The organism is Cohnella phaseoli, from assembly GCF_003386235.1.
Lineage (GTDB): Bacteria > Bacillota > Bacilli > Paenibacillales > Paenibacillaceae > Cohnella > Cohnella phaseoli.
Window position 1 is genome coordinate 57,672 of sequence record NZ_QRDZ01000004.1, and the last position, 57,671, is coordinate 115,342.

Genomic DNA, 57,671 nt, shown 5'->3' on the forward strand with positions numbered 1-57,671 from the left:
CGGAGAGCGTATCATACGGCTGCTGCAAGAGCCCGTAATGTCCGGGGAGGAGCAGCCTCCGGAAGACGGCGCCGTCGAACTGAACGACGTGACGTTCGCTTACGAGAAACAGACGGTGCTAGACGGTGTAAGTCTGCGTCTGCCCGTCGGCTCGTTCACGGCGCTCGTAGGCCCGTCGGGCAGCGGCAAGAGCACGCTGCTGCGGCTGATCGCCCGTTTCTACGATCCCGGTCAAGGCGCGGTGCTGCTGGGAGGAGAGGACATCCGGCAGATGGAACCGGAAGCGCTGCTGCGGAAAGTGTCGATGGTGTTCCAGGACGTCTATTTGTTCCAGGACACGATCGCCGCCAATATCCGTTTCGGCCGGGGGGACGCGACGCAGGAGCAGATTGAAGAAGCGGCAAAGCAGGCTTGCTGCCACGAATTTATTATGAGCCTCCCCGACGGCTACGAAACGCTGGTAGGCGAGGGAGGCAACACGTTGTCGGGCGGAGAGAAGCAGCGCATCTCCATCGCCCGCGCGATCTTGAAGGATGCCCCGATCGTGCTTCTCGACGAGGCTACGGCCTCGCTCGATCCGGAGAACGAAGCGGAAATTCAGCGGGCGATCGACAGGCTTGTGCAGGGACGGACGGTCATTGCCGTTGCCCACCGGCTGAAAACGGTAAGAAACGCCGACCTCATCGCGGTGCTTGAAGACGGCCGCATCGTGGAGCAGGGCACCCATGACGAGCTGCTGACGCATGCGGGGCTGTATGCCCGGCTGTGGACGCTGCAGCAGCAAACAAGCGGCTGGCGCATATCGTCCTAGGGCGTGTCTGCAAACCCGCTCAGGGGCATCTATCATCCCCTGAAACGAAAATTCGGCAATATCTGCTGTCCTCGGAGTATGCAGACACGCCCTGGCCGTTTGTTAGTTGCTGCGCAGCTTGCGGCCATAAGCCGCAATCGGTTCAACGAAACCTCAAATCAGCAAATTAAACAGCAGAGGGTCCTTGTTCAGCTCGATGAACTGGAACCCTTTGCTTTGCATGCGGTTCAGCAGCCCTTCGCAATCCTCCGGACTCTTAAGCTCGATGCCGACGAGTGCGGGTCCGTTCTCCTTGTTATGCTTCTTCGTATATTCGAACTGCACGATGTCGTCGTTCGGACCGAGCACATCGTCCAGAAATTCGCGCAGCGCTCCGGCCCGTTGAGGGAAATTGATCATAAAATAATGCTTCAGCCCTTCATAAATGAGAGAACGTTCCTTGATCTCCTGCATCCGGTCGATATCGTTGTTGCCGCCGCTGATGACGCAGACGACGTTCTTGCCCCGCAATTGTTCCCGATCCATCGCCGACAGCGCGGCAACGGTCAACGCTCCGGCAGGCTCGGCGACGATCGCATGCTCGTTGTACAGCTCCAGAATCGTTGTGCATACCCGTCCCTCCGGCACGACGACGATGTCGTCCAGCAGTTCCCGACAGATGGCATACGTCAGCTCTCCAACCCGCTTGACCGCTGCGCCGTCCACAAACTTATCGATGTCGGTCAGCGTAACGACCTGCTGCTCTTCGAAAGCTTGGCGCATCGAAGGGGCGCCCTCCGGCTCGACTCCGACGATGCGGGTCGCAGGGCTGATCGCTTTAATGTACGTGGACACGCCGGCCGCCAATCCGCCGCCGCCGATCGTCACGAGGAGCAGGTCGATGGACGGAGCTCCGCCCTCGATGATCTCTTTGCCGATCGTGGCGTTGCCGGCTACGATACGAGGATCGTCAAACGGGTGAACGAACGGCAGGTTTTCCTGTTCGCTGACGCGCACCGCTTCCGCATAAGCGTCATCGAACGTATCGCCGATCAATCGGATGTCGACCCGGTCTCCCCCGAACAGTTTTACCTGATTGATTTTCTGCCTTGGAGTCGTTGCGGGCATAAAGATTATTCCGGGAATGTCCAGCTTGCGGCAGGAATAAGCGACGCCTTGGGCGTGATTGCCCGCGCTGGCGCAGACGACGCCGCGGCTTCTCTCTTCCGGGGACAGGGAAGCGATCAGGTAATAAGCGCCGCGGATTTTGAAGGAGCGGACAATCTGCTGATCCTCGCGCTTCAAATAGACGTTGCAGCCGAATTTGGCGGACAGCGCGGCATTGAATTGGAGCGGAGTAGGGGCGATGACGTCCTGCAGCACGCGGTGAGCGTTCAAAATATCGGCCAGCGGTACGGCATGATAATCGGATCGGGCGTTCATAGAGCAATCTTCCTTTCGAATGGGAATTGGCGTATGAAATATAAAAAAACCGCCCCTGAAAAGGGACGGATCGTTATCCGTGGTACCACCCTCGTTCCCGATTTGCAAATGAAAAAATGCAACGTCAGGCGCTCGAATGTCGTATAGTGTATATACGACTTCCCGTAACGGGGGGAGCCGTCGGCGCCTACGAAGCTCGGTTCGGCGTCGCTTCTCGGGGAGGATATTGCCATCGGACTTCGACCGTCGGCTCTCAGCGTCGCACCGACTCTCTGGAGGTCGAAGGGCCCGAACAACTTGTTCCCGTCGTTGAATTTATTATTGTTATACGCTTCTCATTCCCCGAAGTCAACCCAAAAGGAGATTGCGATGAAAAAATTGTTGATCAGTCTGTTCGTGCTCGTCTTTCTCGCGGTCATAGCGGGAGTAGGAGCTCTCTATTACGTCAAGCCGGACAAGACTCTAGGTCTTGCCTACGATGAGGTGCCGCTCAAGGACCGCGCGATCGATATGGCCAAGAGGATGTCGCTGGAACTGATTCTAACCGACGACGATTTGAACAATTTGGCTAAGAAATCGCTCGCCGACAACCCCTCAGTGGAGAATGGCATCGTTGTAACGGGAGCGGAGTTTGCGCTCGACGGCGACAGGCTGATTGCCAACTTGAACGTTCTCTGGAAGGACTGGGTTCCCGCCAACCTGCAAATCACATACCGCTTGCGTTGGAAGGATCCGAATCTGGTCGCCGTCGTTCTAGAGGCGAAGATGAAAGACGTGCCGCTGCCGAAAGCGATGTTCTCCGAACGCGTAATTCCAATCGCGGACGAACTGCCCAAACCGCTGAAAATTGAAAGTATGAAGTGGGGCGAGGGAGAGGTCGGAGTGACATTCCGCAAGCCGAGCCTGAAGGATTTGCAGCAGTTGATCGGCGGATAAAAGGTTTACGGACAATTCGAAAAATTCGGTTAAAATGCCGCCTTGTCTTAACTGCTGGTATAATAGGAGGGTCTAGGCGTGCATTGACTACATACAGAAAGATGGTGCGACAGTTGAAACGTTTGGCAATCGTATTGTTCGCGGCAATCGCGGCGTTAACGACGGCGGGCTCCGCGTCGGCGGCGACCGCAGGCAAATCGCCGGAGATCAGCGTCCGAATCAACGGCGAAGCCGTAGATTTCGGAAAAGATTTGCTGATCGAGAAAGGCAAAAGCTATGTAGAGTATGCAGCATTGTTCGAAGCGCTCGGTTACGAGACGGATCTGGACTCCTCCACGCAAATTCTTTATGCGGAATCGGACGATTATGAGATTCAAGCCTCCGCAGAGGCGGACATCGCTATCGTGAACGGCCGGACGGTGCCAAGCACGGGCGAGATGATCGAGAGGAACGGTAAAACATTGATCGCGCTTCGCTTCGCGGGCACGTTAACCAACCACAATGTGCTGTGGAACGGTCGGGATAAAAGCATCTCGCTAGCGTTTCAAGGCCCGACCGAGGCGGACAAAGCTTCCGTAAACGAGCTGTTCGGCAAAATGCTGCTCGTAGAGGCTGCCGGAGATCCGGAAGGCATCATTCAACTGATGGCGCGCGACACGATCATGGACTTGGACGAGGTTCGGGCCAGCTTCGAGAAGGCTAAGACGAAGACCAATATCAATGAGTTGAAAATCCAAACTTTCAGCGCAACAAAGGCTGTCGTTCTCGCTATCGAAGATACGAAGAAGCTCAGCGGCGGCTTCTATCCGGACAATCTTGCCCAAGTTCGCTACACGCTTCACAAGGATTCGGAGGGCGCCTGGAAAATCTACAATGTAGAAGTGCTCGGACTCGAGTACACGAATATTCCGGGACTGTTCGAGCAGCAGGCAGCGCTGCCGGATGCGGATAAAGCGGCGATCGGGAAAGCGTTCGAAGATCAAGCGAAGGCGGCCAACGAGAAAAACGCGGAGGCTTACGTCGCAACGCTGGCGGACTTTCCGGAGAAAGAACAATTAAAAGACGAATTGGCGCAGTTGTTCGAGACGGCGACGCTTAACGTCAAAGGCGAGCGTTGGACGGTTGTCGATTACGACGGCAAGAAAGGCACCGCATCGCTGCTAATTGAAATGGTTTCGGAGACGACGGCAGGCGGAGAGACGTACAAGAGCCGCTCCGTCGTGCTCAACGAAGCCGTTAAGGTCGACGGCAAATGGCTGCTTCAAGCGGAAGCGATCGTTCTTTCCAGCGAGCAATTATAATTCGGGCATCATCCGCGCTCTCCCGGCTTCGGGGGGAGCGCTTTTTCTTGCCTTTTTTGCCGAAGGGGGCATATGGGAGACGGTTTGCCGAATAAATTTACCAGTGTCAGGTCTCATAAAGGGGAGGATCGCGGCATGGTCGAAACATTCGATGTTCGTTCGGACGACAGACGTTGGGTACGGAAATACCCGCTTCTCGTAAAGCCCTCTTGCGATTACCCGAAATACAATGTCGCCAAGCTCCTGATTGATGCGGCGGAAGCTTACCCTAATCGGGAGGCGCTCGATTTTCTCGGAAGAAGCTGCACGTATAAACAGCTGCTGCGACAGTGCCGCAAAATGGCGAACGCGCTAAAGTCCCTTCCGGTGTCCAAAGGGGATCGCGTCGCCATTATGCTGCCGAATTGCCCGCAGGCCGTTATCTCCTATTACGGGGCGTTAATGGCGGGAGCGGTTGTCGTACAGGCGGACCCGAGCAATACGGAATCCGAGCTTCAGCGACAGTTGGCCGACAGCGGAGCGACTACGCTCATTGCGCTTGACGAACGGATGCCTTGTATAACTAAAGCCAGGGAGCATACCGCTCTAAAGCACGTCGTTTTGACGACGTTGGGGGACGGATTGCCTTTCCCGTACAATCTGCTGTATCCGAGGAACAGGCGCAGAGAGCAGCCGAGCTTTAAGGTCGATTACAAAGGAGAAAAGGGATTAAAGCGATGGTCGTCTTTCGTCGGTCAGGCTAAAGCTTCGGCTCTGTGCGAGGAGGTGGATGCGGACGAAGATTTGGCGCTGCTTCAATACGCCGGAGGGGAGACGAACGAGTCGATAGGGGTTATGCTGACCCACGCCAATTTGTTGGCGAACACAGAGCAAATGAACGCTTGGAGCTATCGGCTCGAGGCCGGCAAGGAGCGGTTTTTGGCTGCGCTTCCTATGTTTCATGCTTTCGGTTTGAATGTGCTGCTCCACCAGGCCGTCAGCCGAGCGGCGACGCTGCTGCTGCTCCCGAGCTTCGAACCCGAGCTGGCGCTGGAGACGATTCGACGCCGCAAACCGACGGTTTTTCCCGGCGCGCCGGCGATGTTTATCGCTCTTCTGTACCATCCGCAGACGCAGGAAAACGAGTTTGCATCCGTCCGGCTTTGCATCAGCGGAGCGGCTCCGTTGCCGCTGGAAGTTCAGGAGCGGTTCGAGCGGCTGACGGCCGGGCAGATGATCGAAAGCTACGGCTTGACGGAGGCTTCGGCGGTGACGCATTGCAATCCGATTCGGGGCTTCCGCAAAAACGGGACGATCGGCCTTCCTCTTCCGGATACGGATGCGCGCATTGTCGGAGAGGCCGGCTGGGAGCCGCTTGCGCCGGGAGAAGCGGGAGAGCTTGCGGTTCGCGGGCCGCAAGTGATGAAGGGGTATTGGAACAGGCCAAACGAGACGAAGGAGATGCTGCAGAACGGTTGGTTGCGCACCGGAGATATCGGAACGATGGATGAGGACGGGTATTTTACGATAATCGGTCGGAAAAGAGACATCATCCTGACGGCCGGCTATCGCGTCTACCCGAGAGAGGTGGAGGAGGTGCTGTTTGAGCATCCTGCGATTAAAGAGGCCTTCGTCGTTAGCGTGCCGGACGCGTATCGCGGGGAGGCGATCAAAGCGCTTGTCGTCGCGAAGGACGGCTGGCAAGTGTCGGAAATGCAGCTCGACCGGTGGTGCAGGGAACGGCTTGCCGCATATAAGGCCCCCTCCAGCTACGAGTTCAGAGACAGCCTGCCGCTGACGCAGCTCGGCAAAGTCATGCCGGGCAATTGAAGACGCCTTCCTTTTTAGATATAATATTTGTAAATACGTCCTATATACTTTTCTTTTCTGACTAAAGAGGAAAGCGTTTACAATAGGAAGGGCGGCAGGAGGTGAGCGGGTTGACGGAACGGAACAGATCACGAATAGAAAGGGGGCCGCTGAAGCTCCGCGGGGAACGTCGGCTCCGCATGCCATTATCCGCTTCTATCGCGGGGATAGCGGCGTTTATGCTGCCTAGCCGCGCGTTCGCATCCGAAGCCCGGGTCATCAACAACGTTGCGCAAATGGGCACGCTTCCGCTGCTTGCGGCGCTCGGAATCGGAATTGCGGTCGCAGTATTCGCGGTCGTCGCGTTCTTGCAGATGACCGTCAAGGGCAAGGAGAATGAAGCGGCTCAGTCCGCAGGCAACGAATCTGAATCGGATGACGACCAGAGCTCCTCGAGCTGGAACGCCGAGGAGACGAGCGAGGACGAGGACAACGAGGAACAAGGGGAAGAGGATCATTCGCTTACCGACTACACGATTCCAATGACCCAATTGCTGCCGCTGCCTGGCGCAGCGGAGACCGCCGACGGTTCGGAGCCGATGCTATGCGGAATCGAGGGAGAGCATGCGGGCAGCTGTTTCCGTATTCTGAATCGCAGATTGACTATCGGACGGGACCCAGCGCGCTGCGCGATTTTATTTCCTTACGAAGCGTCGGATATCAGCAGGGTGCATTGCACGCTTAAGTACAGAGAAGATTCCCGGTTGTTTATCCTTGAAGATAACGGCTCGTCGAATGGTACTTTTTTAATCAACGGAGAGCGGTTGAAGCCTGGAGTTCAATACGAGCTTCATTCTGGAGAACGGTTTTCGCTGTCCGGCGAGAAGCATTGGTTCGAGGTTAGAGATGCGGAACGGGAATAGCGGCGAACGGCGCAACGAAGCAATGCTTGTAAATGGCTGTGCGTTTTGTGCTTTATCCCCCAGCCGATAAATGTTATAATCAAATAATGCAGGACGTTTTCTTATATGGCAACTAGCGGTGGAACATCGAGTTTGAAGGAAGAACCCTTGTAAGAGATTCAGGGAAGCCTAATCTCCAATTCTTCTCCGAATCGTCTCGAACGTAAGCCCAGGTCGCCGTGTGTGGCGACTGACGTTTATGCTTGTGGGTTCTCCGGTGGCGAATTACGCCTCCGTTCCGGCAATTAGGAACGGAATCATTCCACTGGGAGGGAATCGCATGGCCAAACGCAGCCACAACGAGGTTCAAGAAAGTTTGCGAGAACTGACGAGAATTTTCCGACCCAAAGATCCACGCAAGTTTGTTAAAGATTACATCCGCAAATACCGGATTACCGGCGGATACGAAGACGAATTGACGGTATTCGTGGAACGCGAGCTGACCAAATTGAACACTCCCGCCTCATAAGCGGTGAACAGACAATCGGCCTGGAGGGCGCATTGCGCCTCTCCGGGCTGTTTTTTTGCGGATGTATCGGGGGTTGAGACAATTAAGGATTCGTCTTCTTTTTTAAATAGAGGGGAAGCGGAATTTCGTTGCCATTGCCGAAAGTGTAACCGACAAGCGTATTAAAGTCTTTCGTAAGCGGCGCGAGCGACTTTTTCATCCAAGCTTCTTTCGCGTATTCGAGCGACTGGTTGACGAATTCCCGATTGGCGGAAATGTGCACCTCTTGAGCCCGAGGAAAATGCTTGCGTACGGTCGTCCCGATCACTTGGCGCAATTCGGTGGACAGGTCGCTCGCGTCCTTATGCGTATAGTACGAATTATAAGGCGTGGCGACCTGGCGATTGTCCCATTTGGAGCTGCCGTTGGTGACATTGTAGACGCCCTCGGTCGTTCCCGTGTTGTCTTGCTCCCGGCCGCGAGCGTCGCCGTTTGCCTTTGTTCCGGTTGCTGACCAGTCGGTCATAATGGCCACATACGCGTTTTTGTCCGTAACGAACACAAGCGCGGTGTTGATGCCGGGCAGAGACGCCACTTTGTTCGAAAGCGCCGAACTGAATTCGAAATAACGGTTTTCATGCTGCTTCGGATTGGCGGTTACGGAGCCGTAGGAGCGCATTTGGGACATTTTCGGATCGTTGGCCGTCCGGCTTGAGTAATCCTGAGCGCTTTTCTGGAAATAGGATTTGTAATTGCATGCGGTCAGCGATGCGAGCAGCAGAGCGATTGCGGCAGCCGCCGAGCATAAACGTTGGGCCGTTGTCATTGACAACCCTCCTTGACAAATCGTTATCGTATAGACTTCGATCGAAGCGGGCAAAGTATGCGCGCAGAAGCGCACATAAAAAGCGGACGAAATGGAAAAAAGAAGTTGAGGAAGGATACGGCTTCAATCCCGGCGATAATGAACGTATGTCAAGCGCGAATCGCACTTTAAAGGATCGCTTGAGTGTGCGAAATCCCTAGAATGGCGGCCTTTTTGACAGTTTTAAGAACAATTTGTGAACTGTTCTGTGAACATTGACAAAAAGGAGGAACAATCTTTATATTTATTAGAGTACTTGTAGGCAGGAGTTTGGAAAAAAACCGCTGCATCACGGATTTTTCGGACTCGAGGGTGAAATGTGGGTTGCTTGGTCCAACAGGTGTACATGTGGAGAACGTCTGCCGGACAGGCATGCGTTTTTCTATGAAAATGTCAAAATGGAGTTGATATGATGAAACGGTGGCCTGTAATGAAGCGGTTGCTGCCGCTGATGACGGGACTCGTGCTGCTGCTGACAGCATGTGGAAGAGAAGACCTCTCAACTCTGAATCCGCAAGGACCGGTAGCTGAGAAACAATTCGAATTGATGAAACTGTCCATTGGCATTATGACATTGGTCGTTGTCGTCGTGTTCGCTATTTGTATTTACGTTCTGATCCGCTTCCGCCGCAAGAAAGGCGATAAAGCGATTCCAAAGCAAGTGGAAGGCAACCACAAGCTGGAAGTGATCTGGACCGTTATTCCGATCATTCTGCTGCTCATCTTGGGAGTGCCGACGATTCAGAACGTATTCGGCTTTGCCAAAGATTACAGTAAGGATAAAGACGCCGTACAGGTTAAGGTTACGGCTCACCAATACTGGTGGGAGTTCGAGTACACGGATTACGGCATTACGACCGCTCAGGATCTGATCGTTCCAACGGGCAAGAAGATCTCCTTCGAGCTGGCTGCTGCCGACGTTAAGCACTCGTTCTGGATTCCTGCAATCGGCGGAAAGATGGACACGAACCCGGGCTCGACCAACAGAATGTTCCTGGAGTTCCCTAAAGAAGGCGTATTCCGCGGCAAGTGCGCGGAGCTGTGCGGACCTTCTCACGCATTGATGGAATTTAAGGCCAAGGCTGTTAGCCCTGAATCGTTCGACCGTTGGGTCGCGGCGATGAAGGCTCCTGCGGTTATGCCTGCAGATGCGGAGCTCGCCGAGAAATTTACCGCTCAGTGCCTAAGCTGCCACGCGGTAGGAGAAAACGGCGGCAACAGCGCGCCGAACTTAACCGGCCTCGGCAGTCGCGAGACGGTTGCCGGCATTCTGTTCAACGACGAAGGCGGCGGCATCGAGCAGCACCTGAAGGATTGGATTACCGATCCGCAGAAGGTCAAGAAAGGCGCAATGATGCCTGGCGCACAAGACTTCGATTTGACGCAGGAAGAGATTGCGGGCATAGCCAAGTATTTGGCTGAATATAAGCTTGACTATTAATCAGCGGGAACTGAAGGAGGTACGTGGCCTTGGCAGCAGCACATGCACATGGACACAAGGTCAAGCGCTATAGCGGCTTGATGGATTGGCTGACGACCGTCGACCATAAGAAGATCGGTATCCTGTATTTGATCGCGGGATTGTTCTTCTTCCTGATCGGCGGATTGGAGGCGGTCATCATTCGGATTCAGCTGCTTAAGCCGATGAATGATGTCGTCGCCGGTGACACTTTTAACGAATTGATTACCATGCACGGAACAACGATGATCTTTCTTGCGGCGATGCCGCTGTTGTTCGCACTGATGAATGCGGTTATTCCGCTGCAGATCGGCGCGCGCGACGTTGCGTTCCCGTTCTTGAACTCCCTTGGCTTCTGGACGTTCTTTTTCGGCGGATTGCTGCTGAACCTGAGCTGGTTCGCAGGTGCGGTTCCGGATGCGGGGTGGACGTCATATGTGCCTCTTGCCGGTGAGTACTACAGTTCAGGACACGGAGTGGACTACTATGTGCTCGGTCTGCAGATTGCCGGTATCGGTACGCTGCTCGGCGGTATTAACTTTATGGCGACGATCATCAACATGCGCGCTCCCGGCATGACGTTCATGAGAATGCCGATGTTTACTTGGGCGATTTTCATTACGTCCGCTCTGATCGTATTTGCTTTCCCTGCCTTGACGGTAGGTTTGGTCGCACTCATGTTCGACCGGTTGTTCAACGCGAATTTCTTCGACGTTGCCAACGGCGGTAACGGCGTACTCTGGGAGCATATTTTCTGGGTGTTCGGTCACCCCGAGGTATACATCCTGATCCTTCCGGCTTTCGGAATTATTTCCGAAGTCGTCAGCACGTTCTCCCGCAAGCGTCTGTTCGGCTACAGCTCGATGGTATTCGCGACGGTACTGATCGCGTTCCTCGGGTTCATGGTATGGGCTCACCACATGTTTACGACAGGACTCGGCCCGGTAGCCAACGGTTTGTTCTCGATTGCAACGATGCTGATCGCGGTTCCGACCGGGGTTAAAATTTTCAACTGGCTGTTCACGCTCTGGGGCGGCTCGATTCGCTTCAATACGGCGAGCCTGTTCGCAATCGGATTTATTCCGACCTTCGTAATGGGCGGCGTAACCGGCGTAATGCTCGCATCCGCGCCAGCCGACTATCAGTACCATGATACGTATTTCGTCGTGGCCCACTTCCACTACGTAATCGTCGGCGGTCTGGTTCTCGGTATTTTCTCCGGCTTGCACTACTGGTGGCCGAAAATGTTCGGACGCGTTCTGAACGAGAAGCTTGGCCAAGTTACGTTCTGGACATTCTTTATCGGATTCCACATGACGTTCTTCATTCAGCATTTCCTTGGTTTGCTGGGCATGCAGCGTCGTGTATACACGTACCTGGGCGGTCAAGGCTTCGACAACATGAACTTCATCAGTACGATCGGCGCGTTCTTGATGGGAATCGGGACGATCGCATTCGTGATCAACATCTTCATTACTTGGGCGAAGCCGCGCAATGCGTCCAACGACCCGTGGGAAGACGGACGTTCGCTCGAATGGACAATTCCTTCTCCGCCACCTGAATATAACTTTAAGCAGACTCCGCTCGTTCGCGGATACGATGCTTGGTGGAAGGAAAAGATGGAAGGGAAGACTGCGATGACGCCGGCCGAACCGGTTGGCTCGATTCACATGCCTTCTCCGTCGATTCTGCCGTTTTTTATGAGTATCGGATTGTTTATCGCCGGTTTCGGATTTATGTACGACCATTTGATCGTTGCAGGTGCTGGTTTGGCGATTACGCTCGTGTGCATGGCTATCCGTTCTTTGGTCGACGATCACGGTTTCCATATCGAACCGGAAGATCAGGATAAGGAGGTGCAAGCATGAGCGCACACAACCACGTAGAAGGGCATCTTCCTCACGAACCGGAGAAAGCGACTCTGGAGGCCCGCAATAAAATTTTGGGCTTCTGGTTGTTCTTGGGAGCAGAGGTTGTCTTGTTCGGAACGTTGTTTGCGGCATTCTTGGCCTTGCGCCACAATATTGGCGACGGCCCTGCGGCCGCAGAGCTGTTCCAGCTGCCAATGATTTTTGCTGCAACGATGATCCTGCTGACGTCGAGCTTGACGAGCGTGTTCGCGGTTCAGGCGATGCATCGCCATAACAAGAAATCGATGGTCGTATGGCTGATCATTACGATTCTGCTCGGCCTTGGGTTCCTTGGTTTGGAGATTTACGAGTTCTGGCACTATGCGAGCGAAGGCCACAGATTTTCGACGAGCGCATTCAGCTCTTCGTTCTATACGCTGGTCGGCTTCCACGGCGCCCACGTTGCTTTCGGGGTACTCTGGATCTCGCTGGTTATCGGCCAAGTATTCAAAAAAGGGCTTACGGTCGTTACCGCGCCCAAAGTGTACATTTCCGCCATGTACTGGCACTTTATCGACGTTGTCTGGGTATTCATCTTCACCGTTGTTTACTTGATGGGAAAGGTGGCTGGTTAACTTGTCGAGCAATCACAACGAGACGGCTTCCAATGAGCTTCCTAAGCGTCATAAGGTAGAGGGGCCACAGAAGCATGTCGTCGGCTTTATTCTCTCCCTTGCCTTGACGATCATCGCTTTTGCCGCAGTAGCTGCAGGCGAAATCAATGAGACGTTCACGTACATCATTTTGGTGGCGATGGCCGTCGTTCAAGTCATCATTCAGATGGCTTACTGGATGCATATGAAGGATCGCGGACATTTGTTCCCGATTATCGGAATCATCGGCGGAGCTATCGTCGTAATTACGATGGTCATCATGGCGCTGTACTGGGTTTGGTGGTAATTCCCGGGCAGTAGCAAATTTCAGAGAGGCGGGCCGCAATCCGTCCTCTCTTTTTTCATGGATCTGTCTGCTGCAATTTGCATTCTGCATTCGAAAGGAGGTCGGCGACAATGATGGGATTGGAATATTTCTCTTTCGCAGATTTGTGGAGTCCGGCGTTTATGATCTTCATGATGGTGATTGTTGTCCTCTACACGTTCGTGGTCGGACCCTGGAGGCATCATTTCGCAGCCAGCGCGCCTGTGTCGGTTATGCGCCAGCTTTCGTTCATTTCGGCGATTCTGTTGCTATATTTGACCCAAGGCGGGCCGCTGAGCTTATTGGGGCACTTGATGTTCACCTTCCATATGACCAATATGGCGCTCGCTTATATGCTCGTTCCGCCGATGCTGATCTACGGCATACCGGATTGGCTGTGGCGCGCCGCGTTCGGAGGGGCATTCTGGCAGAAGAAAATATTCCGCGTTTTGACGAATCCGATCGTTGGTATGCTGGCCTTCGTTATGCTGTTCTCCATGTACCACATGCCGGACAACCATGACTGGATCATGACGCATTTCACGGTTCACCGGATTTATTACGCGTTGATGTTTCTAAGCGCGATGTCTATGTGGTGGCATGTGTATTGTCCGATTCCGGAGTGGCGGCGTATGTCGCATATGCTGACATTGGCCTATATTTTCATGAGCGGTCTGCTGCTTACGCCGGCATGCGTGATGATCATCTTCGCAGGAAAGCCGTTATTCGGTGTTTATAACGATCCCGAGGTTTGGGCCAAAGCTATGGGATATTGCGTATCGGGAGATCCGGCCGAGCTGCTGAAGCAGTTCGAGGGTCCGAACTTTTTTAACCTGATGAGCGCAACGGACGACCAGCAGCTTGGAGGAATCGTCATGAAGCTGTTGCAGGAAGCCATTAACGTTGCGGCGTTGTACACGGTGTTCATGCAATGGTATCGCAGGGATCGCTCTCGCGACGAAGACAGCGTGCTGGAGCCGGCGGCGGAGTAAGCAGTTATTAACAATGTGTGACGATCCGGCTAAACGTTTGAACTGGGCCGTTCGTACAGGTACAATAGAGGAAAAAGCTTGGAATATCCTATCCGGCGATAGAACAGGTGGAAGCTTATGTCCTGGTATGAGATTTTTCCGCTCGTAAGCACGAGCTTTATTCTAATTAGCGGGATCCTGGTCGCCATCGGCTGGCGGCTGATTATCCTGAAGAAGCGCGAGGCGCACGAGAAGGTGATGATCGCAGCGGCGATCGCGGCGAGCTTGTTCTTCATCATCTACGTATCCCGCACGATTTTCATCGGCAATACGACGTTTAACGGACCCGACAGCTTAAAAACGGTCTACTTGATCTTCCTGCTCTTCCACATCGTACTGGCGACCGTAGCTGCCGTCTTCGGCATCACGACGCTGACGTTGGCGTTCCGTAAGAAGTTCGCCAAGCATCGGAAGGTTGGACGAACGACCGCGACGATCTGGTTCGCTACCGTCATTACTGGCATTACCGTCTACGTGTTGCTGTACCTCATGTATCCGGGCGGCCACACGAAGCCGGTCATTCAGGCGATATTTGGGTAATCGATGAAGCCGCTTCTCGATAACATCTTGATTGATGTTATTCGGGAGGCGGCTTTTTATTTGATTTGGCGACAGCGGAAGCTGTAGTCTTCTGCGAGCTCGTAAGCGGGCAGGTTAGTGTGCTTTGGAGCGCGGCCTCGGCCCCGTGTAGGCCAAAAAAGTGCCTCGGAGCTGCGGCACCGCTCCCGTGAAGGCCAAAAAAGTGCCTCGGAGCTGCGTCGCCGGCCCCGTGTAGGCCAAAAAAGTGCCTCGGAGCTGCGGCACCGCTCCCGTGAAGGCCAAAAAAGTGCCTCGGAGCTGCGTCGCCGGCCCCGTGTAGGCCAAAAAAGTGCCTCGGAGCTGCGTCGGCGCCATCGTGTAGGCTAAAAAAGTGCCTTGGGGCTGCGGCACCGCTCCCGTGAAGGCCCAAAAAGTGCCTCGGAGCTGCGTCGCCACCATCGTGGAGGCCAAAAAAGTGCCTTGGGGCTGCTGCACCGCTCCCGTGAAGGCCAAAAAAAGTGTCTAGGGGCTGCGGCCCCGCCCTGTGTAGGCCAAAAAAATGCCCCTAAAACAAGCCGCGCAAGTCAGCTTAGCTTGATAACAGTGGGGCGTAACGCATATGGGGCTAGGGTGCGATGGGGAGCTATAACAGCCTGCAATACTAAGGGATCGCTCTACTCCGAGCGATCCCTTAGTATTTTTAAAGCTCTTTTGTAATTGCTCTCTGAGAAAATAACATACTTTTCCGTTCCCTCGAAATAACCTTTGTATTGAAAAAACTCCGTTTTCTCAATACGACTTAATCGTCGATAATCCGCGACCTGAGCACGGTCTGTCTTCTCGAATTGGTAGCCCGAGTTGTTGAGATTATCGACAAGCACGCTCAGATTGCTCCCTAGCGTAAAGTAAAATTTTTCTGCTGCGGTGTGGACTTGAATTGTAGCTTCATAGAAGTGGATGTATAGAATGGAGTCCATTGGCAACGACACGATGCCAGTTGCACCTTTAGGGTCTCTACTTACTGGGAGCTCCTTGATCCACTCCATAAGCTCCTCCTACTGCAATTCTTCAGGCATTTCAGGATCATACATCGCATATTGGCATGCAAAGGAAGCTTGTGCAAAGGCAACTAGTCCTAAAACAGTCGAAATCGTGAACAGAGCCATTAGCTTAATTTTTTTCATTCGCCTCACCTCCTCTGATAAAATGTACCAACGTCAAGGTTTGCAGGAGAAATGCTATAGCGAGAGATGGCGATTCAACAATAAAATTAACTGCTATAATCGCCCCTCCTGCCAGCTTAATGATATGGTGCTGCTTTATAATAGAGCGCTTTCCTTGAGGGGCGAATACGGTGCACAAGATCAGACTTCCTACTGTTATTACAAAAGTATGGAGCGGCAGATGAATATACTCGGCTAGTAGCGGAACTGCATTAAATCCAATAATCGTAGTAACAATACATGCAGTAGGTGAAGAAAAGTGCCGCCCGCCAGTAATTAATCGAAGCAAAGAAAAACCGACCATTACGATAAATACTTGTAGAGCCTTTCCGAACATAAGGCCGATGCCTAATGATATGGAATTAATAATCGTATATGATATGACCGTCTCGATTGCGTATCTTTGCACAGGAAGACTGACAGGATGCTGAGGGTTTGCGGCGTGGATTTTAATTGCAAGATGGTTGGCAAGTCTATAGCTCCAGTTCACTAGTTATTTCCTCCTTCTCCATACTTCTACTCAGAATTAGGAGTGCAACCAGCGTAAGTATTGCAGCGATTATTAAAGTAAGTAGCATATTTATATATACAAAACGTAACAGGATGGCAATAAGTAAGAGCTCAAGAACAACAAGCCAGAGATGTTTCCAACGCCATGAAGGAAATTCATAAGTAAACCCATAACCGTGAAAATAGTAGATGAAGGAGAAGGGAATCATAATGGCCGCGGTTAGGATCTGTCCAAGTGCCAAATAACCAAGATTTCCTTGTACCATTTCAATACTGATTCCGAAAAAACCAAGAATAGGAACTACAAGCATTTGAATCACACTTACGACAGCATAACCTGTAGTCATCATCACGGATGCCCACAAGAATCTAATTTTACTGACAAAATTAATAAAGAGGGTGTATGCAAGAAGATAAGTCAAAGGTACGATAATCGTAAATTCGTTAATGATAGTTAAATCTCTCAATGAATAGGAAAATATCGCCAGAACAACACTCAAAACAAGCTTCTTCCAAATAAATTCTCTGAAGGGGAACCGAAACAACATATAGCTGGCTGATATAGTACAAAACGCTTCAAGGGTATAAATCGCTACGTAGATAATTGGCTCCAACCAACTACGCTCCTTTCGGCAGCCTCTGACTAGATTATACATAATTTTCTTTTTTATTGGAATATCTGAAATCAACAATCTGTTTTTCCCATAGTTCATAAATTGAACCAAAGAAGCTCGGATCGCATTACAATCTGAATATTTCCGATACAGCACCAAAACTCGCATGGGTAAAAAATCTGAAACGATTGTAAACGATTCATAATTGAGTGCGTTTTCTAGTGAATTCTATAATGAATTGAGAGCTTCTAGACAGGAAAACGAATCATAGATAGGGGGCACAAGATTGTGACGAAGAAAACCGAGAAGACGATCTTCGTGACACCTGATGTGGACGCAGAGATTGGTGTCAAATACGGCGCTGTGGGCGCGGCTGAGCCAGGGATCAAGGACAACGACGATCCTCAAACCGGCACGAGAAAATATAACGACTATGTGTTCACAAAGTGGTCTACGGGTGAAGTAAGGCATCCGTGGGCCGGGACGACCGCGTTTTCCAGCGTGTCCAACAACACTGCAGTTCCGGGAGTGCCGCAGATTGAAGATAACCTGAGCGTTCCCAACATCCTCGACTGGATGCGCTTCACCAACGACGGGACCGGCGAGAAGATCAACCGTAAAATCAATGCGAATCTGCTGATAGCATCCTTCGCGGGTACCGTGAGCAACAGCCGCGGACACGGCCAGAACGAGGAGCGCAAAAATATCCGCCTTGCTTATATTGACGGCACAAACCCGGCGGGAGACAGCAGCAGTTGGTCCGTGGTCCGCACCGGAACGACAACCGCTCAGTTCACCGCTCCGTCCGCAGAGGGCGTCGAGCGCACGCTCGATGTTTACCTCACATTCCAGGCTACAGAAGCCCGGACGCTTACTATCAGCGCAACCATGCCCAAGCAGGGAGGCGGGCAATACACGTATACCAAAACCGAGACATTAGCTCCCCTGAATGCCTCCAACAACATCAGCGGTCGGTATGCTGCAAAGTTCTCCTTCACTTATACAGGAGATGCCGGCAAAGCGCCGCTGACCGTCAGCTTCTCCCTGAATAACACGAGCGGGAATATGGGCGTTCACGGCGTACGGCTCTCCGAAGGAGCGCCTGCACCGCAGATTTACATGACCGTTCCTGACTTGGATAATGAAAAATATGCGATTGTCGTGCCTGCCTCGCTTTTCCAGCGGCGTTATTTTCCCGTCAGAGTAGTTGATTCGACCGGCGCGTTGGTGAACGATCCGGCTGTTACCTATTCCTACGCGGGTATATCCCCCAATGCGGCCGGGCAGAACGACATCCCCGGAATTACGATCGGAAGCGACGGGATGCTCTACGTTCGCCCGAATACCGCGGAAACGATGACGATTGCCGTTACCGCCTCTGCCACAGTGAACGGGACGCCTGTATCCGCAACGCGCAATGTGCGGATCGTCAAGGACGCAAAAATTAAGGATTGGCCGACCCGCAAGGCAGAGGATGGCCCGGAAGGCAAAAATGCCGTCGACTGGAAACTGTTTTTCAATGACGAGTTTGACGGACCTGAGTTGGATACGACCGCGTGGATTCCTCAGTATCTGAACAGTTGGGCGATCAACAAGGACAACAGCGAAGCCAAATATGAAATCGTGAAAGACGAGAACGGCAACGGTTATCTGGCGCTGGGGACCAAGGAACAGCGGCCCGACTTTAGCGAGGGTTTCAACGGCACCAACGACGGCGGCGATCAGCCTATCGTTTCTCTCTATTCCCGCGACCGTCACCACCAGCACTTGCTGGAGGAGGGGCGCGGCAATGCCTTAGACCCGAACCTGCCCGATTTTGATGGCCTCGTGACTACCAAGTACGGCTACTTCGAGACTCGCCTGCGTCTGCCCAGCACCGGCGACGGCGCACACTTTGCCTGGTGGATGATCGGTGCTCAGGACGACTCGCATCCGACTCAGGCTTTGTCCGGTCCGAAGCCTGCCGGAACCAGATACGGCGCCGGCAGCGGCTCGCAAATGTACGACCTCGGCCCCGGCGGCTGGGGCAACTATGTATTCTACACCACCGACCAGGGCGTAGAGTACGACATTCTGGAGATTACGGCCGACAAGAACAGCCCGAACGGCGAATACAATCGCTGGCTCCCGGTCATTCACAAGAACGGCTCCCGCTCGTCTCCGTCCCATCCCGCCGAAGGACGCTGGTGGGCTGGCGTAGACGTAAGCGAGATACCTAACCCGGTCGCTAGTCCTTACGGAAAATATAATTACACGACGCACACCGAGGACGGCTACACCGGGGGGAGAGATGCGTATCAGGAGTTCCATATCTACGGATTTGAATGGGATGAAACCGGTACGAAAATGTACATCGACGGCCGTCCGGTTTATGTCTCCACTCGTACCGCAGACTATCGCATGTTAACGATTCTCAGTGTCTACTTGGGGCGCAACGATGAAGGCGACGGTTACGGTCATGATCACGGATACTGGCCGAAGGAAGCGATATTCGACTATTTCCGCATTTATAAGAAGAAAGATCCGGTCCCTACGTCCATCGTGATCAACGGACTGAAGGATGCGGAGGGCAAATCTGTGGAAGGCCGCCACAACACTTCATGGGACTATTTTCAACAGGGATCGACCGTTAATCTATCCGCCACAGTACTGGATCAGTTTGGGAAGCCTTACGATATTTCCGGAAATCCCAATCTGTCCATCAAGTGGCGTTTCTCCGACGACATCGGCGGCTCGAAGCCGTTAGCAAGCGGAAGTGTAAATCTGGTTGGCGGGGCAAGCGTGACGTACCCTGCGGGTTTCAGCGCGACGACAATGAACGGTCTTGTCTTGAACGCAGACACGGGAGAGCTGATCGTCGCGGCCAACGCCGCCATGGATCAGGATATTTTCCTGACGGCTTATCTGGCCGATTCCGGAGATTCCAGCGGCTACTACGGAGGCATATTCACAGTTGTCGACGAGCACGTAACCAATGAGAACTGCCGCAATCGGGCCAAGTTCCAGGAAACCAAACACATCAAAGTTTCCAGCGAAGCGCCCAAGCCGCATCGGATCTTCTTTGACAACCCGGCGATGGCGATTGCGCCTGGCGAGACTCTCAACGTGAAAGCCACGGTGTATGACCAGTACAATAACCCAATGCCTGACGAAACGCTGCAGTATGTTCTTTCCAAGGACGTCACGCTCCGTGCGACCGTGGATCTGAGCGGCAGCGGCGTAACTCTGGCCGGCAGTAACTTAACCGCCGCTACGAACGCCGTACAGGGGAAGCAGATCATAGTCCGTGCTAAACTGAACGGCGACGTGTATCAAAATCTTGCTCTGAAAGTAGACGGTGCGCCGCTAACGGAGACGAAGGCTCCAGGGCTTTAAAAACACAGTGTAAAACGCGAGCGAAATAGCTGTTTCAGGCGAACGCCTCTGCACCCCCTTTGCGGGAGACAGGGGCGTTCATTCATGTAATGGTAGATTCGGCCATGGGTAAAAAATCTAAAACGATTGTAAACGATTCAAAATTGAAAGCGGTTTCCTGGGAGGCCTATAATGAATTCTAGGAGCTCCTAAGCAGGCAAAAGATTCGTACGAAGGCTTAAAGTAAAACGATGTAAATCCAGGGGTGTAATCGTCTCGTTGTCTCTTGTGTTTTTCACGAAGTCGTATGATTGGAAAAAAAGAAATAGAGGAAGGAGCGTCTTCGTCAACGGCGTATCCACTAAAGGCACGATTATCGAACAACATTAGATCCAGGAGGAGCGCGCAATGAATCTGAAATTCGTACGAAGAGGACTGTCGCTGACCCTCGCCATGCTAATGGCGATTACTTCGGTTTCCTTCGCTTTACCTTTCGCGTCGGCGGCGCCCAGTCCCGGCTCGGCTTTGTATGTCGGCAGGGATGTGTACCCTAATGCTACGGCAGAAGCTTTGAAAGCTTCGATAGGAACCGCGCACAATGTGGCCAACACACCGGAACGCCATGCAATCTTGGACGGGTCGCCCGGTTTAGTGGATTTCACAAGACCGAACATCATTGATTGGGTTCACTTTGTTAGCAGAGGCAGCGCGAACGTCGCATCCGGAGAAAACCTGACAGGCTCTGCGGTCGTTGTGAAGCATGTCAAGAGCGGAGTGCTAGGCGATCGTGTGGACATCAACGGGAACGACGGTTCGGTGAAAAACGGCGGCAACTACGCTGATTTAGGGCTGTTCGGACCTAAATACACAGATGGCATCGTATTGTCCAGCGGCGTACCCGTGGACTCCACCACGAGCGTAAACATGCGAAGATCGCACCCGGCCTTTGCCTCGACCAACGCAACCGCTACATTTACCGCGCCATCCGCGAACGGCCAGCCCCGCACGCTGGAAATCTATCTAGCCGTGAACGGCGGACAGAACGTAACCGCTACCGCTACTATGAATGGCGTTTCGGTGGCGACCGTCCCGGCTTTTGACAAAAGGGTAGAAGATACCGCTGCCACATCCAATGCCCTTACCGGGATGAAATACGTGTTCACCTACACGGGCGACGCAAATGAGTACCCGCTGGTAGTTACGTTTACTTTGGCTGCCGCCGATAACGCGAGCTGGAGCGGCATTCGCCCTGTGGCTGCGTGCATCCTCGATGCGACTACTAACGCTCTCAGCGTGATTGGCGGTACAGCAGCTTACAACAAACCGCTTAGCAAGCCGGGCGCCGTCCCAGCGGATCAGTTCCTCGCGGGCCAAGCCCTCACGTTAACTGCTGACGCTGCGCCTTTCGGTCAAGTGTTTGATGCGTGGACCGGTATGGACGCATCGCTGCTTGATGACGTGAACAGCTCCACGGCTACTCTCACCATGCCCAACCATGACGTTGCTCTCGTCGCTACATATAAGAATGCGACAACGAAAACCGTCACAGTAGCCGGAGGTATGGCGGCGGAGGCTGGCGGGACCGGTATGGGCGTAACAACCGCCGTCTATGTCGGCAGCACGGTCATGCTCACGGCCGATGCGCCCCCCACAGGCCTTCGTTTCAAAAACTGGAAAGTGACCAACGGGGCACCTGTTTCCTTTGCCGATCCCAATGCCGGCGCAACAACCTTCGTAATGCCTGACGCGGACGTGGAGATCGGCGTCGATTACGGTGTGCTGGGCACGGCTGAGCCGGGGATCAAGAACAACGAAGATTCTCAGACCGGTACGAAGAAGTACAATGACTTCCTTTTCTCCAAATGGTCTGCGGGCGAAATAAGGAATCCGTGGGCCGGGACGACCGCGTTCTCCAGCGTGTCCAACAACACCGCTGTTCCGGGCGTACCGCAAATCGATGATAACCTGAGCGTTCCCAACGTCCTTGACTGGATGCGTTTTACCAACGACGGTACCGGCGCGAAGATCAACCGCAAGGATAGCGCCAGTCTGCTGACGGCGACCTTCGGGGGTACTGTGAGCAATAGCCGCGTCCACGGGCAGAACGAGGAGCGCAAAAACATTCGCCTTGCTTATATTGACGGTACGAGCCCGGCGGAAGACAGCAGCAGTTGGTCCGTGGTACGCACCGGGACGACAACCGCTCAGTTCACGGCTCCCTCCGCTGATGGTATTGAGCGCACGCTGGATGTCTATCTCACGTTTCAGGCGACAGCCTCCAGGACGCTTACCATTAACGCAACCATGCCCAAGCAGGGCGGCGGGCAGTACACGTATACCAAAACCGAGACACTGTCTCCGCAGAACGTTGCCAACAAGATCAGCGGTCGATACGCCGCCAAGTTCTCGTTCACCTATGCGGGAGACGCCGACGGAGCGCCGCTGACTGTCAACTTCTCTCTGAACAACACCAGCGGAAATATGGGCGTTCACGGCGTACGGCTCTCCGAAGGAGCGCCTGCACCGCAGATCTACATGACCGTGCCTGATCTGGATAATAACAAGTATGCGATCACCGTACCTGACTCGCTGTTCCATCGACGTTATTTCCCGGCCAAGGTAGTTGATGCGACGGGCGCGCTCGTGAGCGACCCCGCGGTCACCTATTCTTACATGGGCGTGTCCTCCAATGTGAATGGGCAGACCAGCATTCCCGGCGTCACCCTTGAAAGCGACGGAATGCTGTACGTACGACCGAATACCGCCGAGACGATGACGATTGCCGTCACTGCCTCTGCCATGGTGAACGGTACGCCTGTATCGGCGACGCGCAATGTGCGGATCATCAAGGACGCTAAAATCAAGGATTGGCCGACTCGTAATGCTGAGGATGGCCCGGAAGGCAAAAATGCCGCCGACTGGAAGCTGTTCTTCAACGATGATTTCGACGGCCCCGAGTTGGATACGACCGCCTGGATTCCCCAGTACCTGCAGAGCTGGGCGATCAACAAGGACAATAGCGAAGCCAAATATGAAATGGTGAAGGACGAGACCGGGAACGGCTATCTGGCGCTGGGAAGCAAGGAGCAGCGGCCCGATTTTAGCGAGGGCTTTAACGGCACCAACGACGGCGGCGACCAGCCCATCGTTGCGCTCTATTCCCGCGACCGCCACCACCAGCATCTGCTGGAGGATGGCCGCGGCAACGCTCTGGACCCGGACCTGCCTGATTTCGATGGCCGCGTGACCACCAAGTACGGTTACTTCGAGACTCGTCTGCGTCTGCCGAGCACTGGCGACGGCGCTCATTTCGCTTGGTGGATGATCGGTGCGCAGGACGACTCTCATCCGACCCAGGCTTTATCCGGACCGGAACCGAGCGGCACCAGGCACGGGGCTGGAACTGCATCCGCGATGTACGACTTTGGTCCCGGCAGCTGGGGCAACTATGTATTTTATACCACCGACCAGGGCGTGGAGTACGACATTCTGGAGATCACGGCCGATAAGAACAGCCCCAACGGGGAGTATAACCGCTGGTTACCGGTCATCCACAAGAACGGCTCCCGTTCGTCTCCGTCCAACCCGACTGCCGGGCGCTGGTGGGCCGGCAGTGACGTAAGCGCGACGCCGAACCCGACGATCAGCCCTTACGGGCGGTATAATTACACCACTCACACCGAGGATGGCTACACCGGTGGGCGCGACGCGTACCAGGAGTTCCATGTATACGGCTTTGAGTGGGACGACACCGGCACGAGGATGTATATCGACGGCCATCCGGTCTATGTCTCCACTCGCACCGCGGACTATCGTATGTTGACGATTCTCAGCATCTATCTGGGACGTAACGGCGAGGGCGACGGTTACGGGCACGATCACGGCTACTGGCCGAAGGAAGCCATGTTCGACTACTTCCGCATTTATAAGAAGAAAGATCCGGTTCCTACTTCTATCGTAATCAACGGCTTGAAAGATGCGGAAGGCAACCCTGTGGAAGGCCGACACAACACATCGTGGGACTATTTCCAACAGGGATCGACCGTTAATCTGTCCGCGACGGTGCTGGATCAGTTCGGGGAGCCTTACGACATTTCCGCTAACCCTGATCTGTCTGTCAAGTGGCGCTTCTCCAACGACATAGGCGGTTCGAAGGCGCTGTCGAGCGGAAGTGTCGCTCTGGTCGGCGGGGCTAGCGTGACTTACCCGGCGGATTCCAGCGCAACGACAATGAACGGCCTAACCTTGAATGCAGATACCGGCGAGCTGACCGTCGCGGCCAACGCCGCCATGAACCAGGACATTTTCCTGACGGCCTATCTGGCTGATTCCGGGAATTCTAGCGGCTATTATGGCGGGAAATTTACGGTTGTTGGCGAAGGCGCAGCCAATGAAGGAAACCGCGACCGGGCCAAGTTCCAGGAAACGAAACACATCAAGGTTTCCAGCGAAGCGCCCAAGCCGCATCGAATCTTCTTCGATAACCCGACGATGGCGATTGCGCCGGGCGAGACTCTTAACGTGAAGGCCACGGTGTATGACCAGTACAATAACCCGATGCCTGACCAAACGCTGCAGTATGTTCTCTCCAAGGACGTCACGCTCCGTGCGAATGCGGACCTGAGCGACAGCGGCGTAACCCTGGTCGGCAGTAATCTGATTGCTGCGTTGAACGCTGCGCAGGGCAAGCAGATCATGGTTCGCGCCCAATTAAACGGCGATGTGTACCAAAATCTTGCGCTGAAAGTAGATGGCGCACCGTTGACGGACGCGGAGGCTCCGGCGATCAGCGACCAGCCGTCAAACGGCACCTATACTCAGGGAGATAGCGCAGCGGCGTTGACGGTCGCGGCAAGCGTGAGCGACGGCGGCACGCTGAGTTATCAATGGTACAAAACGGGCAACGGCGACGGAAGCGGCGGCACGGCAATCAACGGTGCGACGAGCGCAAGCTATACGCCGTCGACGAGTACAACAGGTACGACATATTACTACGCTGTAGTGACCAACACGAATCCCGGCGCAGCTGGGGCTAACAAAACTGCAGCAACGACGAGCGGCATCGCCGCGGTAGTCGTTAACGCGTCTGCGCCGCCTTCCGGCTCCGGTTCGGGCTCAGGTTCAGGCTCGGGCGGAACGACGAATAATGACGACAGCAGTACTACCGATTCTACCACGACAACGAAGAATGAAGATGGCAGCACGACCAATACCGTCACTGACAAGACCACGGGCACTGTGACCGAGACGACTATTTGGCCCAACGGGGACAAATCCGTGGTGGAGACTAAGAAGGATGGCACGCTGACAGTTACGGAGACTAAGGACAACGTGAAGGTCGAGACCGTGACCAAGCCGTCGGGCGAGACCACCGCGAAGGTGATTTTATCCGGGGACAAGCAGAGCGCTACAGTCACTATCCCGGTGAAGAAGATCACCCCCGGCACTGTGGCGACCCTTGTAAACGCGGACGGTACGGAGACGATTATACCTAAATCCGTTGTTACTAAGGACGGAGTGACTCTGAATGTGACAGAGTCCGTGAACATCAGAATCATCGACAATAGCAAGAACTTCTCTGACGTGTCGGCTAACAACTGGGCCTACGGCGCAGTGCAATTCGCGGCCAGCCGCGAGCTTATGGGCGGCACTGGCAAGATTACCTTCACGCCGGGCGGCAATATGACTCGTGCTATGCTGTTTACCGTTCTGGCTCGTTTGGACGGACGGGATACCGCGGGCGGCGCAACTTGGTATGAGAAGGGTCTGATCTGGGCCGTGGAAAAAGGAATCTCCGATGGCACCGCGCCCGAAGCCAGCATTACCCGCGAGCAGCTTGCCGCGATGCTGTATCGCTACGCAGGCTCTCCGAAGATTGGCGCTGTGTCCCTGAACGGGTTCTCCGATGCCGACAAGGTTTCCGATTGGGCTAAGAACGCCATCAACTGGGCTGTGGAGAACGGAATCCTGACCGGTAAAGGCGGCAATGTGCTCGATCCGACCGGCAACGCCTCGCGCGCGGAAGTCGCGGCCATGCTCGAGCGCTTTATCAAAAACGCAATGTAATTCAACGGAGCGACTAAGACTTAGACTTAGGCGAAGCCCCTGCCCCCTTTGTGGGGAGCGGGGCTTTGTTTATTATGAGCTGTCGAGGACCTCGAAGGAGGGGAGTAGCGGAGAAATCGTACAAACGGGAACGATATTTTCTGTCGCATCGCACGCATACAGCTTATCCACAACTCCGATTTCTTTTGAAATCAATTAGCCTCGTATTGTTGGGAGCAGGCATCGGGTGTTACACTTGAGAAGCATAGATTTCCAAGGGGAATTCTTCCACTCCTAACGAGGTGCATAGCTTGCGATGAAGACTAGAAGAATGATCGGACCGGCGGCCGGGATTCTGCTGCCTTATCTGCTGTACGAGATGGTAAGAGGACAATCGTGGGACGTTCATCTGAGCTTGCCGAGAGGGCACTTCTATGTGGTTAGCGCCGTCGCGCTGCTGTCCGTGCTGATCGCTTTCGCTGTCGGTCTTGCGGGGCGGCGGGCGCGCAACATCAAGATCAGCTGTCTCTCGCTAGCCTTCGTCTCGTTGGCGGAAGTGTTCATGGTGCACGGTTTGTCTACGCCGAATCTAATGCTGCACGCCACCCATTTGCCCGGCGTTGCCGCATCGCTTAGCGTGCTGCTGGCGACCTTCTGGTTATGGATGTCCGCACTGCCAACCGATCACCCGTTCATTCGCTATTTCATCCGCTTCGAGAAACAGATGCTGCCTCTCTGGACGGCCATTTTGGCAGTGCTGGGCAGCTTAGCTTTGCTGTACCCCGATGCCATTTCATTCATCCCGTTAAATTCTAATCCGCTTAAAGGCATTGCTATCGCGCTCGTGATCCTGATTAACGGCTATACCATCTATCGCTATTACCATGCTTACGAGTATTCGAGATTTCCGCTGCAGCTCTCTATTGTATACAGTGCGGGATGGCTGATTGTGTCCCAACTGATTATGGCAACCGGAGAGACTTGGCGGCTGAGCTGGTGGCTGTACCACTTCCTTCTTCTCGCTTCGATGGTTGTCATGCTGGTCGGATTAAAGAGTCAGTACGCGGCCAAGAAGTCGCTCGCCGGCGCGCTGAGAGCGCTATTTACGACGGACCCGATCGAAAGAATTACCGAATCAATGTCTCCTAGCGTTAAAGCGCTGATGGCCGCTACGGAAAGCAAGGACGTCTATACGGCCGGCCATAACCTGCGGGTGACGCTATACGCGATGCAGATCGCCCAGGAGCTTCAGCTCCCGCCGGATCAGCTTCGCGCTCTGTCGCAAGGCTCCATCATTCACGATATCGGCAAGCTGGACATTCCCGACGAAATTTTGAACAAACCGGGCCGTTTGAATGAGGAAGAGCGGTCGATCATCGAGCAGCATCCGGCCAGAGGCTACGAGATGTGCAGGCGGCTCGGTTTTATGAAGGAAGAGCTGGAAATTATCCGGTCGCATCATGAGAAATGGAACGGCGAAGGCTACCCGGACCGTCTGGCAGGGGAGCAGATTCCGCGTTTGGCGCGCATCGTAGCCGTAGCCGACGTGTACGACGCGCTGACCTCTGACCGCGCTTATCGCCAAGCGATGTCTCATGAGCAGGCCATGGCGATTCTTCGCGAAAACCGGGGAACGCATTTCGATCCGAAATGCTTGGACGCCTGGGAGCAAGCCGTTGAGGGGAGTTCAAGCGTGTCGTCGACAACGTCTCTTGCTTACTCCTCGATTCGTCGACTGTATTCGTTCGAGCATGAAGGTTAGCCAACGCCGCTCTCATCCTCTCGGGGATGTGGGGCGGCGATTTGTTTTGCGACTGCAAGGACAAACCCAGTCATTATCCGGCTCTCCGCTTAATATAGATAAGTGGAAAGGTTTGAACCGGGGCAGTCGACCGGATTGAGCGGAAAGGGTGAGTCTCATGCTGCATATCGTCGCCTGCATCAAACAGGTGCCGGACACGAAGATCATCAAGATGAACCCGAAGACGAACACGATGGATCGTTCCAGCGCGCCGGCCATTCTGAACCCGTATGATGCCCATGCGGTAGAGGAAGCGGTCAGGCTGCGCAATCGCTACGGGGGCGTCGTCTCCGTGCTGACGATGGGACCGCCTCCCGCGGTCAAGGCGATTCGCAAGTGCATCGAGATCGGTGCCGACGAAGGCTACATGATTACCGACAGGGCGTTCGCTGGCGCGGATACGCTGGCGACCAGCTATGCGCTGACGAAGGCGCTGGAGAAAATCGCTCAGACCCGGCCGATCGATCTGATCATCTGCGGCAAAATGACGATAGACGGAGACACCGGTCAAGTCGGGCCCGGCATTGCCCGCAGACTCGATATGCCGCCGCTCACGTCCGTCAACAAAGTCGTCGAAATCGACGAGGAGATGAAGTGCGCCATCGTTCACCGCAAGCTCGAGGACGGCTACGAGGTCGTGCGTTCCGAGCTGCCCTGTCTGCTCTCGGTGGAGAAGGAGATCAACGAGGTTCCTTACTCCTCGCTGCCGAACATGCTCCGCGCCGCTCGTTATCAGCCGCATATTTGGGCGGTCGCCGATCTGTCGGACATCGATAAGACGCAGCTTGGACTGAAGGGATCTCCGACGATCGTCAGCTCCGTGTGGGCGCCGCCGAAGCCGCAGGGAGGCAAGATACTGGAAGGAGCGCCGACAGAGCAAGTCTCTCAATTGCTGGACATTTTAATGTCGCGCCAAGAGCTGTTCGCTGCGGCTGCGGGAGGTGGAGCTTCTTGAGCTTCGAGGATTATCGCGGAGTATGGGTGTTTATCGAGGAGAAGGACGGGGCGATCGCTCCCGTCTCGCTGGAGCTGCTCGGGGCGGGCAGACAGCTGGCGGATAAGAGAAAGACCGAGCTGGCCGGCGTGCTGATCGGGGAAAATATTAGCGCGCTGGCCGATAGGGCGTTCGAATACGGAGCCGACAAAGTGTATGTATACGACGCTCCGATCTATCGCTTCTACCGAACTGAAACCTATATGAGGGCAATGCTGGCTTGCGTGGAGAAACATAAGCCGGAAATTCTGTTGTACGGGGCGACTTCGACGGGCAAGGACCTGGCCAGCGCCGTGGCGACCGATCTTCCGACCGGCTTGACGGCGGACACGACCCAACTCGACGTGGAGGAGGACACCGGGCTGCTGCTCGCCAGCCGGCCGGCTTTTGGCGGGAACATTATGGCGACGATTCTGTGCAAGAAGTATCGTCCGCAGATGGCGACTGTTCGCCCCAAAGTCATGAAAGCGCTGCCTCGTAAAGTCGGAGCCTCCGGCGTTGTCGTCGAGGAATGCTTGCCGCTAAGGGAAGAGGATATTCGCACGAAGGTGCTGGAAATCGTCCGTTCGACGACGCGCCGCATCCGGATCGACGAGGCCGATGTTGTCGTGGCGGGCGGCAAGGGACTGGGAAGTCCGGCGGGCTTCAAAATCGTGGAGCAGTTGGCGGAAGCGCTCGGCGCCGCCGTCGGGGCGAGCCGGGACGTCGTGGAGGCGGGCTGGATCGGCCATCATCATCAGGTCGGCCAGACGGGAACGACGGTGACGCCGAAAATTTATTTTGCCATCGGCATATCGGGAGCGATTCAGCATCTGGTCGGCATGCAGAACTCGGGGCTCATTATCGCGATCAACAAGGACCCGGCGGCTCCGATCTTCCAGGCCTGCCATTACGGCATCGTCGGCGACGCGCTCACGATCGTGCCGATGCTGACCGAGGCTTTCAAATCCGCTTTGGGAAGAAAGGAAGAGGCCGATGCCGGAAAAGTTTGACGCGATCGTCGTAGGAGCGGGGCCGGCCGGAACCGCCTGCGCCTACGAGCTGGCGAAGGCCGGCGTTAATGTCATTCTGATCGAGCGGGGGGAGTACCCTGGCTCCAAGAACGTGATGGGCGGCGTGCTGTACCGCAAGATGATGGAGGAGATCGTCCCCGACTTCCATAAAGAAGCGCCGATCGAACGGCCGATCGTCGAGCAGAGATTTATGATGATGGATAAGACATCGGCGGTAACGTTCTCCTACAAAGGCATGGAGTGGGCCGAAGAGCCGTACAACAACTTCACCGTACTGCGCGCGAAGTTCGACCAATGGTTCGCGGCCAAGGCGGTGGAGCAAGGCGCGCTGCTGCTGAACGAGACGGTCGTGCTCGAGTGCATCGTCGAGGACGGCAAAGTCGTCGGCGTGCGGACAGATCGGCCGGATGGGGAGTTGCGCGCCGATGTGGTTGTGCTGGCGGACGGCGTCAATTCCCTGCTCGCCAAGCAGCTCGGGTTCCATAAGGAATTCCGTCCGGACGAAGTGGCGCTGGCGACGATGGAAATTCTGAAGCTCGATAAGAAGATCATCGAGGATCGTTTTAATCTGGAGGAAGGTCAGGGCTGCACGATCGAGCTGTTCGGCGATGCGACGAAGGGCATCCTCGGCACCGGATTCCTGTACACGAACAAAGATACGCTCAGCATTGGCGTCGGGACGCTGCTTTCAGGCTTGATCAAGCATAAAATAAAGCCCTACGAGCTAATGGAATACGTGAAGAAGCACCCGATGATTCGTCCCTACATTCAAGGCGCCGAGGCTCAGGAGTATCTGGCTCATCTGATTCCCGAGGGCGGCTACCGCTCGATGCCCAAAGTCGTCGGAGCAGGAGTCCTCGTCGCGGGAGATGCGGCGCAGCTCGTGAACGCCATTCATCGCGAAGGCTCCAACATGGCTATGACGTCGGGGAGACTTGCGGCGGAGACGATTGTCGCGGCGAGAGAACGAGGCGACTTCTCGGAGGCGGCGCTTGACGATTATCGCAAGAAGCTGATGAGCGGCTTCGTCGGTCAGGATCTGAAGAAGTACAAGGACGCCACCCACCATTTTGACAAGTTCCCGCAATACTTTGAGCAATACATTCCGATGATGAACCGGGCGGCAAGCCAAATGCTGACCGTCGACGGCATGCCCAAGCGGGAGAAGCAAAGGAAAATCTGGAGGGACATCGGACCGGCCAAGGAGAAGATCAAAATGGCCCGCGACCTGTATCGCGCGTGGAGGGTGATGAAGTGATGGGCGAAACGCAGCCGGCAGCGTCAGCCAAGGGCGCAAGCATCGAGGAGAAGCAATATTTGCTTCGTTTTAACGCCGATACGCAGTCTCATCTGCATGTGATGGACACGGAAGTATGCCTGACGAGTTGTCCGGATAAAATCTGCACCGTCTTCTGCCCGGCCGAAGTCTATAAATGGGAAGAGGTGCGCATGCACGTCGGCTACGAGGGCTGCCACGAGTGCGGAAGCTGCCGCATCGGCTGTCCTCATCAGAACATCAAATGGGTGTATCCGAAAGGCGGCCACGGCATCGTTTTTCGACTCGGATGACAAAGGTGGGACTCGGGATGAAGGTTGGCGATCACGTGGTCTATGTGCAGGACGGCACGCATGGGGTAATCGTCGAAATTCACGACAATCTGTACCATATCATCTGGGAAGATCATTTTAGCAGCTGGGAGCTTGGCGAACGGTTGAGAAAATGGGAAACGAAGTCGTAGGCGGCCAATGGTCAGACTCATACCGGAAGAGAACCGCGTTCCTCATGGGATCGCGGTTGTTTGTGTTGCCGGAGAACGGCCGGGATGCGGTTCGACAGGGCGGAAGATGAAACTTTACCCAATTCATTGCGTCTATATCAGTTGAACCAAAGACATCGGGAAAATCAGTCCAATGGGCATTGCACATTCAAGGTTCAATCTATACAGTGCCTTCAAGGCGCAGAACACGGAGGGAAAAACTGTGCAACTCATGAGAAAAGCGGCTGGCGCAGCTTTGTCGCTGGCACTGCTTGCGTCGGTTCTGCCCGCTGTCGCCGGCCAAGCCGAGGCGGCAGGGAAAACCACCTACTCGCGCGAGTATGGAATTATGGCTGCGGACAAGACGCCGATCCTCAAGCCCAAGTGGCAGCTTCAAGCCGATGTTGCGGGGGGAGGAGCGTCCGAAATTGCAGCGGCGGACGGCAGATTGTTTTATTCTTACAAAAATAAGATCATTTCCGTAGATGCGACGACCGGCAAAACGAAGTGGACGTATGACGGCCGCCGTTCGAGCCCGCTATTGGCGGGCGAAGGCTCTCTTTATTTTGTTAATTCGCTCGGGTACCTGATCAAGCTGAACGCCAAGACGGGCGCGGCCGGCTGGAAAACGAAAATCGCCGACGCTTCCGAGGACGCTTTCTATTCTCTTGCTAGGGACGGAAGAACGCTATACGTGACTGAGCTTGACAGTCTGGCCGCCTATGACGCCTCCACGGGCAAGAGAAAGTGGAAAACCAAATCGCAGGAAATAGGATCGCCTCAATATCAGGGCACATATGGGGGAATCGCCGTCGTATCCGGAGTCGAGAACGGGGCGATAACGACAATACATTTCTACGGCTATGAAGCAGCCTCGGGCAAGCGGCTCTGGGAGCTGGACGGCACGCATTCCGACGTGCTTCACGAACAGGACGGCTACTTGTATTTGCGCAACAATTGGCCCGTGCTCGATAACGGCTTTGCGGCAGTCATCGATAAAGTGGACGTCAAGACGGGGAAGATCGCCAAAACGCTCTCCTATATTCCGGAAGAAGACGTGGCTGGAAACAATGCGGCGGCGGTCATAATCGAAGGGAAATCGATCTACATCGAGCAGATTAAGTCCGGGGGGAGCAAGGTGTCCGTGTTCTCGCTGGATCGCGAGCCGGAAAAGCAGACGCCGCGGATTTACGAAAATCACGGGAAGTTTCTGGCTGGGCCTTATGCCGGCCGACTCTATTTCGAGGTCAACCAGAAGCTGATCGGGCTTAAGGATGGAGGCAACGGATTCATTGTCTTTAACGGGCCCGCGAACCCCATCGCGCAGCTGGATTTACTCGGCCAAGCCGCCGTTATCGGGCTAACGAACGGGCAAGTCTATTTGGCTAACGCGTCCACTGGCAAGGTGGCGGGCAAGCTTGTCACGGGTGCGAGACAGTTTGGGACCGCGAAAGTGGAGAACGGGATGGCGATCATTCAGGCCGAGGACCAAATTTACGCCGTAGCTTTGCCTTCGTCTCTGACTAAGTAAAGGAGATTGGCGGTCGGGAGTAGAAGCTTTATTTTATCCGTAAAGGGGGAGGGCTAAGTTGAGAATCGTTGGGGTCTCGCTTGCGGGGCTGATCGTTATCCTGGGCCTGACCGCATGCTGGGGCGGGGCGGATAAGCCCAAGCCGGCGGACTCCGCAAGCAGCGGCGTTGTGGCGCTTGAACCGGTCTTCGGAGAAGAGACGTTCGACAAGCCCGTAGGGTTGGAACGGCGGGAGGGCGATCCGGATGCGGTCTATCTCGTCGAGCAGCCGGGACGAATCGTAAGCAAAAGTCTAAGCAGACCGGATCAAGCGGCCGAGATCATACTGGACATCCGGGAGCGCGTGCACGACAAAGGCGGAGAGCAGGGTCTGCTGGGGCTCGCCTTCGATCCGCAGCGTCCGAACGACGCCTATGTGAACTACACGACCAAGACGCATACGGTTATTGCGCGGTATACCGCCGACCCGAACGACACGGGAAAGCTGGATCCGGGCAGCGAGCAGGTGCTGCTCACGTTCGAGCAGCCTTATTCCAACCATAATGGCGGCCAATTGGCGTTCGGACCGGACGGCTATTTGTATATCGCGGCCGGGGACGGAGGCAGCGGCGGCGATCCGCAGAACCACAGCCAGAACCTGGACAGTCTGCTTGGCAAAATATTGCGAATAGACGTGAGAGGCAAGACGGGGGAGCTCGCATATGCGATTCCTCCGGACAACCCGTTCCTGGACAGCGGACGACCCGAAATCTATGCATACGGGCTGCGCAACCCTTGGCGCTTCAGCTTCGACGAGGAGAGCGGCAAGCTGTGGGCGGCGGACGTAGGCCAGGACCGCTTTGAGGAGATCAACCTGATCCAGCGCGGCGGCAATTACGGCTGGCGGCTGATGGAGGGGACGGAATGCTATAATCCGAAGAGCGACTGCCAGCGGGACGGTTTAATAGACCCCTTATTCTCGTACGGTCGAGATGACGGCGTATCGGTAACGGGAGGCTACGTATATCGCGGAAGCGATATACCGGATTTGACGGGCTGGTACGTCTATGCGGATTATGGCATGGGCACGATATGGGCGCTGCGGGAGCGGGAAGATGGCAGCGCCGAGCACCGAGCGCTGCTGACCTCCGACCACAACGTCACCTCGTTCGGCTTGGATGCGAATAATGAGCTGTACGTCTGCACCGCCGATGGGCAAGTACTCAGAATGACAAAGATTAGGTGAGCATATGACATCCAAGAAAATGAAAATCACGATCGGAGCGGCGGCGTTCGCGGTTCTCGCGGCTGTCGGGTTATATTTCCTGGGCAACTACTTGACGGACGAGCAGAGGCTGCTTGAGCGCTTCGAAAGCTCGATCGACAACGGGCAGCCGGACAAGCTGCTGAGCCTGTTCGCCGCGTCCGATGAAGGCGCGGCTGTAGAGCGCGCGACGGCGGAGGCGATCGTCAGCTATCTCGGTGCGGACGGGCCGGCGAAGCATGCGGTGCTTTCCAGACTGAAGTCGGAAATCGCGCGTTTGAGCGACGGCTCGGCGGAAGCTTCGACGAACGACGGAGAGTCCGCGTTTGTTTATGCGCACAAGAAGGAGAAGAAGCGCTGGTTCGTCTTCGACGATTATGAGCTTAAGCTGCGCAGCTACAAGGTTCCGGTAACGACGAATTTCGGCGGCGCGCGGATTATGCTGAACGGGGAAGAAGCCGGAATTGCCGGGGTAGGAGGCTCAACGTTGCAGATGGGCCCGCTGCTGCCAGGGAAATATAAGGTCAAAGCGGTATACGCGGGTAAATATACGACACTGGAAAATGAGGTCGAGCTGGCTCTGTTCCCTCTGGGAAGCACGGCGCATCCGCTAGAGGTTCCGCTGAAAGGCGAATATGTCGACGTATTCTCTAACAACGGCTTTGCCCGTATTTTCATTAACGGAGAAGATATCGGATTAAGCGTAGAAGAGGGACAGCGGATCGGACCGATCGCGACGGACGGCTCGAATACAATACATGTGGAGGCCGATTATCCGTGGGGTACCGTGAAGAGCGAGGAGCGGCCGATCGACGGCACGCGGGCGGAGTTCAAGCTGTCCGCCTTAACGGACGAGACGAAGGAGCAGATCGTGGATGCCGCGCATGCATTCGCGGCCAGCTGGTATGAGGCGTTCCGCGAACGCGACGCGGAGCGGCTTCGGAACGTCCATTCGGATCGCAAAGCCGACTTGGCCAGCCATTTCGCCGATATGGTCGCCGGAGACGAGCACTATATCGGGAAGCTGAAACGGGCGGTTTTCGACCGGGATAGCTTGCGCCTCGACCAACTGGATGCTTCGGACTACTCGGCGACCGTGCTGGGTCGACTCGATTACGAGGAAGCCTATTATTACGGAGCGTTCGACTTCAGACCCGATCCGGTCGCCGGCTCGCAGACGATAAGCTATCGGCTTCGTTACGACAACGGCAAATGGATCGTATACGAATGGTCGGATGCCGGCTCCGCGGTTCTTTCCTCGAATGTGAAGAGCTACGAGGGTTAAACCTCATTTACGTAAATTGATTATTTAAAAGTTGAGGGCATCTATCTCCTTCCACTGCTATATGAGGCAGTGTCCAAGAGATAGATGCCTTTACTTATGAGATAGCCGGGATAAACTCGTTTCATTTGTCACGCAAATCAAATTCGTACTTCCAATGGGACATATGTCCTTTTGCTCAGGGAATAATGGTTTTACAATGGGTGCAGACAATAGACGTGGACGGTCAGGTGAACGGGATGAGACAAATTCGCGATCCGGCGCTGCTGCGGAGAGTTATGGAAGAGCAGAGGCTGGCCGGCATGTTCGGAGAGAAGACGGAAGCGGTCATGGAGCTATACGAGTTCGGCAAAGGGGAGATGATCTGTCGGGCCGAGGACAGCATCGAACATCTCTTCATGCTGGTCCGGGGCAAGCTCAAAATTTATCGGGTGCTGCCCAACGGCAAATCGATTTTGCTCCGCTTCAACAACCCGCTCAGCCTGATCGGGGACATGGAGATGCTGGGCGACTTGAAGGTCAACAACTCGGTGGAATCGGTGGGGAACACGCTGTTTATCGGCATTAAGCGGCAGGCGCTGGCCGATACGGCGAGCGAAGACCCGGCGTTCCTGCGCTTTATTATCAAGCATCTGGCCCGCAAGCTGAATACGAACTCCACGGTCGCCAGCCTCAATATTTTGTACCCGGTGGAAACGAGGTTTGCCAGCTATCTGGTCGCGATTACGGCCGACGAGCACGACCGCGAGCGGATCGAGGAGCTGAAAGCATCCAAGCTGACCGAAATCGCGGAGCTTCTCGGAACGAGCTACCGTCATCTGAATCGGGTGATCGCGCAGTTTGTCGCGCAGGGATTGGTCGAACGGTCGAGGGGAGCTCTGTACGTCAAGGATATTGCCGGCTTACAGCGTCTTGCGAGCGGCACATTGTACAGCTAGGGCGTGTAAGCAAACCCGCTCAGGGCTCTTTCACCGTCTTTTCGCCCCCTGCGTCGTTACTTTCACTTGACGCACCCCCGGTACGCCTTCACAAAAGTTCGTTGCATGGAACGAAAATTCGACCAAATCTACTATCCTCGGAGTAGGCATACTCGCCCAAGGAGAGGTGAAGCGAAAATGTTGGGAGCTCTATACGCGCTGATTGCGGGCTTGTTCGTTAGCGTTCAAGGGATATTTAACGTGCGGCTTAGCGAGAAGGTCGGCTTCTGGCTGACGAACGCGATCGTGCACGGATCGGGTTTCGTTCTGTCTCTCGTCGTGTTCTGGCTCATAAGAGACGGAAGCTTGCATAAGCTCGGTTCAGTCAACAAGCTGTATCTTCTCGGCGGCTGCATGGGCGTCGTAATCGTCTTCACGGCCATGAAGTCGGTTATTGCGCTCAACCCGGCGTACGCAATCGCCATTCTGCTGATCGCGCAGCTGCTCGGAACGCTCGCCGTCGAAAGCTTCGGCCTGTTCGGCGTCGACAAGGTGGCGCTGTCGGCCAACAGGCTGATCGGCATCGGCGTTATGATCGCGGGAGTCGCCATATTCAAGCTGAAATAAGCCGACGTCCGCTTATACGCGTTCCTTGTTGTCCCGGTACTCGTTGGGCGTAATGCCGGTGACGCTTTTGAATACTTTGAAAAAATATTTCTCGTCGGAGAATCCGATTTTTGTAGCGATCTCGTAAATTTTATACTTCGGGTCCAGAAGAAGCATCTTCGATTTCTCGATGCGCAGCTTTTGCAAATAACGAACGAAATTAACTCCCGTCTTCTTCTTGAATAAGGAGCTGAAATAGCTCGGGTTCATGAAAATTTGTTCCGCTGCGGAGCGCAGCGTGATATCTTGATCGTAATGGCGTTCCAGGAACTCCACGATGTGGGCAATCGAATGGTTATCGTAGGCCGAGGGCCGGGTTTCCGCCGTTTCGCGAGCGGGACGCAAGAGGCGCTCCGAATCCAACTGTGCGATCAGCTTCGTCAACGCATCATACAGGTTCTTCTTCTTAATCGGCTTAAGCAGGTATTCGCCGACTCCGAGAGAAATGGCTTGCTGCGCATACGAGAATTGGCCGTAACCGCTCAGAATGATCGTTTTGCAGCGGATCCCCGCTTGGGCCAGATCGGCCAGCAGCTCCAGTCCGTCCCCGTCCCCCATGCGAATATCCGTGACCAGCACGTGCACCTCCTGTGCGCCTGCGATTTCCAGCGCCTGCCTTCCGCTGGAAGCTTCAAGAATGGAAACGAACCCCAGATCCATCTCCTGGATAATCTTCTTGATTCCCGCCCGGATAATATCCTCGTCCTCCACAATCAGCAATCGGTACATTTTGTTCGCCTCGCTTCTATAAGATGAAGTTCGCCGGCAGGATCAATGCGACGATCGTTCCCCCGCCCGGAGAAGCGTCGATCTCCATGCCGGCCGAGGAGCCGTAGCAGTAATGAATGCGGTCGCGCACGTTCGCAAGCCCGATGCTTCCCGAGCGGGAGCCAGCGCTGGCCGCTTCCCGGGCGACGATCGGAACCGGTTTCTGGTCGGGTTCGCGGGACAGTCGGTCTCGGAGCGCATCCAAACGTTCGGGAGAGATCCCCATGCCGTTGTCCCGCACCTCGTACCGAATCAGATGGTCGGGCAAATCTTCCGCCGAAATGCGGATCGTCAGTCTGCCGCTGAATCCGCGCATGCCGTGAACGATGCAATTCTCGACAAGGGGCTGCAGCAGCAGGTTCGGAATCCGAAACGCCATTAACGATTCCGGAATGGCGCATTCCAGGCTTACCCGTTGATTCAACAGCAGGTTCTGGATGTGCAAGTAGTCTTGAATATGCTCAAGCTCCGTCTCGAGCGCGATCGCTTCTTGGCCGTTATAGATGTTGTATCTCATGATGTTGCCCAGTGCGGCAATCGCGTCGGACAGTTTCTCCTGGTCTTCGGTCTCGGCCATCATGCGAAGCGTCTCCAACGTATTGAACAAGAAATGCGGGTTGATCTGCGCTTGCAGCGCTTTAAGCTCCGCTTCTTTCTGGGACACTTGCGACTTATATACGCGATTGACCAGGTCGTCGATCTGTCCGGCCATCGAGTTGATATTCACAGCGAGCAAATCGATCTCGTCCTCGCCTTTGACGGGGATGCGCACCTTGAAGTTTCCGTTCTGGATTTTGCGGACGTTGCCGACGATGCGCACGATTTTCTTGATCAGCAGTCCGGCCAGCGCGAACGAGAGAATGGCGAGCAGAACGGTGAGCAGCAGGATCAGCAGCAGGAACGCGTCTCTCGTCTTCGCCCACGGACGATTGATCTCGGAATGGGGCAAGAGACCGACGAGGGAAGTGTGCAGTCGATCGATGGGCTGAACGGCATAACGGTAGGAAACGCCGTTAAGCTCCATGTTGCCTTGGCCGGCGACGGACAGATCGATTCGCCGGAAAGCGTCGCGGCTCGCCTGTTGTGTCGTCGATTCGTCGAACTCACGGGGAACGGACAGCAGTTGGCCGCTCCAATCGACTGCGAACACGCCGCCGGAGGGCGACAGCGCCATAGAGATCGACTTGGAGAAGAAGCGATCGATGTCGATCTCAAGCTCCAGATACGAAGTTTCCCCGGCGAAATCTTCATTGATCGGGTAAAACAGCGAATACACCGGATCATTGCTTTTTTTGCCGTAAGGATAATCTCGTTGCACATGCCAGCTTTCCCAATAAGGGTACGTCGTCTTGATGCGTTCTTGCAGGGTACGGAACCAGATTTCCCCCGAGTATCGCGAGACTGGTAGGAAGAAATCGCTTTCAGGAAGCGTTTCGTTAACGGTAAAAAACCGAAATTCCCCAATGTCTTGATGCGTGGACGCAAACCAGGACAGCAGCGATTGAATCGAGGTGTTCATGACGTCGATCAGCTCGGATTGGTCGTAATACCTTTTGAGGAGCGCCTTCTTCAGCACAATGTTCGTGGAAATCAAATAGCCGGTTTTCTCAATGTCGTCGACCTCTTTGTTGACGGCCGTTTGGAGTTGGCTCATCGTTTGGTCGACCGACTGGATTCGCTCTCCGCGCATGGGCACAATGACTTCGTTGTAGATCCACACCGCGCTGATCGAGACGGGAATAAGCACGATCAGGATATAGGAGAGGAACAGCTTGGACTTGAAGCTGAACCTGCGGAACCGGCCGGGCAGCGGAAGCAGTCGCATGGGCATCACCTGGTTTTATTGTAGGGGATGCTCGGATATTCGTCCATACGATGGACGGGCCGCGAATCAAAGAGCCATAAATCGTCGACTAAACCCAAAGATATTCTCCTGATTTCGGAAAAACGAGCGTCTACAATGGAATCAGTCGCCACGAAGGAGCAATCGAAACAAGGAAAGGGGAGATCCCGGTGCATCCTAGAAAAATCAAATCCTCTCGCGGATGGGATAACCAACTGATTTTGCAGTTGATGCTGTTGCCGGCGTTGTTGACGTTGTTGATTTTCAGCTATCTTCCGATGTTCGGAATTGTAATCGCATTCAAAGATTATAACGTGCTCGACGGCTTGTTCGGAGGGGCGTGGGTCGGGTTCGATCATTTTCGCGAGATGTTCGGCGACGAGCGTTTTCATAGCGCCTTGCGCAACACGCTGGCGATGAGCTCGATCAAGCTGGTCGTCACGTTTCTGGCGCCCGTCCTGTTCGCTTTGATTCTGAACGAGCTTCCGCTTGCACGCTTCAAAAAGTGGACGCAGACGCTGACGACGCTGCCGCATTTTCTGTCCTATGTGATCATCGCCACGCTGACGATGATTTTCCTGGATCCGAAGGGGATCGTGAACGGACTGCTGCAAAGTCTCGGGCTGACGAACGGTCCGATCGAGTTTCTTGCCGAGCCGGGACATTTCTGGACGCTGGGAGCTTCGCTCGATCTGTGGCAGGAGACGGGATGGGGAGCGATTATCTATCTCGCCGCGATTACCGGAATCAATACGGAAATCTATGAGGCCGCGAAGGTGGACGGAGCGGGAAGGCTGCGAACGATCTGGCATATCAACTTGCCGGCGATCCGCAGCACGATCATGGTGCTGCTCATTCTCAACATCGGAAGTCTGATCTACGGAGGCTCGAATTTTAACCAGTCGTATTTGCTCGGCAACGTATTTAACCGCGATACTTCGTACGTGCTCGGCTACTACACGCTCGACAACGGGCTGCTTCAAATGCGATACGCCTTCGCGACGGCGGTCGATCTATTCCAGTCGTGCATCTCGCTTGTCCTGCTTCTGGCCGCGAACTGGGCCGCCAAGAAGATCAACGGGAGCAACATTTTCTAGGAAGGGGGCGACATATCGATGAACGCTATCAAGCTGACATGGGAGGACAAGGCCGTTAATGCTGTTGCCGTGCTCATTGCGCTCGTTCTGCTGATCGTGGCGGCCTATCCTCTTTATTACGTATTGATTAATTCGTTGAACGACGGAGCGGATGCGGCGAGCGGCAACATTTATTTTTACCCGAGAAAATTCTCGCTGGAAAACTATTCGATGGTGTTCAAGCAAAACTATTTGATTACCGGCTTGGGCATGTCCGTAGCCCGAACGGTCGTCGGAACCGCGGCCGCGGTGCTCGTCACCGCGATGGCGGCCTACGCGCTGACCAAGGAGAACCTGCGATTCAGGAAGCTCTACCTGGCCATGGCGATTGTGACGATGTACTTCTCCGGCGGACTTATTCCGCTCTACTTTGTCCTGAACGAGCTTCATCTGCTGAACAATTTTCTGGTGTACGTTTTGCCGTCGTTGTTCACGTTTTTTCACTGCCTGCTGTTCATGGCGTTTTTCCGCGAGCTGCCCAAGGAGCTCTACGAATCCGCTTATATTGACGGGGCGAACGATCTGTACATTTTTTTCAAGCTCGTCATTCCGCTGTCCATGCCGGTCGTGGCTACGATCTCGCTGTTTGTGGGCGTTAACCATTGGAACGATTACTTCGTTCCTTCGTTCTTCATCTCTCGGGAAAGCTTGCAGACGCTGCCGGTCATCTTGATCCGTTTGTTGTCGCTCAGCGAAGCGCAGCAGCAAATTCAGCAATACTTGGGCAATCATCAGTCGAAGGTCACGATGGAATCGCTGCGCTATGCGACGCTGTTCGTCTCGATCCTGCCGATTACGCTGCTCTATCCGTTCGTCCAGAGATTTTTCGTCAAAGGCATGCTCGTAGGATCGATCAAAGCCTGAGACAAGCTAAGAAGATTTTGGCTGGCTGGTCTATCGCAAGGCCGGCGAGTTAAAATAAATAGAATACTAGGAGGTCATCTCGCATGAGAAGCATGAGAAAAAGCAAAACAAGCTTCGCCTGGTTCATTTGCGCGGTTCTTATCGCAGGTCTGCTTGCCGGTTGTTCATCTAACAAAGGAAGTTCGGCTTCATCGGAACCGGCCGCGACCGGGTCCGCGTCCACGAGTCCATCGGAATCCGCCGCAGCATCGCCGCAAGCGCCGTCGACCGAGCCGATCACGTTCGACATGTACGTCAACTTTTCGTGGTATGCGTTGAACTGGTCCGATCCGGCCGCTAAGAGCATTACGGAGAAGACGGGAATAACCCTCAATATTACGAAGCCGGTATCCGACGATAATCAGAAAATCAACATCATGCTGTCGAACCGCGAGCTTCCCGATTTCGTGCTGTTGGATAAGTCCGATCCGGCTTTGCAGCGGATGATCGATGGAGAGATGCTGTATTCGCTAGACGAACTGATCGATCAATACGCGCCAGAGATGAGGAACGTTCTGCCGGAGGAGGCGCTGACCAATTACAAATCCGCCGACGGCAAAACCTACAAGCTGGTCAGTTTCATCGAAGGCAAGCAATACCAGGAGTCCGCGAGAAAATACAACGCGCTCATCGGTTCCAATCAAACGTCCTGGTCGATCCGCAAGGATTATTGGGAAGAGATCGGCAAGCCGGACATCGGAACCCAAGATGCGTTCATCGCGGCGCTGGAGCAGATTCAGGCGCTTCATAAGGACAAGATCGGGTTCTATACGAGCGCAAGCGGCATTCCGAACGCGAAGCATCTGACCGAAGTCGTCACGCTCGGAACATCCGCGATGCTCGGCGTTCAAGGACTCGTCAAGGAAGGCGATACGCTGAAATCGGGGCTCAGAAGCGCGGAATACCAGAATGTCATTCAATTCCTGAACAAGCTGGCGATCAAAGGGCTGCTAACCAAGGACTCCTATATCGATTCGAAAGATATTTCCACGCAGAAAATGAATAACGGAGATGTCATCTCCTATGTATGGACGATCGGAGACGGAACGAAGGTGCCTGCGGACAATCCGAACACTTCCTATGTCGTAATGGCTCCGTTCCCATCCTATAAACAAGTAAGAGACGGAAGCGGTTGGACGGCGATCGCCATTCCGAAGACGAACAAGAACCCGGAGAGGGCGATACAGTTCCTGTCGTTCCTGTCCTCCCAGGAAGGCCACAAGCTGACGAAATGGGGCGTCGAAGGGGAGACTTACGTGGATGCCGCGCAAGGTCCGCATTACCGCATGGTCGACGGCAAAGCGACGTACCTGCCGGAATATTGGGCGGAGAAGCAGAAGGACTGGTCCGGCGTCGCAGAGAAGAACGGGCTCTCGGAATATTGGCTGACCGCCAACTCCACCTGGTGGAATGAACCGGAATGGGATGCGAGCGATCCGCAATTCGCCGAGTACAACAAGCTGTTCGCCGATTACGTCGAGTACGATCCCTCGATCGCCGGCATTACGCTGGATTCGTCGACGCCGATCGGGATCGTGGAGAAGAAAATCATCGACCTGTACTCCGGCTATTATTCGAAAATGATTTTCGCCAAGGATGAATCGACGGCGATGAGCCTGTACGCGGAATTTATCGAGAAGGCCGACAAGCTCGGCTTGGCGGACGTGGAGCAGGCCTGGACGGACATCTACAAAGCGAAGAACGCGAATCGATAATAGAGACGGAGAAGATCGGATGGACGCAGTGCGGGAAGCGACAAGGTTCGGCATCGAGCCGGATACGGGCGAAAATACGGCCGATCGGATTCGGGCGTTCATTCGCGACGGTTTGAATGAAGGAGTGCGGGTGTTCAGGTTTAAGCGCGGACGGTACGAGATTGCGGACGCCAAAGCGATCCAGGATTTCGAAACGCTGATGGCGGGCAATGGTTCGTGGGATCTGGGAGACGACACGGAGAGCAAGAACGTTCTGATCCGCGCGGAAGGAATAGAGCGCATCGTCCTGGATTTTCAAGGCTCCACCTTAATGTGTCATGGCCTGATCCAGCCGTTTTGCTTCAAAAATTGCAGTCGCGTCGAAATCCGCAATGTCGTCGTAGACTGGAGCAGACCGCCGTTTTCGCAAGGAAGGATCGTCTCGGTCGACGAGGACGGCTTCGAGATCGAATTCGATTCCGAATATCCCGTTCGTTCAGGGATACCGGTCGCAGGACTGATTGATTATATCCCGGGAAGCGATTACCCGCTGCGCGGAACGGTGGACTGGTTCCATATCGCAGAGCGCACGGAGTTGACGGGTCCGCAAACGTTGCGCGTAACGCTTAAGGAATCGCCGCGCGCTCGCATGCGGGAAGGCGGTGGCGGCAACCGTGCGGTTCCGGGGATCGGAATGTCTGTCATCGTACGGCATGTCATGAATTACAAGGCGGCTTTCCTGTTTTACGGCTGCGATCGCGTCGAGCTGGAGAATGCGACTGTCTACGCCGCGCCTGGGATGGGCGTGATCGGTCACAACTGCGGCGATGTCTCGATGCGCGAGCTTCGAGTCATGAGGCGTCCCGGAAGCGGACGGATCATGAGCGCCAACACGGATGCGACGCATTTTATCGGATGCATGGGAACGATCGAGTTCGACGATTGCCTGTTCGAAGGGATGGGGGACGACGCAACTAACGTGCACGGCTTCTATCTCGGCATCAGGGAACGCAAGGGGGACGATACGCTCCTATGCGGAGTGGATGCGGACATCCAATCGGAATGTCCGGAAGTTCCCGTCGTCGGCGACACAATCGAGTTCACCAGTCGTCGCGACTTGCAGCCTTATGCGACGCTGCATGTACGCGAGGTCGAGACGGATGAGGATGGGGGCATCGCGCTGCGCTTCAAGGAGCCTCTTCCGGAGCGGTTCTCTGTGGAAGATCTGCTCGCAAATGCGTCGCGAATCGCCAAGCTGCGATTTCGCGACAGCCTCGTCCGCAACAACCGCGCACGGGCTATTCTGGTGCAGACCCGGGACGCGGAGATTTCCGGCAATACGTTCGATCATTGCACCGGAACGGCCATTCACGTGAACTGCGCGGACGGTTGGAAGGAATCGATCTCGACGGCGAACGTGATGGTGACGCGGAACGAATTCCTCTCGTGCGGCTTCGGAGCAGGGACGTACCGTAAGACATCCGCGCTCGCCGTGATGACGGAAAGCGAGCGTGCCGGCCTCGGAACTCACCGGTCGTTCGCGTTTACCGACAATTTCATTCGTGGCAACGGCGCGGTCGCCGTTAGGCTGGAGTCGTTGGATACGGCTTTGGTTAGGGGCAATCGTTTCGAGGAAGCGGGGGAGGCAGTCTCCATCGACGAAGCGAGCTGCGAACGTGTTGTTGTGGAAGAGTAAGGGGCTGTTCCATAAGACAGGTCGTACAAGATGATCGATGATAAAGGTTAAGGTGGATGTATCTCCCTACGATGCTGTAAGCCCCTGAAATAGGAACGGGTAAATCCGTTCCTAATTTCAGGGGCTTATGAGGCAGTCTCTAGGCTATTCATGACTCATAACGCTTTCAGTTAATTACCAGTAGTTATCCGCACAATCATCGAGGACGCTCAAGTGACATACAACCCTTCATTTTGTTCGATTTGTACGATTTCCCCTACAAACTTCCGTCGTTTGACCTTGAGTAGAGCAGCTTTGTACGACTTTTCGAACAAACGTCCGCCGTTTAAGCCTGATTCGAGCTGTGTTGTACGATTTTCCGCACAAACTTCCCCGCGTAAACCCTTGTGTGCAAATAGATCCGCCGCCATTCCCTTGACTAACGAGCCTCTTCCTTAAATTGACTCAGGAACGGCTTAGGGATGTCCGTCTCGAAGCGCATCGGCTTGCCGGTCGTCGGATGCTCGAAGGCAAGCACGCGGGCGTGAAGGCCAAGGCGGGAGAACGGCTTTGTCTTCGCGCCGTACTTCTTGTCGCTGGCGATCGGATGACCGATGTCCTGCATATGAACGCGAATCTGGTTTTTGCGTCCGGTTTCCAGCTCAAGCTCCACCAGGGAATAGTTGCGGCTCGCTCTCAGCACCTTGTAGTGCGTGATCGCATGCTGCCCGTCGTTCGCTACGGGACTGGAATACATTTTCAGCGTCGAAGTTTCCTTCAGCCAGGACGAGATCGTTCCGCTGGCTTTCTTAACAAGGCCCTCAACCAACGCGACATATTTCCTCTCCGTAACGACATCCTTCCAATTGTCCTGCATTTTTTTCTGAATCTGCTCGCTCTTGGCAAACATCATGACGCCGGACGTCTCTCTGTCCAATCGATGGAGCACGAAAATACGCGCTTTGGGATCGGCCTGACGAACGTGGGCGGTCAGCTGCCGATAGGCGGTCAGCTCGGTTTCCTGCGCGGTCGCGATCGACAGCAGTCCGGCGTCCTTATGAACGACGATCACCGCATCGTCTTCGTGTAGAATGCGCAGGCCGACAAGAGGCGCTGACGCCGATGAGCGAGTTTTGCTCACGGTCACCGTCTGGCCGGGGCGAAGCGGATGGTTGTACTGCTTCTCAATCCGATCGTCGACCGCGATCTGACCGTGAGCGAGCATAGATTTAATGCTGTTGCGTCCTTGCGGCGCAAGCTTGGCCAGCAGAAATTCTAACAATTCGCCGGGCTCCGTTACTTGAAGCCTTCTGGCGGGTGCAGGCTTGCGGCCCGGAGAAGCCGCTGCTTGCCGACGGGAGCCTTTAGTTTCTTTTCTCATATTTAAAGTTGATCGTTCCTCTCGCATCTTGGGATGATTGTAATCGATTGATTATACCTCATTTGGCCGCACGAACGAAATTCACGCTATAAGACAGCGTCTGGGCAGTTCCCGATTTCGAGAGCAGCCCGCGGATCGTCACTTGATAACGATCCCCTTCCTTATACTCTGCAATGCCGCCCGGGCGGAAAATAATCGCAGTCCCCGAGCCGTACCCGTTCGTATCCACGTTAAAGTAATTGCCCTTTTCAGCCACTTTGCCGGATTTCGAATTCAGCGTCCACGTTTTTCGATCGCTCTGCCGTACGACCGTTACTGTGATCTTTTTTGCCTCCGGCGCCCGGAATTTCGCTTCGTTCAGACTGATCGACCAGGCGTAGTTCGGACCGAATACCTCCAGCGGGAACGCTCCCTGAGCGGGATAAGGGACATAGTTGTAGTCGGGCACTTTGGTCCTGCTCTCGTCGAACACTTGCATGACGGTATAGAGCCATCCCGACTCGCTTGCGGCCTGCCCCAGTCCGATTCGCTTCAGAGCCGGATTCAGAATCCATCTGCGATGCCCGACCTCGGCCAGATTGCTTGTATCGGAATCTTCCATATAGGCGTCGATCGACAGCGCCATCGTATGATCCTCATAGCCGTAGTACGCATACAGATTGGACGCGGACGCGGATTCATACCCTTTCTTATAGAAGGCTTGGGGCATGTCCGCCGGTCGTGCGGGCTCATGGCTGAAATCGTCGTCTGCGGCGAGCAGCACCGCGCCATGCTGAGCTTGGTCATTCAGGCTTGCCGTCGCGCTCAAGTCGTAAGGAAGGCCGCTTATAAAGCGGTAGAAGTTGACGGCGTTCACGCCGTCCCGGATGTAGCCCGGCTTCAGAGAGCCTGGAGCGTACGGCTTGCTGACGGAAGGCAGACTCGCATACGGGTTCTCGTAATCCGCCGCAGGCTGCATCAGCTTTTTCCATTGAGCGGAGATTTCCTGCGCGCTGCGGGCCGGAAGGCCGGACGTCAGCGGGGTTGTCGCGGAGGAAGCCGTCCAAGGCTGCGGAAAAAGCGTTAGGACGAGCAGCGAAGCGCACACAAGCGCCAATCTTTTGATTTTCATAGGAACAGCTCGCTTTCAGTGGGTTTTCTGGATGGCTGAGCAGGTACGCAGAACGGTTAATTAAACGGTAAGCATAAGTTTTACTTACAATCATTCGCCATAAGGAAAAAAGATTCCTTCCAGGTATTGACGATAGGTGTTATGCACTGTATAGTGTGTATATGGATATACACACATGAACACTGTGCTGGGGGAATGAAAATGAGCCAGCGGCAAGCCGTCGCTTATATCGGAGCTTATTTGTGGAGACGAGAACGGTTCGGCATGCTCTTTACCCTCGTATTCGCCATTTATCTGGGGGTGATCAACAGCGCCGCCATCGATGGGGTGTTGGGAGGAGAAGAAGATGTGCCGCGAGCCATAAACGGCCTTATCGATTGGGTGACCCTGGCCATGTATCCGATCTTCGGAATGGTGATGAACAAGTCCTCTTGGAACATGTGGAGAGACGATTACTATTCGAAAAGACTCGCTCAATGGCGTACGATGCCGATCCCGGCCGCTTCGATCGTTCGGGCCAGAATGCTGCAGAGCGCGGTCATGCTTCCGATCATTGGCGGGGTTTACCTTCTGGCGCAGTACTTGTTGACGCCGGCGCTGCGAGATTACGTTACGCCGATGCAATGGATCGAAAACGGGCTGATCTGGATGTGCTATGCGCTAATCATAATACCGGTCATTATTCTGATGGAGCTGGGATATACCGGAAAGCAATATTGCTTGGTCTACTTCGGACTGATGATCGCGGTGGCATTGCTCTCGATCGTGCTAACGTGGCAGGGAGTAAACGTATTCCATAGCGTGTTGAATTTAATTAAAGACGGGTACGGCCCGGTGACGATACTCGGAATGGCGGTCGTCGCGGCAGCCTCGGTCCTGATTGGACATAAGCTGACCATCGAACGCATCCGCAGAAGATCGTTGCCGCTCTAAGCGGCGGACAAGGAAAGAGGGGTGAGCTTGTGTGGCTGCCGATACGGATTGACGAACAACGTCCGGAACCGCTCTATCACCAGATCGAGGTGCAGCTTCGCGGCCTGATCCTCGGCGGACAGCTGAAGGAAGGAACTCTTCTGCCTTCGATTCGCGAGTTGGCGGTATCGCTGAAATGCAGCGCGATCACGGTTAGGAGAGTGTATCAAGATCTTGAAAACGAAGGCCTGATACGCACCAGACAGGGCACGGGGACGTTCGTTGCAGGCGTGGAGCCGGTCGCTCGGGATGAGCATCGACTAGAGAGGTTGACCCAGGAGTTGGAAAAAGCGATCGAAATCGGGCTGCAGCTAGGCTGTGCGCCGGAGGAGATCGAGACGGCGTTCCGGCAAGCGCTGCATCGAAAAGCGACGGAGAAAGGGGAGGACTCGTCATGACGATTGCGAATATGGAAGCTGCAATTTCCCTTCGCGGCATGAAGCTGCAGCACGAACGGTTCGCTCTTGGCCCCGTGGATTGCAGCATTCCTAAAGGGATGGTTACAGCGATCGTCGGACCGAACGGCTCGGGCAAGAGCACGCTGTTTCGGGCTTTGCTGGGATTAGAGCCGGTCCGGGCGGGAGAAATTGAGATGCTCGGCACGCTGCTGGACGGAAACCAGGGCGACCAGTATAAGAGCAGAATCGGATTTCTGGCCGAAAACCCGCATGCTCACGAGAGTCATCTGACCGCCAACGAGAAAGCGAAGTTCGCTTCGAACTGGTATCCGAGCTGGGAGTGGGAGAGGTACAATAAGCTGCTCCGACATTTCGACGTAGACGGCGGAATCAAGCTGTCCAAAATGTCGAAAGGAATGAGACGAAAGGCCGAGCTCTCCATTGCGATGGCGCACGACCCGGACCTGCTGCTGCTCGACGAACCCTCATCGGGATTGGATCCGTTCGCTTGGAAGACGATGCTGGAGGAGCTGGGGCGTTATATGGAGCCCGGCGATCGGACGCTTGTGTTGGCTACCCATATTTTAGAGGAAATCAAGCGACTGGCAGATTACATCCTGTTTATCTACAGAGGCAAAGTTTTGGGGCTCTACGAGAAAGATCGGTTGCTGGACGATTGGCGAACGATCGTCGTGCAGATCGATTATGCCGCGAAGGGCGGAAGCGAGATGCTTCAGCGAGCTCCCGGTTTTCAAGGCTTGTCGGAAGCGGGAGCGGGGCTCTACCGGCTTGAAGTGGACGATCCCGAGCGGGGCGAAGCTTATTGCCGCGACAACGGATTCCGTGTGGTAGCCGTCCAGCGTATGGAGCTGGAAGATATATTGAGCTGTTTAATTCGAAAGGAGGAAGCAAGACGATGAATTCATTGAAGGTAGATAAAATTATTAAAAATTACGGCGACAAGAGGGCCGTTAACGGTCTTAGCTTCGATGTAGCGGCAGGGGAAATCTACGGACTGCTGGGCGCCAATGGCGCGGGGAAAACGACGACGATGCGTATGATTCTGGGCTTGATTTTGCCGGACGAGGGCGATGTTCGTTACTTAGGCAATCCCTACAGCGAGCAGCAGCTTAGCATGCTGGGCTACCTGCCGGAAGAGCGGGGGATGTATCCGAAGATCAAGGTAAGCGAGCAGATTCTGTATCTGGCTCAGCTGCGCGGCATGTCCCGCAAGGATGCGGACAAGAATCTGAAAATGTGGCTGGATAAGTTCCAGGTGCCGGAGTATTACAACAAGAAGGTCGAAGAGCTGTCCAAGGGCAACCAGCAGAAAATCCAGTTTATCGCGGCGGTCATCCATAATCCGAAAATTCTCATTCTCGACGAGGCGTTCAGCGGACTCGACCCGGTTAATGTGGAGCTGCTCAAATCGACGGTCAAAGAGCTGCGGGACGGAGGAACGAGCATCGTGTTCTCCACGCACCGAATGGAGCATGTCGAGGAGCTGTGCCGTAACATTACGATCATGCACAAATCCAATCCGGTACTGCAAGGGCCGATCAAGGAAATCAAAAAGAAGTTTCCTCAGGAGCGGGTTATCGTCGCGGGCGACGGAACGATTGAGGGATTGGATACGATCACCGGAGTGAAGCACGTATTCCGGCACGAGCACGGCGGCTACGAGTTAAAGGTAGATTCTCCGGAAGTCGGTCAGCGTATTCTGAAGCACGCTCTGCTGCAAGGTCCGATTAACCGCTTCGAAGTCTTGGAACCGACGCTTAACGAAATCTTTATTAAAACGGTAGGTGAGAGCCATGAATAATAGCTTATGGACGGTAATGTCGTTTACGATGCGCAACAAGCTGCGCAGCAAAGGATTTATTATTATGACGGTGGTGCTCGCGGCGCTGATGATCGTTGGGGGCAACCTGCCTTATCTGATCGACAAGCTTAGCGGGGGCGGAGATGGCGAAGCCGCGAAAATCGGCTATGCGGAAGCAAGCCAGGCTCAGGTCGTAGAGGGGCTGAAAGATCACTACGCGAAGCTGCCGGAGCCTAAGGTGGAGCTTGTCGGCATGGCATCCGAGGAACAATTGAAGTCCGCGCTGGAGAACGGCGATCTTAAAGGCTACCTGACGTTCGCGGACGATGCGGCGGCCGGGTTCCCGAAAGTCACTTACAACTCCAAGAGTGCATTCGAGGGAGGAATTTCCTCCTCGCTGGCGACCGCTCTTCAACAGGTCAAATACGATACCTTGCTTGAGGGCGCAGGGCTGGACGAGACGCAGAAGGCGCAGCTATACGCGCCGGTTGCATTCCAGACCCAGAAGGTCAGCTTCACGGATGAGAAAGGCAAGACAGAGGAAGAGCAGGGCATGGCCATCGCGTTGACGTACATTATGATCATCATGCTTTTCATGGCCGTTATGATCACGGGACAACTGATCGCTACCGAGATTACGGCGGAGAAGAGCTCCCGCGTTATGGAAATCATCGTGACAAGCGTATCTCCTCTGAAGCAGATGTGGGGGAAAATTCTCGGAACGTTCCTCGTGGCCATGATTCAAATCGTCGTTCTGGTCGGCGCGCTAGTCGCAAACTTGACGCTGCCGCACAACACGGACATTCTGAAAAGCTTCGGCTTCGATCTTAGCTCGATCGATCCGCTGCTGCTGGTTTACGCGGTATTCTTCTACCTGGCGGGCTTCTTCCTGTACGCGACCTTGTTCGCGGCGGTTGGATCGATCGTCAGCCGTACCGAGGACCTCGGCCAGGCCGTTATGCCGATTACGATGCTCACGCTTGTCGGCTTCTACATCGCCATGTTCGGCCTGAACCAGCCGGACAGCACGCTGATGGTCGTCTGCCAGTACATTCCGTTCTTCTCCCCGTTCCTCATGTTCCTGCGGATCGGCTTGGCCGAACCGGCTTGGTGGGAGATCGCGCTGTCCATCGGTATTCTGATCGCTTCGATTCTGGCTATCGGCTGGCTCTCCGCGAAAATCTACCGCGTCGGCGTACTGATGTACGGCAAGCGTCCTTCGATGAAGGAAATCGTGAAGGCTATGAAGGCTTATAAGGTGTAGGGGAGTTAGTGTGGAAGCTTTGGGTAACGGTTATAGTTGAGACTCATTACATCGATAATTGAGACATTTCAGGTCATAGGTTTGAGACCAAATTTAAAGCCAGTAATAGCAGAGTTTATTGCTAATACTGGTTTTTTGTTATAATCTTCCACGTTGTCGATTGCGGGTACGGCAGCCAGATAGAATAGCCCCTTCGAACGGAACATCGACGAGACGATCTTGATCGGTTCGCCTTTTCACGCGACCACTGAAGCAACCGAGGATGCGCCTCGGTTGCTTCTTTTCCTAAGCCGGCTTGAACGTCCTGTTCAGGCCGACCCAAGGAAGCGTTTGTACGCAAACTAACGCGTATCCCGGAATTCCGAAGGGCTCATGCCCGACACGGATTTGAACAGCCGACTCATGTAATAGGGATCTTCATATCCGATGGCGGCAGCCACGTCTCTAATCGTCAACGGGGGGACGATCCGGAGCAACTCTTTCGCTTTCTCGATGCGCAGGCGAATCATGAACTCCATCGGAGGAATGCCTTTGTACTTCTTGAACAGGCTGCTCACGGTCGCCGGCGTTATGCCGAAATACTCCGCGATGGATGGCAGCGACAGCAACTCGGTATAACGATTCAGGATATAGCGTTCGATCCCGAGTGCCAGCTTCGACTGATCTTCTTTGGAACGGCTTTCGGCTAGCACGAGATGAAACAATTGATCCAGAATAACCGACATTCCCTCATAGATGGAGGAGTATTTATACGAACTGGAGACGATCTCGTCGATTTCAAGTTCGATTTCAAGCATACGGGTCTGATTCAGCCAAGGATTCGTCTGTTGAAATAGCTGAACGACCCGTTTAAGCACGCCTTCCAGCTTAATCTGGGGACATTCTCTCCGTTCGCAATCGCTCAGCAACTTGCCGAACTCCGCTAGGAAGGGGCCGGGCTGGCTCTTCTCGATCCACTTCAGCAGCAACTTCTCCGTGTTCACTCCCAGCGGGTGCTCCACGAGAGGTTGGTTCGTTTCGGACGGAGCGGGAACGATCCATCGGGACTGGCCGAAAACGACGCTTTTCTGCAGCAGGATCCTATCCCTTTGAATCCGATAGGGGAGATCCTCCACGGCGTCGATCGGCGGCTGCGCGATCATTGTGATCGGGAAATGCTGCCCCGACAGTTCGCCGTATAACCGGCCGCTTATCCCGATGGCGTGCAGGCAGCCTTTATCCAGGGTCCGGGCACGATCAGCCAATCGATCGCTATTGAGGTGGCCAGCGTCTACAAATTGCACTTTAAGATGGCCCGGCGAACGGGGGGCGCGCAGACCGTCAACGTGTACTTCGACGGCGGACTGATCGGAACGTATACGCCTTCGTCGCTCGATTACGCCGACTTCTATACCGACGCCTTCGCGACTTCGCCGGGCAATCATACGATTCTGTTCAAGGGCATGACGAACAACGATAACACCGTGTTTATAGACGGCGTCAGTTTCGTCCAGTAAGTCCAGTAATCTGCGGAGAAACCCCCGCAAGGATTCAATAAAACAGGTCCCCTCTCTTTGCTGAGGGGACCTTTTGCTCGGCGCCTAGCATCTACGCCGACACCGACTTCCATCGCGTAGAACTGCATATTCTGCTGATGCTACAACTTCGAGACAGTACTATAGCAAAGGGGCAGTTCAGTTCTATAGCGATCTTGAATCTACTAAAAGAGCAAGTGTTGATCTCCTTGCAAATCACGATGGTTGCGAGAAGAAAGAGCGGTGCGTGGGAGAGGTAGACATCACCTGCGAATACTGCTCAAGGTCTTATCGATCCGAGCAGCCCAAAACAACCTGTCTGAAGTCGATCGGTGGCCGCTGTAAAATCCGATTTCAACAGGAACCTTTCACGGTCAATGGGAGTAAATCCACTATTCATTTGTCGGACCGCGTGATAGAGTAAGATTCTGAAGTGGGGACGGATCGGTCGCTGTCACGTCGGCACTGTTTTGAAAGTGCTTACAATTCGGGGCGGCAGGACGATAAAGCGCTTGTCGTTTCGGCGAAACGGGCACCGTACAGACTGAGAAGAGAGGGGGCGTATCCGATGGCCGACGGTAGGATGCCTAGCGTCAGAACGGTATTTATGCGTTTTATCGTGCACTATATGATTCTGCTGCTTGTCATTTCCGGTATCGGAGGATACGTATATAACCGTTCGTTCGAGCTGGCGAAACGGGAAGCGATTGAAACGGGAATCGTCAGACTGGAAAAAAGCATGGCGTTGCTGGATTCGCGGCTGAACGAGGTGGAAAGCATCGGGACGCAGATTTCGCTCGATGGCCGTCTTGGCAACTTGCTGAACGCCAAATTGCCGTACGGAGGCGACGACTACTATGCGATGAAAGAGTTGTCCGACAACCTGGCCAATTATAAGCTGGGCAACAGGCTTATTCGCGAGGCGTTCGTCTACTTGAACAAAGGCGCGTTTATTTCCTCCATGCACCCGACGGCCGAAGTGGAAGCTTTTTACGGAAAACTTTTCAGATTCAGCAATTTAACGTATGCGCAGTGGCGAGATTATCTTCTCGGCGATTACCGCTATGCGGCGTATTATCCGGAAACGAGCGTTACGGTGAACGGAAGCCTGCGCCAAGTCATCACGTACGTCCAGTCTGTTCCGATCGGAGCGCTTAACACCTATAAGGGCGCGGTCGTCGTGCTGCTTGACGCGAGCGAGGTGAAGGAGCTGTTATCGGGCGCGATCGCGCCAAGCCGAGGCTGGATATACGTCGTGTCGCCCGGAGGCGAGAGGATAACGGGCACCGGTTATTCGGATATGCGCGAGCTGCCCTCATCCGTCACGCAAGGGAGCCGGGGCTACAAGGAACAAACGGTCGATGGAGAAAAGATGATCGTTATGCACGCCGAGTCGGGGGCAACCGGCTGGAAATATGTCGCGGCCATCCCGCAGTCGGTCATTTCGGAAAAAGTAGCCTACATTAAAAGGCTGTACATTTATACGATGATCGTCACGATTACGGTTGGACTCCTCATCGCCGTTGCGTTCTCTTATAGCAGCAGCCGCCCGATTCTGAATATCGTGCGCAAGCTTCGTTCGGGCTTCGGCGAACCGTTGTCCGACGCCGTACGAAAAGGGTCGACATGGGACTATTTGGACGGAACGATATCCGAGCTGATCGCCAATCGCAACGAGCTGAAGCGCGATTTATCCCGTCAGATGGAAATCGTTAAGGCGACGTTCCTGGAACGGCTGCTGCGTGGAGGATTCTCGAAGGAGCCGGACATCGAAGCGGTCCGCTCCTATATCGACCTAGGGCTGGAAGGCGACCGGTTCGTCGCCGTCGTCGTCGGTATCATCGGGGTGCGCGACGCTTCCGATTTGACGCCCGATCTGCTGAAGCGGCTGGATCTGGCCAAAGTGCTCGTGCAGGAAGAATTCAGACGGCACCTTGCCCACAGCATGAAGTTTTATCATCTGGATGAATGGCGGACGGTGCTGCTGATCGGTCTTGATGTCGGGGACATGGCGATATTCCGTCATGAAATCGAAGCTTCCGCCGAAGCCATTTCGCTAAAGCTGGCGGAAGAGTTCGGCATCGGCATCGCGCTTGGCGTCGGCAAGCCCTGCGACCATCTGATCAGAATTCGCAACTCTTTCGACGAGGCGCTGCAGGCGCTGGAAGCCGCGGAGACCCGCCGGACTGCGCGCGAACCGGTATTTTTCGGCGATATCCTTCACGACCTGGACGACTATTATTATCCGACCGATGTGGAGACGCGAATGATGAATCTGATCAAGTCGGGAGACGAAGCGGAAGTGCGGGGAATTATCGATGAATTAAGGAAACGCAATGTCGCCGAAGCGAGACTCTCGCCGGAATCGACCGCCCAATTGGCGTACGAGATGCGGGGGACGGCGGTCAAGCTGCGCAAGGCGATGGCCTTAACCGGACAGGAAGTTGCCGAGAGATTGGAGACTCGAATGGACGCCTTGATCGGACACCGGTCGCCTACGCAACTGTTTCTGGACGGGGAGGCTTTATTTTTGGAGTTGTGCAGAATTGCCGCCTCGAGCCGGAGCGGTCAGAAGGATCATTGGAAAGACAAAATCCTGAACATCGTTCATGCCCGATTCGAGCAGGACGATCTCTCGCTGACGACGCTCGCCACAGAGCTCGGAATTAAGGAAAAGTATGTTTCCCAGCTGTTCAAGGAGCAGATCGGCGAAAGCTTCACCCAATATCTCGAGATGCTCAGAATGGATCGGGCCGCGCGCCTGCTTGGCGACCCTGCGGTTACGGTGCAAGATATTTCCCGGCTGAGCGGATATGCCACGCCAAATACGTTTTATAAGGCGTTCAAGCGACATTACGGCGTAAGTCCTACCATTTACAGACAGCAGCGGATCGGTTTAGAGGATCCATCGTAAGTTGAGCCGATTAGTCCCCTATCAAGACCGTTAAACACATGCCTTTCATGCGTTTAACGGTTTTTTTCTATGCGCGGCTCAGCCTTGCGTCGCACAGAAGCCGATCCGTCCGGCTTCATTCACGGTTTCGGAATGATTCCACGCCGTCAAACGGGAATCCGTCATGCCGATCCGGCGACAATCCACTTCCTGCGCGGTCTGTCGCATGGTATCTTCATACCTGTTCAACGGTTTGCAAGCGATTGCAAAAAGGATTTGATATCCGCCACCCGAGGAGTATTGCCTATGAAAATGGACAAAAGAAATCGAACCAATCTCAAATGGTACAGCGCTCGTAGCCTGAAAAAGGAGGTGCGCGGCAATTACCAGCTTTATTTGATGATCGCGCCGCCGCTTGTCTGGCTCGTTATTTTTATGTACGTGCCGATGTACGGCGTGCAGATCGCCTTCAAAAACTTTCGCGCGGTGGATGGCATCGGCGGCAGCGAGTGGGCGGGTCTGAAATATTTCGAGAAGTTTTTCCGCAGCTACGACTCTCTACAGATCGTGTTGAACACGTTGGAGGTGTGCTTCTACACGCTGCTGGCCGGGTTTCCTCTGTTCGTGCTGCTAGCGCTGCTGCTCAACAATACGAACCGCAACCGCTTCCGCCGATGGGTGCAGATGTCGACGTTCGCGCCGTATTTTATATCCGTCACGGTCGTGGTCGGCATGCTGGTGCAATTTCTGTCCGTTCAGGATTACGGCATCATCAACAATATCATCCGGTTTTTCGGCGGGGAGCCGATCATGTTCATGACCAAACCGGAATGGTTCAGCAGCGTGTACGCCTGGTCGAACATATGGCAGGGAGCGGGGTTTAACGCAATTATTTATATCGCCGCGCTGGCCGGCATTGATCAGGAACTGTACGAGGCGGCGGTCGTCGACGGGGCTTCCAAGTTCCGGCGGATGCT

Annotated in this window: 50 protein-coding genes and 1 other annotated feature (2 of these 51 cut by a window edge); of the genes, 37 read left to right on the top strand and 13 right to left on the bottom strand. The window is 54.6% G+C overall.

Annotated features, from left to right (window positions below):
- On the top strand, nucleotides 1–811 hold the final stretch of the coding sequence (locus DFP98_RS06555) for an ABC transporter ATP-binding protein (RefSeq protein ID WP_116059770.1). It extends 926 nt beyond the left edge of the window; the window shows 811 of its 1,737 coding nt (coding positions 927–1,737); its start codon lies beyond the left edge, outside the window; it ends in the stop codon at nucleotides 809–811.
- 153 nt (nucleotides 812–964) lie between these two features.
- On the opposite strand, the gene ilvA is transcribed toward DFP98_RS06555, so the two are convergent.
- Nucleotides 965–2,233, bottom strand: coding sequence for a threonine ammonia-lyase IlvA (ilvA, locus tag DFP98_RS06560; RefSeq protein ID WP_116059771.1), 1,269 nt, complete (start codon nucleotides 2,231–2,233; stop codon nucleotides 965–967).
- Nucleotides 2,234–2,291: 58 nt separating this feature from the next.
- Nucleotides 2,292–2,552 (bottom strand) — a binding site (T-box leader).
- A gap of 50 nt (nucleotides 2,553–2,602) precedes the next feature.
- Between ilvA and DFP98_RS06565 the strand changes: the two genes are divergently transcribed.
- The 5 genes from DFP98_RS06565 to DFP98_RS06585 all read left to right on the top strand — a co-directional run bounded on the left by DFP98_RS06565 (nucleotide 2,603) and on the right by DFP98_RS06585 (nucleotide 7,689).
- Entirely contained in the window at nucleotides 2,603–3,169 is a 567-nt protein-coding gene (locus DFP98_RS06565; protein WP_116059772.1) for a putative periplasmic lipoprotein, read from the top strand.
- Between the two features lie 83 nt (nucleotides 3,170–3,252).
- Nucleotides 3,253–4,470, top strand: a complete 1,218-nt coding sequence (locus DFP98_RS06570) for a copper amine oxidase N-terminal domain-containing protein (RefSeq protein WP_147310135.1) — start codon at nucleotides 3,253–3,255, stop codon at nucleotides 4,468–4,470.
- Between the two features lie 135 nt (nucleotides 4,471–4,605).
- On the top strand, nucleotides 4,606–6,279 hold the full coding sequence (locus DFP98_RS06575) for a long-chain-fatty-acid--CoA ligase (protein WP_116059774.1): 1,674 nt from the start codon (nucleotides 4,606–4,608) through the stop codon (nucleotides 6,277–6,279).
- A 110-nt stretch (nucleotides 6,280–6,389) separates the two neighbouring features.
- The gene (locus DFP98_RS06580; RefSeq protein ID WP_116059775.1) at nucleotides 6,390–7,181 is read left to right on the top strand and encodes an FHA domain-containing protein; all 792 of its coding nucleotides are present in this window, start codon (nucleotides 6,390–6,392) and stop codon (nucleotides 7,179–7,181) included.
- Nucleotides 7,182–7,500: 319 nt separating this feature from the next.
- A complete protein-coding gene (locus DFP98_RS06585) occupies nucleotides 7,501–7,689 on the top strand; it encodes a hypothetical protein (RefSeq protein ID WP_116059776.1) in 189 nt (62 codons plus the stop codon).
- 82 nt (nucleotides 7,690–7,771) lie between these two features.
- Here the strand turns inward: DFP98_RS06585 and DFP98_RS06590 are convergent, their stop codons facing one another.
- On the bottom strand, nucleotides 7,772–8,494 hold the full coding sequence (locus tag DFP98_RS06590) for a YhcN/YlaJ family sporulation lipoprotein (RefSeq protein ID WP_116059777.1): 723 nt from the start codon (nucleotides 8,492–8,494) through the stop codon (nucleotides 7,772–7,774).
- Nucleotides 8,495–8,942: 448 nt separating this feature from the next.
- Here DFP98_RS06590 and coxB point away from each other — a divergent pair, with 448 nt between their 5' ends.
- The 6 genes from coxB to DFP98_RS06620 all read left to right on the top strand — a co-directional run bounded on the left by coxB (nucleotide 8,943) and on the right by DFP98_RS06620 (nucleotide 14,391).
- Nucleotides 8,943–9,974 carry a cytochrome c oxidase subunit II gene (gene coxB / locus DFP98_RS06595; RefSeq protein WP_116059778.1) on the top strand — a complete coding sequence of 344 codons (1,032 nt, stop codon included), beginning with the start codon at nucleotides 8,943–8,945 and terminating at the stop codon, nucleotides 9,972–9,974.
- An 80-nt stretch (nucleotides 9,975–10,054) separates the two neighbouring features.
- Nucleotides 10,055–11,860, top strand: coding sequence for a cytochrome c oxidase subunit I (gene ctaD, locus DFP98_RS06600; RefSeq protein ID WP_116060003.1), 1,806 nt, complete (start codon nucleotides 10,055–10,057; stop codon nucleotides 11,858–11,860).
- A complete protein-coding gene (locus DFP98_RS06605; RefSeq protein ID WP_116059779.1) occupies nucleotides 11,857–12,477 on the top strand; it encodes a cytochrome c oxidase subunit 3 in 621 nt (206 codons plus the stop codon). The genes ctaD and DFP98_RS06605 overlap by 4 nt, the downstream gene beginning before the upstream one ends.
- Before the next feature lies 1 nt (nucleotide 12,478).
- Nucleotides 12,479–12,802 (top strand): cytochrome C oxidase subunit IV family protein, encoded by a 324-nt coding sequence (locus tag DFP98_RS06610; protein ID WP_116059780.1) that lies wholly within the window; start codon nucleotides 12,479–12,481, stop codon nucleotides 12,800–12,802.
- A 110-nt stretch (nucleotides 12,803–12,912) separates the two neighbouring features.
- Nucleotides 12,913–13,812, top strand: coding sequence for a cytochrome c oxidase assembly factor CtaG (gene ctaG / locus DFP98_RS06615; RefSeq protein ID WP_116059781.1), 900 nt, complete (start codon nucleotides 12,913–12,915; stop codon nucleotides 13,810–13,812).
- Nucleotides 13,813–13,929: 117 nt separating this feature from the next.
- A complete protein-coding gene (locus DFP98_RS06620) occupies nucleotides 13,930–14,391 on the top strand; it encodes a DUF420 domain-containing protein (protein WP_116059782.1) in 462 nt (153 codons plus the stop codon).
- A gap of 114 nt (nucleotides 14,392–14,505) precedes the next feature.
- On the opposite strand, the gene DFP98_RS06625 is transcribed toward DFP98_RS06620, so the two are convergent.
- The 5 genes from DFP98_RS06625 to DFP98_RS06645 all read right to left on the bottom strand — a co-directional run bounded on the left by DFP98_RS06625 (nucleotide 14,506) and on the right by DFP98_RS06645 (nucleotide 16,717).
- A complete protein-coding gene (locus tag DFP98_RS06625; protein WP_220377059.1) occupies nucleotides 14,506–14,865 on the bottom strand; it encodes a hypothetical protein in 360 nt (119 codons plus the stop codon).
- A gap of 179 nt (nucleotides 14,866–15,044) precedes the next feature.
- The gene (locus DFP98_RS06630) at nucleotides 15,045–15,416 is read right to left on the bottom strand and encodes a LytTR family transcriptional regulator DNA-binding domain-containing protein (protein ID WP_116059784.1); all 372 of its coding nucleotides are present in this window, start codon (nucleotides 15,414–15,416) and stop codon (nucleotides 15,045–15,047) included.
- Nucleotides 15,417–15,425: 9 nt separating this feature from the next.
- The gene (locus tag DFP98_RS06635; protein WP_116059785.1) at nucleotides 15,426–15,554 is read right to left on the bottom strand and encodes a cyclic lactone autoinducer peptide; all 129 of its coding nucleotides are present in this window, start codon (nucleotides 15,552–15,554) and stop codon (nucleotides 15,426–15,428) included.
- Nucleotides 15,541–16,083 (bottom strand): accessory gene regulator B family protein, encoded by a 543-nt coding sequence (locus DFP98_RS06640; RefSeq protein WP_116059786.1) that lies wholly within the window; start codon nucleotides 16,081–16,083, stop codon nucleotides 15,541–15,543. Before DFP98_RS06640 ends, DFP98_RS06635 begins: the two co-directional genes overlap by 14 nt.
- Entirely contained in the window at nucleotides 16,067–16,717 is a 651-nt protein-coding gene (locus DFP98_RS06645) for a hypothetical protein (protein ID WP_116059787.1), read from the bottom strand. Before DFP98_RS06645 ends, DFP98_RS06640 begins: the two co-directional genes overlap by 17 nt.
- Nucleotides 16,718–17,005: 288 nt before the next feature.
- On the opposite strand from DFP98_RS06645, the gene DFP98_RS06650 reads away from it, so the two are divergent.
- The 13 genes from DFP98_RS06650 (at nucleotide 17,006) to DFP98_RS06705 (ending at nucleotide 37,281) form a co-directional block, all read left to right on the top strand.
- Complete coding sequence (locus tag DFP98_RS06650) at nucleotides 17,006–20,092, top strand: glycoside hydrolase family 16 protein (protein WP_116059788.1); 3,087 nt, start codon at nucleotides 17,006–17,008, stop codon at nucleotides 20,090–20,092.
- Between the two features lie 387 nt (nucleotides 20,093–20,479).
- A complete protein-coding gene (locus DFP98_RS06655; RefSeq protein WP_116059789.1) occupies nucleotides 20,480–26,137 on the top strand; it encodes an S-layer homology domain-containing protein in 5,658 nt (1,885 codons plus the stop codon).
- A 295-nt stretch (nucleotides 26,138–26,432) separates the two neighbouring features.
- Nucleotides 26,433–27,878, top strand: coding sequence for an HD-GYP domain-containing protein (locus tag DFP98_RS06660; RefSeq protein WP_116059790.1), 1,446 nt, complete (start codon nucleotides 26,433–26,435; stop codon nucleotides 27,876–27,878).
- 157 nt (nucleotides 27,879–28,035) lie between these two features.
- A complete protein-coding gene (locus DFP98_RS06665) occupies nucleotides 28,036–28,872 on the top strand; it encodes an electron transfer flavoprotein subunit beta/FixA family protein (RefSeq protein WP_116059791.1) in 837 nt (278 codons plus the stop codon).
- Nucleotides 28,869–29,903 carry an electron transfer flavoprotein subunit alpha/FixB family protein gene (locus DFP98_RS06670; RefSeq protein WP_116059792.1) on the top strand — a complete coding sequence of 345 codons (1,035 nt, stop codon included), beginning with the start codon at nucleotides 28,869–28,871 and terminating at the stop codon, nucleotides 29,901–29,903. The genes DFP98_RS06665 and DFP98_RS06670 overlap by 4 nt, the downstream gene beginning before the upstream one ends.
- Complete coding sequence (locus tag DFP98_RS06675; protein WP_116059793.1) at nucleotides 29,887–31,182, top strand: FAD-dependent oxidoreductase; 1,296 nt, start codon at nucleotides 29,887–29,889, stop codon at nucleotides 31,180–31,182. The genes DFP98_RS06670 and DFP98_RS06675 overlap by 17 nt, the downstream gene beginning before the upstream one ends.
- Nucleotides 31,182–31,493: a ferredoxin family protein gene (locus tag DFP98_RS06680; protein ID WP_116059794.1), complete on the top strand. Its 312-nt coding sequence runs from the start codon at nucleotides 31,182–31,184 to the stop codon at nucleotides 31,491–31,493. The genes DFP98_RS06675 and DFP98_RS06680 overlap by 1 nt, the downstream gene beginning before the upstream one ends.
- A gap of 17 nt (nucleotides 31,494–31,510) precedes the next feature.
- Nucleotides 31,511–31,663, top strand: coding sequence for a hypothetical protein (locus DFP98_RS38950; protein WP_220377060.1), 153 nt, complete (start codon nucleotides 31,511–31,513; stop codon nucleotides 31,661–31,663).
- Between the two features lie 250 nt (nucleotides 31,664–31,913).
- Nucleotides 31,914–33,212, top strand: a complete 1,299-nt coding sequence (locus tag DFP98_RS06685) for an outer membrane protein assembly factor BamB family protein (RefSeq protein ID WP_246016447.1) — start codon at nucleotides 31,914–31,916, stop codon at nucleotides 33,210–33,212.
- Nucleotides 33,213–33,270: 58 nt separating this feature from the next.
- On the top strand, nucleotides 33,271–34,437 hold the full coding sequence (locus DFP98_RS06690; protein ID WP_220377061.1) for a PQQ-dependent sugar dehydrogenase: 1,167 nt from the start codon (nucleotides 33,271–33,273) through the stop codon (nucleotides 34,435–34,437).
- Nucleotides 34,438–34,441: 4 nt separating this feature from the next.
- On the top strand, nucleotides 34,442–35,740 hold the full coding sequence (locus tag DFP98_RS06695; RefSeq protein WP_116059796.1) for a TcaA 3rd/4th domain-containing protein: 1,299 nt from the start codon (nucleotides 34,442–34,444) through the stop codon (nucleotides 35,738–35,740).
- Between the two features lie 185 nt (nucleotides 35,741–35,925).
- Nucleotides 35,926–36,675, top strand: a complete 750-nt coding sequence (locus tag DFP98_RS06700) for a cyclic nucleotide-binding domain-containing protein (protein WP_116059797.1) — start codon at nucleotides 35,926–35,928, stop codon at nucleotides 36,673–36,675.
- Between the two features lie 177 nt (nucleotides 36,676–36,852).
- The gene (locus DFP98_RS06705) at nucleotides 36,853–37,281 is read left to right on the top strand and encodes a DMT family transporter (RefSeq protein WP_116059798.1); all 429 of its coding nucleotides are present in this window, start codon (nucleotides 36,853–36,855) and stop codon (nucleotides 37,279–37,281) included.
- Nucleotides 37,282–37,293: 12 nt separating this feature from the next.
- Here DFP98_RS06705 and DFP98_RS06710 read toward each other — a convergent pair whose 3' ends face one another.
- Together DFP98_RS06710 and DFP98_RS06715 are read right to left on the bottom strand one after the other, a co-directional pair.
- The gene (locus DFP98_RS06710) at nucleotides 37,294–38,049 is read right to left on the bottom strand and encodes a response regulator transcription factor (RefSeq protein WP_116059799.1); all 756 of its coding nucleotides are present in this window, start codon (nucleotides 38,047–38,049) and stop codon (nucleotides 37,294–37,296) included.
- A gap of 16 nt (nucleotides 38,050–38,065) precedes the next feature.
- Complete coding sequence (locus DFP98_RS06715) at nucleotides 38,066–39,913, bottom strand: cache domain-containing sensor histidine kinase (protein WP_220377062.1); 1,848 nt, start codon at nucleotides 39,911–39,913, stop codon at nucleotides 38,066–38,068.
- Nucleotides 39,914–40,101: 188 nt separating this feature from the next.
- Here DFP98_RS06715 and DFP98_RS06720 point away from each other — a divergent pair, with 188 nt between their 5' ends.
- The 4 genes from DFP98_RS06720 (at nucleotide 40,102) to DFP98_RS06735 (ending at nucleotide 45,360) form a co-directional block, all read left to right on the top strand.
- Entirely contained in the window at nucleotides 40,102–41,028 is a 927-nt protein-coding gene (locus tag DFP98_RS06720; protein ID WP_246016440.1) for an ABC transporter permease, read from the top strand.
- A gap of 18 nt (nucleotides 41,029–41,046) precedes the next feature.
- Nucleotides 41,047–41,931, top strand: a complete 885-nt coding sequence (locus DFP98_RS06725) for a carbohydrate ABC transporter permease (RefSeq protein ID WP_116059801.1) — start codon at nucleotides 41,047–41,049, stop codon at nucleotides 41,929–41,931.
- 83 nt (nucleotides 41,932–42,014) lie between these two features.
- Nucleotides 42,015–43,685: an extracellular solute-binding protein gene (locus tag DFP98_RS06730; protein WP_116059802.1), complete on the top strand. Its 1,671-nt coding sequence runs from the start codon at nucleotides 42,015–42,017 to the stop codon at nucleotides 43,683–43,685.
- A gap of 19 nt (nucleotides 43,686–43,704) precedes the next feature.
- Nucleotides 43,705–45,360 (top strand): right-handed parallel beta-helix repeat-containing protein, encoded by a 1,656-nt coding sequence (locus DFP98_RS06735; RefSeq protein WP_116059803.1) that lies wholly within the window; start codon nucleotides 43,705–43,707, stop codon nucleotides 45,358–45,360.
- 418 nt (nucleotides 45,361–45,778) lie between these two features.
- On the opposite strand, the gene DFP98_RS06745 is transcribed toward DFP98_RS06735, so the two are convergent.
- Both DFP98_RS06745 and DFP98_RS06750 read right to left on the bottom strand, forming a co-directional pair.
- On the bottom strand, nucleotides 45,779–46,720 hold the full coding sequence (locus tag DFP98_RS06745; RefSeq protein WP_246016441.1) for an RluA family pseudouridine synthase: 942 nt from the start codon (nucleotides 46,718–46,720) through the stop codon (nucleotides 45,779–45,781).
- A 58-nt stretch (nucleotides 46,721–46,778) separates the two neighbouring features.
- Complete coding sequence (locus tag DFP98_RS06750) at nucleotides 46,779–47,831, bottom strand: CAP domain-containing protein (RefSeq protein ID WP_116059806.1); 1,053 nt, start codon at nucleotides 47,829–47,831, stop codon at nucleotides 46,779–46,781.
- A 201-nt stretch (nucleotides 47,832–48,032) separates the two neighbouring features.
- Here DFP98_RS06750 and DFP98_RS06755 point away from each other — a divergent pair, with 201 nt between their 5' ends.
- The 5 genes from DFP98_RS06755 to DFP98_RS06775 are packed head-to-tail and all read left to right on the top strand — an operon-like array spanning nucleotide 48,033 to nucleotide 52,287.
- On the top strand, nucleotides 48,033–48,764 hold the full coding sequence (locus tag DFP98_RS06755) for a hypothetical protein (RefSeq protein WP_116059807.1): 732 nt from the start codon (nucleotides 48,033–48,035) through the stop codon (nucleotides 48,762–48,764).
- Nucleotides 48,765–48,793: 29 nt separating this feature from the next.
- Nucleotides 48,794–49,201: a GntR family transcriptional regulator gene (locus DFP98_RS06760; RefSeq protein ID WP_116059808.1), complete on the top strand. Its 408-nt coding sequence runs from the start codon at nucleotides 48,794–48,796 to the stop codon at nucleotides 49,199–49,201.
- Nucleotides 49,198–50,121 carry an ATP-binding cassette domain-containing protein gene (locus DFP98_RS06765; RefSeq protein WP_116059809.1) on the top strand — a complete coding sequence of 308 codons (924 nt, stop codon included), beginning with the start codon at nucleotides 49,198–49,200 and terminating at the stop codon, nucleotides 50,119–50,121. The genes DFP98_RS06760 and DFP98_RS06765 overlap by 4 nt, the downstream gene beginning before the upstream one ends.
- Nucleotides 50,118–51,023 (top strand): ABC transporter ATP-binding protein, encoded by a 906-nt coding sequence (locus tag DFP98_RS06770; RefSeq protein WP_116059810.1) that lies wholly within the window; start codon nucleotides 50,118–50,120, stop codon nucleotides 51,021–51,023. The genes DFP98_RS06765 and DFP98_RS06770 overlap by 4 nt, the downstream gene beginning before the upstream one ends.
- Nucleotides 51,016–52,287: an ABC transporter permease gene (locus DFP98_RS06775; RefSeq protein ID WP_116059811.1), complete on the top strand. Its 1,272-nt coding sequence runs from the start codon at nucleotides 51,016–51,018 to the stop codon at nucleotides 52,285–52,287. Before DFP98_RS06770 ends, DFP98_RS06775 begins: the two co-directional genes overlap by 8 nt.
- Nucleotides 52,288–52,628: 341 nt before the next feature.
- Here the strand turns inward: DFP98_RS06775 and DFP98_RS06780 are convergent, their stop codons facing one another.
- Nucleotides 52,629–53,429, bottom strand: coding sequence for a helix-turn-helix transcriptional regulator (locus DFP98_RS06780; RefSeq protein ID WP_181917521.1), 801 nt, complete (start codon nucleotides 53,427–53,429; stop codon nucleotides 52,629–52,631).
- 60 nt (nucleotides 53,430–53,489) lie between these two features.
- Here DFP98_RS06780 and DFP98_RS38955 point away from each other — a divergent pair, with 60 nt between their 5' ends.
- Together DFP98_RS38955 and DFP98_RS06785 are read left to right on the top strand one after the other, a co-directional pair.
- A complete protein-coding gene (locus tag DFP98_RS38955) occupies nucleotides 53,490–53,783 on the top strand; it encodes a hypothetical protein (protein WP_181917522.1) in 294 nt (97 codons plus the stop codon).
- Between the two features lie 586 nt (nucleotides 53,784–54,369).
- Nucleotides 54,370–56,715, top strand: coding sequence for a helix-turn-helix domain-containing protein (locus DFP98_RS06785; RefSeq protein WP_116059813.1), 2,346 nt, complete (start codon nucleotides 54,370–54,372; stop codon nucleotides 56,713–56,715).
- 78 nt (nucleotides 56,716–56,793) lie between these two features.
- Here DFP98_RS06785 and DFP98_RS39990 read toward each other — a convergent pair whose 3' ends face one another.
- Nucleotides 56,794–56,922 carry a hypothetical protein gene (locus DFP98_RS39990; RefSeq protein WP_281275130.1) on the bottom strand — a complete coding sequence of 43 codons (129 nt, stop codon included), beginning with the start codon at nucleotides 56,920–56,922 and terminating at the stop codon, nucleotides 56,794–56,796.
- 78 nt (nucleotides 56,923–57,000) lie between these two features.
- Between DFP98_RS39990 and DFP98_RS06790 the strand changes: the two genes are divergently transcribed.
- Nucleotides 57,001–57,671, top strand: the 5' portion of a protein-coding gene (locus tag DFP98_RS06790; RefSeq protein WP_116059814.1) for an ABC transporter permease. Its footprint extends 292 nt past the window's final position; 671 of the gene's 963 nt are visible here — the first part of the coding sequence; it begins with the start codon at nucleotides 57,001–57,003; the stop codon falls past the right edge of the window.

Coding starts and splice junctions, on each gene's coding strand:
- ilvA (WP_116059771.1), bottom strand. CDS start 2,233: ATGAACGCCCGATCCGATTATCATGCCGTACCGCTGGCCGATATTTTG.
- DFP98_RS06565 (WP_116059772.1), top strand. CDS start 2,603: ATGAAAAAATTGTTGATCAGTCTGTTCGTGCTCGTCTTTCTCGCGGTC.
- DFP98_RS06575 (WP_116059774.1), top strand. CDS start 4,606: ATGGTCGAAACATTCGATGTTCGTTCGGACGACAGACGTTGGGTACGG.
- DFP98_RS06585 (WP_116059776.1), top strand. CDS start 7,501: ATGGCCAAACGCAGCCACAACGAGGTTCAAGAAAGTTTGCGAGAACTG.
- DFP98_RS06590 (WP_116059777.1), bottom strand. CDS start 8,494: ATGACAACGGCCCAACGTTTATGCTCGGCGGCTGCCGCAATCGCTCTG.
- coxB (WP_116059778.1), top strand. CDS start 8,943: ATGATGAAACGGTGGCCTGTAATGAAGCGGTTGCTGCCGCTGATGACG.
- ctaD (WP_116060003.1), top strand. CDS start 10,055: ATGGATTGGCTGACGACCGTCGACCATAAGAAGATCGGTATCCTGTAT.
- DFP98_RS06605 (WP_116059779.1), top strand. CDS start 11,857: ATGAGCGCACACAACCACGTAGAAGGGCATCTTCCTCACGAACCGGAG.
- ctaG (WP_116059781.1), top strand. CDS start 12,913: ATGATGGGATTGGAATATTTCTCTTTCGCAGATTTGTGGAGTCCGGCG.
- DFP98_RS06620 (WP_116059782.1), top strand. CDS start 13,930: ATGTCCTGGTATGAGATTTTTCCGCTCGTAAGCACGAGCTTTATTCTA.
- DFP98_RS06630 (WP_116059784.1), bottom strand. CDS start 15,416: ATGGAGTGGATCAAGGAGCTCCCAGTAAGTAGAGACCCTAAAGGTGCA.
- DFP98_RS06635 (WP_116059785.1), bottom strand. CDS start 15,554: ATGAAAAAAATTAAGCTAATGGCTCTGTTCACGATTTCGACTGTTTTA.
- DFP98_RS06655 (WP_116059789.1), top strand. CDS start 20,480: ATGAATCTGAAATTCGTACGAAGAGGACTGTCGCTGACCCTCGCCATG.
- DFP98_RS06660 (WP_116059790.1), top strand. CDS start 26,433: ATGAAGACTAGAAGAATGATCGGACCGGCGGCCGGGATTCTGCTGCCT.
- DFP98_RS06665 (WP_116059791.1), top strand. CDS start 28,036: ATGCTGCATATCGTCGCCTGCATCAAACAGGTGCCGGACACGAAGATC.
- DFP98_RS06675 (WP_116059793.1), top strand. CDS start 29,887: ATGCCGGAAAAGTTTGACGCGATCGTCGTAGGAGCGGGGCCGGCCGGA.
- DFP98_RS06680 (WP_116059794.1), top strand. CDS start 31,182: ATGGGCGAAACGCAGCCGGCAGCGTCAGCCAAGGGCGCAAGCATCGAG.
- DFP98_RS38950 (WP_220377060.1), top strand. CDS start 31,511: ATGAAGGTTGGCGATCACGTGGTCTATGTGCAGGACGGCACGCATGGG.
- DFP98_RS06685 (WP_246016447.1), top strand. CDS start 31,914: ATGAGAAAAGCGGCTGGCGCAGCTTTGTCGCTGGCACTGCTTGCGTCG.
- DFP98_RS06695 (WP_116059796.1), top strand. CDS start 34,442: ATGACATCCAAGAAAATGAAAATCACGATCGGAGCGGCGGCGTTCGCG.
- DFP98_RS06700 (WP_116059797.1), top strand. CDS start 35,926: ATGGTTTTACAATGGGTGCAGACAATAGACGTGGACGGTCAGGTGAAC.
- DFP98_RS06705 (WP_116059798.1), top strand. CDS start 36,853: ATGTTGGGAGCTCTATACGCGCTGATTGCGGGCTTGTTCGTTAGCGTT.
- DFP98_RS06710 (WP_116059799.1), bottom strand. CDS start 38,049: ATGTACCGATTGCTGATTGTGGAGGACGAGGATATTATCCGGGCGGGA.
- DFP98_RS06715 (WP_220377062.1), bottom strand. CDS start 39,913: ATGCGACTGCTTCCGCTGCCCGGCCGGTTCCGCAGGTTCAGCTTCAAG.
- DFP98_RS06725 (WP_116059801.1), top strand. CDS start 41,047: ATGAACGCTATCAAGCTGACATGGGAGGACAAGGCCGTTAATGCTGTT.
- DFP98_RS06730 (WP_116059802.1), top strand. CDS start 42,015: ATGAGAAGCATGAGAAAAAGCAAAACAAGCTTCGCCTGGTTCATTTGC.
- DFP98_RS06735 (WP_116059803.1), top strand. CDS start 43,705: ATGGACGCAGTGCGGGAAGCGACAAGGTTCGGCATCGAGCCGGATACG.
- DFP98_RS06745 (WP_246016441.1), bottom strand. CDS start 46,720: ATGAGAAAAGAAACTAAAGGCTCCCGTCGGCAAGCAGCGGCTTCTCCG.
- DFP98_RS06750 (WP_116059806.1), bottom strand. CDS start 47,831: ATGAAAATCAAAAGATTGGCGCTTGTGTGCGCTTCGCTGCTCGTCCTA.
- DFP98_RS06755 (WP_116059807.1), top strand. CDS start 48,033: ATGAGCCAGCGGCAAGCCGTCGCTTATATCGGAGCTTATTTGTGGAGA.
- DFP98_RS06765 (WP_116059809.1), top strand. CDS start 49,198: ATGACGATTGCGAATATGGAAGCTGCAATTTCCCTTCGCGGCATGAAG.
- DFP98_RS06770 (WP_116059810.1), top strand. CDS start 50,118: ATGAATTCATTGAAGGTAGATAAAATTATTAAAAATTACGGCGACAAG.
- DFP98_RS06775 (WP_116059811.1), top strand. CDS start 51,016: ATGAATAATAGCTTATGGACGGTAATGTCGTTTACGATGCGCAACAAG.
- DFP98_RS06780 (WP_181917521.1), bottom strand. CDS start 53,429: ATGATCGCGCAGCCGCCGATCGACGCCGTGGAGGATCTCCCCTATCGG.
- DFP98_RS06785 (WP_116059813.1), top strand. CDS start 54,370: ATGGCCGACGGTAGGATGCCTAGCGTCAGAACGGTATTTATGCGTTTT.
- DFP98_RS39990 (WP_281275130.1), bottom strand. CDS start 56,922: ATGCGACAGACCGCGCAGGAAGTGGATTGTCGCCGGATCGGCATGACG.